Source organism: Loigolactobacillus jiayinensis (genome assembly GCF_003946445.1).
Lineage (GTDB): Bacteria > Bacillota > Bacilli > Lactobacillales > Lactobacillaceae > Loigolactobacillus > Loigolactobacillus jiayinensis.
In genome coordinates this window covers 1-42,630 of the sequence record NZ_RHOF01000032.1, presented here as the reverse complement: position 1 = coordinate 42,630, position 42,630 = coordinate 1, and the positions used below count along the sequence as shown (strand labels likewise).

34 protein-coding genes, 1 pseudogene and 1 other annotated feature are annotated in these 42,630 nt (G+C 47.0%); of the genes and pseudogenes, 17 read left to right on the top strand and 18 right to left on the bottom strand.

What is annotated here, in order from left to right; translation table 11 throughout:
• Positions 1–322 precede the first annotated feature (322 nt).
• Positions 323–1,045, top strand: a complete 723-nt coding sequence (gene sfsA, locus EKM80_RS09325; protein ID WP_125552855.1) for a DNA/RNA nuclease SfsA — start codon at positions 323–325, stop codon at positions 1,043–1,045.
• On the opposite strand, the gene EKM80_RS09320 is transcribed toward sfsA, so the two are convergent.
• The 5 genes from EKM80_RS09320 to ilvD all read right to left on the bottom strand — a co-directional run bounded on the left by EKM80_RS09320 (position 1,029) and on the right by ilvD (position 7,271).
• A complete protein-coding gene (locus tag EKM80_RS09320; protein WP_125552854.1) occupies positions 1,029–1,961 on the bottom strand; it encodes a lactate/malate family dehydrogenase in 933 nt (310 codons plus the stop codon). The genes sfsA and EKM80_RS09320 overlap by 17 nt on opposite strands.
• Positions 1,962–2,078: 117 nt before the next feature.
• Complete coding sequence (locus EKM80_RS09315) at positions 2,079–3,293, bottom strand: MFS transporter (protein ID WP_125552853.1); 1,215 nt, start codon at positions 3,291–3,293, stop codon at positions 2,079–2,081.
• 66 nt (positions 3,294–3,359) lie between these two features.
• Positions 3,360–4,334, bottom strand: a complete 975-nt coding sequence (locus tag EKM80_RS09310; RefSeq protein WP_125552852.1) for a bile acid:sodium symporter family protein — start codon at positions 4,332–4,334, stop codon at positions 3,360–3,362.
• Positions 4,335–4,894: 560 nt separating this feature from the next.
• Positions 4,895–5,218: a metal-sulfur cluster assembly factor gene (locus EKM80_RS09305; protein ID WP_125552851.1), complete on the bottom strand. Its 324-nt coding sequence runs from the start codon at positions 5,216–5,218 to the stop codon at positions 4,895–4,897.
• Between the two features lie 304 nt (positions 5,219–5,522).
• A complete protein-coding gene (gene ilvD, locus EKM80_RS09300; protein ID WP_125552850.1) occupies positions 5,523–7,271 on the bottom strand; it encodes a dihydroxy-acid dehydratase in 1,749 nt (582 codons plus the stop codon).
• A gap of 487 nt (positions 7,272–7,758) precedes the next feature.
• Here ilvD and EKM80_RS09295 point away from each other — a divergent pair, with 487 nt between their 5' ends.
• The 6 genes from EKM80_RS09295 (at position 7,759) to EKM80_RS09270 (ending at position 15,380) form a co-directional block, all read left to right on the top strand.
• On the top strand, positions 7,759–8,277 hold the full coding sequence (locus EKM80_RS09295; protein ID WP_125552849.1) for a zinc ribbon domain-containing protein: 519 nt from the start codon (positions 7,759–7,761) through the stop codon (positions 8,275–8,277).
• Positions 8,278–8,346: 69 nt separating this feature from the next.
• Positions 8,347–8,594, top strand: a binding site (T-box leader).
• Between the two features lie 168 nt (positions 8,595–8,762).
• Positions 8,763–10,463, top strand: coding sequence for a biosynthetic-type acetolactate synthase large subunit (ilvB, locus tag EKM80_RS09290; protein ID WP_125552848.1), 1,701 nt, complete (start codon positions 8,763–8,765; stop codon positions 10,461–10,463).
• Entirely contained in the window at positions 10,464–10,946 is a 483-nt protein-coding gene (gene ilvN, locus EKM80_RS09285; protein WP_125552847.1) for an acetolactate synthase small subunit, read from the top strand.
• A gap of 318 nt (positions 10,947–11,264) precedes the next feature.
• Positions 11,265–12,275, top strand: a complete 1,011-nt coding sequence (gene ilvC / locus EKM80_RS09280) for a ketol-acid reductoisomerase (protein WP_125552846.1) — start codon at positions 11,265–11,267, stop codon at positions 12,273–12,275.
• Between the two features lie 518 nt (positions 12,276–12,793).
• Positions 12,794–14,071, top strand: coding sequence for a threonine ammonia-lyase IlvA (ilvA, locus tag EKM80_RS09275; RefSeq protein WP_125552845.1), 1,278 nt, complete (start codon positions 12,794–12,796; stop codon positions 14,069–14,071).
• Positions 14,072–14,597: 526 nt separating this feature from the next.
• Positions 14,598–15,380 carry an ABC transporter ATP-binding protein gene (locus tag EKM80_RS09270; protein WP_125552844.1) on the top strand — a complete coding sequence of 261 codons (783 nt, stop codon included), beginning with the start codon at positions 14,598–14,600 and terminating at the stop codon, positions 15,378–15,380.
• A 105-nt stretch (positions 15,381–15,485) separates the two neighbouring features.
• Here EKM80_RS09270 and EKM80_RS09265 read toward each other — a convergent pair whose 3' ends face one another.
• The gene (locus tag EKM80_RS09265) at positions 15,486–15,869 is read right to left on the bottom strand and encodes a Rid family detoxifying hydrolase (protein ID WP_125552843.1); all 384 of its coding nucleotides are present in this window, start codon (positions 15,867–15,869) and stop codon (positions 15,486–15,488) included.
• A 200-nt stretch (positions 15,870–16,069) separates the two neighbouring features.
• Between EKM80_RS09265 and EKM80_RS09260 the strand changes: the two genes are divergently transcribed.
• The 5 genes and pseudogenes from EKM80_RS09260 to EKM80_RS09240 all read left to right on the top strand — a co-directional run bounded on the left by EKM80_RS09260 (position 16,070) and on the right by EKM80_RS09240 (position 23,133).
• On the top strand, positions 16,070–17,101 hold the full coding sequence (locus EKM80_RS09260) for a branched-chain amino acid aminotransferase (protein ID WP_125552842.1): 1,032 nt from the start codon (positions 16,070–16,072) through the stop codon (positions 17,099–17,101).
• Positions 17,102–17,337: 236 nt separating this feature from the next.
• Positions 17,338–19,071, top strand: a complete 1,734-nt coding sequence (locus tag EKM80_RS09255; protein WP_125552841.1) for an ABC transporter ATP-binding protein — start codon at positions 17,338–17,340, stop codon at positions 19,069–19,071.
• A 516-nt stretch (positions 19,072–19,587) separates the two neighbouring features.
• Positions 19,588–21,171, top strand: a pseudogene (locus EKM80_RS09250) (ABC transporter ATP-binding protein); the annotation flags it as partial.
• A gap of 121 nt (positions 21,172–21,292) precedes the next feature.
• Positions 21,293–21,904: a TMEM175 family protein gene (locus EKM80_RS09245; protein WP_125552839.1), complete on the top strand. Its 612-nt coding sequence runs from the start codon at positions 21,293–21,295 to the stop codon at positions 21,902–21,904.
• 83 nt (positions 21,905–21,987) lie between these two features.
• Positions 21,988–23,133 carry a baeRF6 domain-containing protein gene (locus tag EKM80_RS09240; RefSeq protein WP_125552838.1) on the top strand — a complete coding sequence of 382 codons (1,146 nt, stop codon included), beginning with the start codon at positions 21,988–21,990 and terminating at the stop codon, positions 23,131–23,133.
• 56 nt (positions 23,134–23,189) lie between these two features.
• Here EKM80_RS09240 and EKM80_RS09235 read toward each other — a convergent pair whose 3' ends face one another.
• From EKM80_RS09235 to apf, 5 genes are all read right to left on the bottom strand, one after another.
• Positions 23,190–23,579 (bottom strand): phosphate-starvation-inducible PsiE family protein, encoded by a 390-nt coding sequence (locus tag EKM80_RS09235; RefSeq protein ID WP_125552837.1) that lies wholly within the window; start codon positions 23,577–23,579, stop codon positions 23,190–23,192.
• 7 nt (positions 23,580–23,586) lie between these two features.
• Positions 23,587–23,769: a hypothetical protein gene (locus tag EKM80_RS15040; protein ID WP_225418853.1), complete on the bottom strand. Its 183-nt coding sequence runs from the start codon at positions 23,767–23,769 to the stop codon at positions 23,587–23,589.
• Positions 23,770–24,049: 280 nt separating this feature from the next.
• Entirely contained in the window at positions 24,050–24,769 is a 720-nt protein-coding gene (locus EKM80_RS09225; RefSeq protein WP_225418852.1) for a phosphatase PAP2 family protein, read from the bottom strand.
• A 164-nt stretch (positions 24,770–24,933) separates the two neighbouring features.
• Positions 24,934–26,745, bottom strand: coding sequence for an oligoendopeptidase F (gene pepF, locus EKM80_RS09220; protein WP_125552835.1), 1,812 nt, complete (start codon positions 26,743–26,745; stop codon positions 24,934–24,936).
• A gap of 167 nt (positions 26,746–26,912) precedes the next feature.
• Positions 26,913–27,521 carry an aggregation-promoting factor gene (gene apf / locus EKM80_RS09215; RefSeq protein ID WP_125552834.1) on the bottom strand — a complete coding sequence of 203 codons (609 nt, stop codon included), beginning with the start codon at positions 27,519–27,521 and terminating at the stop codon, positions 26,913–26,915.
• Between the two features lie 737 nt (positions 27,522–28,258).
• Here apf and EKM80_RS09210 point away from each other — a divergent pair.
• Entirely contained in the window at positions 28,259–29,494 is a 1,236-nt protein-coding gene (locus EKM80_RS09210; RefSeq protein ID WP_125552833.1) for an MFS transporter, read from the top strand.
• A gap of 692 nt (positions 29,495–30,186) precedes the next feature.
• On the opposite strand, the gene EKM80_RS09205 is transcribed toward EKM80_RS09210, so the two are convergent.
• Entirely contained in the window at positions 30,187–30,861 is a 675-nt protein-coding gene (locus tag EKM80_RS09205; protein WP_125552832.1) for a hypothetical protein, read from the bottom strand.
• A gap of 500 nt (positions 30,862–31,361) precedes the next feature.
• On the opposite strand from EKM80_RS09205, the gene EKM80_RS09200 reads away from it, so the two are divergent.
• The 3 genes from EKM80_RS09200 to EKM80_RS09190 are packed head-to-tail and all read left to right on the top strand — an operon-like array spanning position 31,362 to position 34,719.
• Complete coding sequence (locus EKM80_RS09200) at positions 31,362–32,195, top strand: MetQ/NlpA family ABC transporter substrate-binding protein (protein WP_125552831.1); 834 nt, start codon at positions 31,362–31,364, stop codon at positions 32,193–32,195.
• A gap of 15 nt (positions 32,196–32,210) precedes the next feature.
• Complete coding sequence (locus EKM80_RS09195; RefSeq protein ID WP_125552830.1) at positions 32,211–33,563, top strand: M20/M25/M40 family metallo-hydrolase; 1,353 nt, start codon at positions 32,211–32,213, stop codon at positions 33,561–33,563.
• A gap of 10 nt (positions 33,564–33,573) precedes the next feature.
• Entirely contained in the window at positions 33,574–34,719 is a 1,146-nt protein-coding gene (locus tag EKM80_RS09190; RefSeq protein WP_125552829.1) for an ArgE/DapE family deacylase, read from the top strand.
• A gap of 117 nt (positions 34,720–34,836) precedes the next feature.
• On the opposite strand, the gene EKM80_RS09185 is transcribed toward EKM80_RS09190, so the two are convergent.
• The 5 genes from EKM80_RS09185 to EKM80_RS09165 all read right to left on the bottom strand — a co-directional run bounded on the left by EKM80_RS09185 (position 34,837) and on the right by EKM80_RS09165 (position 39,263).
• Positions 34,837–35,544, bottom strand: coding sequence for a P-loop NTPase family protein (locus EKM80_RS09185; protein ID WP_125552828.1), 708 nt, complete (start codon positions 35,542–35,544; stop codon positions 34,837–34,839).
• Position 35,545: 1 nt separating this feature from the next.
• Positions 35,546–36,361 carry an HAD family hydrolase gene (locus EKM80_RS09180; RefSeq protein ID WP_125552827.1) on the bottom strand — a complete coding sequence of 272 codons (816 nt, stop codon included), beginning with the start codon at positions 36,359–36,361 and terminating at the stop codon, positions 35,546–35,548.
• Between the two features lie 292 nt (positions 36,362–36,653).
• Positions 36,654–37,115, bottom strand: a complete 462-nt coding sequence (locus EKM80_RS09175; RefSeq protein WP_125552826.1) for a phage tail protein — start codon at positions 37,113–37,115, stop codon at positions 36,654–36,656.
• A gap of 161 nt (positions 37,116–37,276) precedes the next feature.
• On the bottom strand, positions 37,277–38,221 hold the full coding sequence (locus tag EKM80_RS09170; protein WP_125552825.1) for a hypothetical protein: 945 nt from the start codon (positions 38,219–38,221) through the stop codon (positions 37,277–37,279).
• Positions 38,222–38,723: 502 nt separating this feature from the next.
• Positions 38,724–39,263, bottom strand: a complete 540-nt coding sequence (locus EKM80_RS09165) for a phenolic acid decarboxylase (RefSeq protein WP_125552824.1) — start codon at positions 39,261–39,263, stop codon at positions 38,724–38,726.
• A 132-nt stretch (positions 39,264–39,395) separates the two neighbouring features.
• On the opposite strand from EKM80_RS09165, the gene EKM80_RS09160 reads away from it, so the two are divergent.
• Positions 39,396–39,938, top strand: a complete 543-nt coding sequence (locus tag EKM80_RS09160) for a PadR family transcriptional regulator (RefSeq protein ID WP_125552823.1) — start codon at positions 39,396–39,398, stop codon at positions 39,936–39,938.
• 30 nt (positions 39,939–39,968) lie between these two features.
• Here the strand turns inward: EKM80_RS09160 and EKM80_RS09155 are convergent, their stop codons facing one another.
• Positions 39,969–42,323: a nitric-oxide reductase large subunit gene (locus EKM80_RS09155; RefSeq protein WP_125552822.1), complete on the bottom strand. Its 2,355-nt coding sequence runs from the start codon at positions 42,321–42,323 to the stop codon at positions 39,969–39,971.
• Positions 42,324–42,630 lie beyond the last annotated feature (307 nt).

The following is a 42,630-nucleotide window of genomic DNA, read 5'->3' as shown; positions in this document are numbered from 1 at the left end:
ATCTTATCGTTAAGCTAGGCTATACTCCATAACCTAACCGCTTTTTCCCCGCACTCTGATTGGAAACGTGGGTGAAAAAGCACTGTCGCTCGGCTTTCCAACACTATTACAATAGTATTAGTTACCTGTGCACTGTCATTAAGTAACAGCTTGCTTCCCGTTGTCGATTGGACTAAGCCGAAGTGCGGCAAGTCCAAGTCGCAGCAGCCTGCACATAGCTACGCTTAGCGAACGATCCACTTCGTGTATCTTATCGTTAAGCTAGGCTATGCTCCGGCTCCTAACCGCTTTTTCCCCGCACTCTAGAATAGAGGTGTGTTCTTTGCAATACCCAAATAGTCAGCTGGCTCGTTTTGTTGCGCGGCCTAATCGATTTATCGCCACCTGCCGTTTGCACGATGAGTTGGTGCAAGTTCACGTGAAGAATACTGGCCGCAATAAGGAAATTCTCCAGCCCGATGTACCGGTGGCGCTGGTTAAAAGTGATAACCCCAAGCGGAAAACGCAATATGATTTGGTGGCGGCGCAGGTTGGTGCGCGCTGGATCAATATTGACAGCCAAGCGCCGAATCAAGTCGCCTACGACAGTATTTTGTCTGGCGCCATTCAGCTGCCGGGGATTGCCACCACGGATATCATGACGCTGAAGCGCGAAGTTACCTTTGAAGATGCGCGTTTTGATATTTTTGGCAGCACCGCCACTCAGCCATTTTTCGTGGAGTTAAAAGGGGTGACGCTGGCCAATGGTACGCTGGCCGCTTTTCCTGATGCACCGACTAGCCGTGCCGCCAAGCATGTGGCCACGTTGGTGCGCGCGCAACAAGCGGGCTACCAAGCTTATTTGTGTTTTATCGTCCAAATGAGTGGCATTGATGCGGTGACTATTTACGCGCAACGCGATCCTGCGCTGTACGCCGCAATTTTAGCCGCCAAAAAAGCCGGCGTCCACCTGCTAGCCTATGGCTGTGCGGTGACGCCGGCAACGTTAGCAACCACTAAGTCGATCCCAATTGACTTAGCGCAAGTATTCACTGAGGTGAGCTAGCGACCATTAAATCTAAATTTTGCTGGATATAAGAAGCGGAATGGTTGAACGCCGCCTGTTCTTCCTGCGGCAAATCAATGTCGACGACCCGCAAAGCGCCAGTGCGGCCGATCATCGTGGGCTGACCAATATACAATTGATGGTCAGTGTTCCAACTGGAAACGGGCAAGGTGACGTGGGCGTCGCTGTAGATTGCCTGGATCAACGTGATCGTAGCGCCAGCAATACCATAGCTAGAAAAACCTTTGCCATCAATGATCTGCCATGCGCGGTCGTGGATGGCTTTTTCTAGTGCCACCAAATCGGTGCAATGCTGCGCCAAGGCGTGTTTGATTGGCTGCGTGCCAACGGTGATGGTCGACCACGCGGTGAATTGCGCTTTGCGGTGGGCGCCTAAGGTATAGCCGCTGACATCCTTTGGTGAAATGCTTAATTCCTCAGCGATGGCGCGGCGCATCCGCATTGTATCGAGCAGGGTGCCGGTGCCTAAAACTTGTTGGTGCGGCAAATTAGTCAACCGCTGTAAATAAGTGGTGCTCACATCGCAAGGATTGGTGATGTTCAACAAAATCCCGTTAAACCCACTGAGCATGATCTGCGGCGCTGCTTCCGCGATGATTTGACTGGCAACGCGTAATTCGGCTTGTTGAATGTTGACGCCACTATCAAAAATTGAAATGTTCCCGGCGGCAATGACCACAATATCAGCGTCCCGTAACTGCCAATAATCTTGAATAATGATCTGCGTGTGCGTCGTTAAACCAGCTTGGGTGTCCTCTAGATCCAATTTTTCCCCGTGGGCGACTTGATCGTTGCGATCGATCAACACCAATTCATCGGCAATGCCCTTAGTGACCAAAGTATACGCGAGCGCCGCGCCTACGTGGCCCAAACCGATAATACCAATTTTCCGCAAAAGAAAATACCTCCTCGTATAATAGTAAAGCAGATGCGCTAATTTGCAAACGCTTACCTAACGCTTATAGTATACGCAAAATTTGCGGAAAAGTCTTTGCTTTTTTTAGCTTCTCATCTAAGTTTCATTTTGTGCTGGATGTAACAAGGGCCGACTGGTAAAACGGATCACGACCAAATTGATCACCAACAAGCCGGCGGTCATCGCGAAAACGCCGCGATAATCAAACTGACCAGAGATCACGGCACCTAACATTGGGCCGACCACACTCCCCACCGCCTGAAACGACTGATTGTAGCTGAAAATGCGGCCAAAAACGCTTTGCGGCACGTGCTGCGTCATAATCGTTTGCACTGCAGGTAACAAAGCCGCGTCAGAAACGCCGACTAACAAACGCAAGAAGCCCAGCTGCCAAATATTTTGCACGAAACTCATCGGAATAAAAACCAAGGTTGCAAAGGTTAACCCAGCGAGCAACACTTTTTCCGGGCCAACGCGATCACTTAATGCCCCTAAAGCTGGCGCGCAGACTAAGGTGACCGCGCCGGGCAAGGCCGCCACCACGCCACTGACCATGGCGATCGGCCCATGCTGATGTAGCAATTCACCGACGAACAAACTAATGATCGGCGTCACCGACATATTGGCCGCCTGAATGATCAAGGTGGTGACAAACATGCCGATGATCAATTGTGGGTAACGCAGCTGATGAAAAATCTGCTTAGTCGGCAACATTTGATCAGCCGCCACCGGTGTAAATTGTTCATGCACGAGCAACAAAGTGGTGACAAAAACCACGGCCATTAAGGCGCCGGTGACGAAAAACGTACTACGATAGCCAAAGGTACCGGCGATCACGCCACCTAATAGCGGGCCTAACAAGGTACCGACCACGTTCCCAGTAGCCAGCGTGCCCATAGCCTTACCACTATGTTCGCGCGGCGCCGCGGCGGCCACGATCGCGTTGGCGTTATTGATGTAGCCGGAAAAAGCGCCTTGGAGCGCCCGCAAAATGATCAAACTAGTGATGCCGCGCACCAACCCACAAGCGGTGATGGTAAAGGTCATCCCTAAAGCCGCGCGCAAGCACATGATTTTACGCCCGTGCGCATCGGCCAACTGCCCCCAAAACGGCGACACAATCGCCTTAACCAGAAAAGTGATCGCAAAAGCAATCCCACTTAACATGGTCAATTGCGGCTTGGTGAAGTCGCCTAACGTTTTAATAAATAGCGGCAGGAAGGGCATCGTCATCGAAAAGCCCATTCCCGTCATGAAATTTCCGGCCCAAAGTACGGCCAAATTCTGTTGCCAAGTCGCTTTCTTTTGCATAAATTCGCCTTCTTAATAGTAAAAAATAGGATCAGCGCGCAACTGCCGCCGGTCCCATTTTTATTGCTAACTGTGTTGTAAAACTGCTTTGGCCGCAACCGATTGCTCTTTTTTCAGGTCCTTGTTGCGCCAATATGACGACAACGTTGAGCCGGAAATGTTGTGCCAGATACTGAAAATCGTTGACGGGATAGCAGCAGCGGGATGGAAATACTGCATTGCTAAGGTGGCGCCTAACGCAGAATCCTGCATGCCAACCTCAAAGGTGATGGCCTTACGTTGCGGATAATTTAAGCGGATCAAATGGGAGAACAGGAAACCAAGGCCGTAGCCGGATAAATTATGTAAAATGACAACGGGGATCACTAACGCAGTTTGGGCCGTGAATAAATGGGCGTGGTTAGCGGCAAAGACGGCGCAAACGATCAATAAAATAGCTGTTTGTGAAACTAATGGTAACACATGATTGACCGCCGCGATCCGATCACCGAAAATCGTATGGACTAACACACCAAGGAAGACGGGCAACAACACGATGCGGATCGCGCCTAAGAATAAGGAAGCTGCCGGAATCGTGACCCACTGACCAGCGTACAACATCAACAATGAAGGCAACATGATCGGTGCCAACAACGTTGATAACATGCCGATGGAAACATCCAAAGCCACATCGCCGCCAGCTAAGTAGGCCATCACATTTGACGAGGTCCCACTAGGACACGAGCCAACCAAGATAACACCAACTGCTGTCGGGCCGGATAAATGAAAAATCAAGCAGAGCAAGTAGGCGATTCCAGGCATGATGACATAATGGGCAACTGTCCCAGCGATGACAGGCCAAGGCCGCCGCAAAATCCGCGCGAAATCCTTCCGTGACAACGTTAGGCCCATGCCGAACAAAACAACACCAAGTAACAACGACGTGTGCGGCGCAATCGCCGTACCAAAACTAGGAACAAAGAAACTAAACGCCGCCACAACGACGACTAAAAGGGTAAACCATTTGCTGACCCAATTACCAACTGCTTCAACTTTCTGCATAAAAAAGACCTCCAAGTGTATGTGAATGGGTGTTGTACACCCAATAATTAAAATTAATGGTGCGGTGCTGTGCTGACTTTAGTCGGCGGAAACGTGAGTGAAAAATCAGCAGCTTGAACATAGCTACGCAAGTCAAACGCATCACTGCGTGCTGCTTATTGCCTTGCTAGGCTAATGCTCAGAAGCTAAGCGCTTTTTCACTGCACTCTGGCTGAAACGTGGTTGAAAAAGCACTGTCGCTCGGCTTTCCAACACTATTACACTAGTATTAGTTGCCTGTGCACTGTCATTAAGTAACAGCTTGCTTCCCGTTGTCGATTGGACTAAGCCGAAGTGCGGCAAGTCCAAGTCGCAGTTTATTGCGTATAGCTACGCAGGTCGAACGAGCCATTTCATGTCTCTTATCGCCCTGCTCCTAGCGCTTTTTCACTGCACTCTGGCTGAAACGTGGTTGAAAAAGCAGCAGCTTGCACATAGCTACGCTTGGCGAACGCATCACTTCGTGCTACTTATCGTCAAGCTAGGCTATGCTCCAGCTGCTAAGCGCTTTTTCAACCACTCTAATGCACTCCTAATGCGATTCTTGCATAGCGGCTCATTTTATCGATGTTCCACGCGGGTTCCCAGACTAGGTTGATCTGCACGGATGTGACTTCTGGCAGCGCGGTTAGGGCGTTGTCGATCATTTGTTCTAGTACATCGGAAATTGGGCAGCCCATGGTGGTTAGGGTCATGGTGACTGTGGCCACGTGATCGACCATGCTCAGGCCGTAGATCAAACCGAGGTTGACCACGTCGCAACCGAGTTCAGGGTCGATCACGGTATTTAAAGCATCCAACATGCGATCCTGCAAATCAGTGGCACTTTTAGTGGTTTCGACCATTGATCAACGCTTCCTTTCACGAGCTATAAGGGACAAAAGCTGCGGCATGAGTAAAATCTGCCACAGCCGTTTTATCTCTGAATTATCGTTGAAACATGTGCCATAAGCTACTGTCACTCGTTCTTAACAACACTGCTCAGCAAGTATCAAAATTGGAACTTATTTGCCAAATAGTGTTTGCTTCCCGTTGTCGATTGGACTAAGCCAAAGTACGGCAAGTCCAAGTCGCAGCTCCTTCCGCTATTGTGAAGTAGTAGGCTAATGCTCAGGAGCTAAGCAGCTTATGGCACACTCTTACTTCAGCCTATTTTTCTTCTGGTCCGAATAATTCGTCGGCGCCTTTCATGATGCCGCCGGTGTTGGCTGATGTGACCAAATAAGTGTAACGAGCTAAGTAACCTTGGCGGACTTTTGGCTGGAATGGCTTCAATTCTTTGCGCCGTTCCGCAAATTCAGCTTCGGAAACGTTGACGTCTAAGGTCCGCTTGATCATGTCGATCGTGATCTCATCGCCATCATGGATCAACGCAATCGGACCACCAGCGGCAGCTTCAGGTGAAATGTGACCAACGGCGATCCCGTGAGTGGCGCCGGAGAAACGGCCATCGGTGATCAGGCCAACATCACGGCCTAAGCCACGGCCAACTAGGTCAGAGGTGGGGTTCAACATTTCTGGCATACCAGGGCCGCCTTTTGGACCTTCATAACGGATAACCACGACGTCGCCTTTTTTGACTGTGCCGTCATCGATGCCGGTAACCGCGTCATCATGGGAGTCGAAGCAAACGGCTTTCCCGGTGAAAACGCGGATGTCAGGATCAACGCCGCCAACTTTCAACACGGAACCATCAGGGGCAATGTTGCCGTAAAGAACGGACAAGCCGCCTTCATTAGAGTAAGGATTGTCCAGTGGCCGGATGACTTCATGGTTCAAACTCTTAGCGCCAGCAACGTTTTCACGCAGCGTTTTACCGGTGATCGTTGGCCGATCAGGGTGAATGATGCCGCCTTTTTCAATCAGTTCATTAATGATGGCCGGCATCCCGCCAGCTTCATGCACATCTTGCATAGTCCAAGATGACGAGGGGGCGATTTTGGCTAAAAATGGGGTCTTGGCGGCGATGGCGTTAATATCGCGTTCACTATAATCAACGCCAGCTTCATGAGCGATGGCCAACACGTGCAAAACGGTGTTGGTCGAACCTCCCATAGCCATGTCAAGTGCGATACAGTCATCAAAAGTTTCCTTAGTCAACAGATCGCGTGGCCGAATATTATCCTTGACCACGTTCATCAATTGCTTAGCAGCTTTGCGGACTAAATCGCGGCGTTCTTCGGAAACGGCTAAGGCAGTCCCGTTATACGGTAGCGCCAAGCCACTCATTTCCATCAAACAGTTCATCGAGTTAGCGGTAAACATGCCGGCGCAAGAACCACAGCTAGGACAAGCATTTTGTTCTAGTTGTAGGAAATCTTCCTTGCTAAGTTTGCCGGACTTAAAAGCACCAACGGCTTCAAACATGTTGGAAAGCGTGACGGCTTTACCGTTGGGATCAAGCCCAGCTTTCATTGGACCACCAGAAACAAAAACGGAAGGAACGTTGGTCCGTGCCGCAGCCATCATCATGCCAGGTGAGATTTTGTCACAGTTAGGCATGTAGAGGACACCGTCAAACCAATGCGCGTTGACCACAGTCTCGGCAGCATCGGCGATAATTTCCCGACTTGGTAAAGAGTAGCGCATCCCAATATGACCCATGGCGATCCCATCATCAACGCCGATCGTGTTAAATTCAAACGGAATCCCGCCAGCCTCGCGAATCGCTTGCTTTGCGACATCAGCCAATTCACGTAAATGAACGTGGCCGGGAATGATTTCTATGTACGAGTTACAGATGGCGATAAACGGTTTCTTCATATCATCAGTGTTTTTGACTTTACCAGTGGCGTACAGCAAGCTACGCCCTGGTGCCCGATCGTCGCCGACCGTAATTTCGTCACTACGCTTCTGCATATCTTTACCTGAGATCGAAAAATTCAAGGTGTCACTCATTTTGGATCAGCTCCTTTTATGATTGTTAAATGTGAATTAGATTAGGAAAAGTTGTAATGGTGCAAATATTAACACCGAATATTTTAATCGTCAACCGCAAAAATAAATTAATTATTTTCAAAAACACTGTTGACAAGGGATATACAGCCGTGTAGAATTAGCCTCAATCGAAATATAATTTAATCATTATCTAATTTAACGGCTTCGACGAGGAAGAGTAGTCGATTGCAGTACCTGAACAGAGAGCCTTGTTAGCTGAGAGAGGCAGTACTGTTATTGATGAAAGTAACCTTTCAGCTATCTGCTGAACAAAGTAGGCGGGATTGGGAGTGCCCATTATCGCACCAACGCATCAACTTTAGAAGGGATGAGCTAGCTCGTTTCTATGTGTGTGTTCTATCTACAGGTTCCAAGCAGACATAGCATTCTGATTTCTAAAGTTTGTGCGCGGCAGAGGCATTTACGGTGACGTAAGTGTAAATTAAAGGTGGTAACGCGCGAAAGCGTCCTTAGTGATCTCATTCAAAGAGATTACTTTGGGCGCTTTTTTTTTCGTCAAAAACGTGTTCCAGAAGGCAGCCTTTTTCGCTTAGCTCCGCTTGGCAATATCGTCAAACTAGCTACTGGACGCCTTCGCTCACACATTAGCGTGTTCTTTGACAACTACATCTTGAAGGCAGCCACTGAATTTGAATCCAGCGACTTACGGCGGCAAAAAACCGTAAAGCGCGCATTTACTGAATTTACTATAGAAGAATACCATTACTGTGAGAATCGAAAGGGGAGTTCCATTATGGAAACAACTTATGAAATGATCGTCTGCGCTAACTGCAATCACACTGTCCCTAGCGGCAACTACTGCACCTGCTGCGGTCAACACCTCTTTGAAGAACAAGGACACAATGTATTCAGCACCAGCTTCTGCGTCAATTGCGGCGCCCAAACACCAAACGCGAAGTATTGCAGCGTTTGCGGCTTTGAAAAAGATTTTGACCGTTATTTCTAAAAAAGTGTTGACAATGAGTAAAAGATAAGTGTAATATGTGCATTATAGAAATTGACTTACATTTAAATTAATAATGTGTTGACGAGCAAAAGTATTTTTCAGCGTTTGGACAAGCGAACCGCGTTTGGTGAGAGGCGGTACCAATGATGATCAAGAAAATCGGCTCTGAGCAATGAATCGAAAACCTAGTAGAATTCACTGGCTGCCACCATTATCTGGCTAGCGTATCGGCAATTTTTTGCCCGCACGCGAAGAGGTGGCTGCAGTAATGCAGTCCACAAATAAAGGTGGTACCACGTTAATACAACGTCCTTCAAGATAGTTATTTATCTCGAAGGACGTTTTTTTGTTCCCATAAGCACCAAACAAGCTGATTTGAACTGATTTCAAAAAAAGTTTTAAAAAGTTGTTGACAATCTCAAAATAAAGAGTAAATTAAGTTACATTAAATCTAATCGTATTTTAATCAAAATGGAGGTGAGCAGATGCAAGCACCAGAAGAACAGCCCATGCCAGCACGTAATGGCGCTGAATTATTGCTTGATACATTAACTGCACAAAATGTCGAAATGATTTTCGGCTACCCGGGTGGCGCAGTCCTCCCGCTCTACGACGCTATTTATCGCCAACAATTCCGTCACATCCTTGTCCGGCATGAGCAGGCCGCTGCTCACGCTGCCGAAGGTTACGCTAAAGCAACCGGCAAGCCCGGCGTCGTTTTTGTCACTAGTGGTCCTGGCGCAACCAATGCCATTACCGGTATTGCCGACGCGATGATGGATTCCGCACCACTAGTTGTTTTCACCGGCCAAGTTGGCACGCAAGCCATTGGCAGTGATGCTTTCCAAGAAGCCGATATCTTAAGCATGACGGCCTCGATCACCAAGAATAATTATCAAGTCCACGATGTCCGTGACTTGCCACGGGTTATCAACGAAGCGTTCTATGTTGCTTCAACTGGGCGTAAAGGGCCAGTGTTGATCGACTTGCCGAAGAATATCGCTAATCAAACGACCAACGCGCCTTTCCCTGATAGCGTCAACTTACCCCAATATCAACCAGCACCAACAGTTGATAAGCACCAAGTGGCTCAGCTGATGCAAGCCTTAAGTCAGGCACATAAGCCAGTATTATTAGTCGGCAATGGCGTTCACGCCGCCGCAGCGCAAACTGAAGTTCAACGTTTCGCGCAGCGTTACCAAGTACCAGTTGTGGCAACTCTGTTAGGGCTTGGCGTTATGCCAACCACAGCACCATTATTCTTAGGCATGGGCGGGATGCACGGTACCTACGCCGCGAACATGGCGTTATCCGAGTGCGATTTATTGATCAATGTGGGCTCGCGCTTCGATGATCGCCTAGCCACGGCGCCGGCTAAGTTCGCTCCCCACGCTACGATCGCACACATCGATATCGATGCTGCCGAGATGAACAAAATCATTGCCACCACGTATCAAATCGTCGGTGACGCTAAAACGGTTTTGAAATTGATGCTACGTAGTTCAGCGGCACGGCCGGAAGTGGCAGCCTGGCACGAACAGTTACAACAATGGCAGGCTGAGCACCCCATGCGCTACCAAAAGAGTGCCACGGAAATCAAGCCGCAGCAGGTCGTCCAGTTAGTGGGCGAGCTCACGCATGGCGATGCTTACGTGGTTACCGATGTCGGCCAGCACCAAATGTGGGCCGCGCAGTATTACCCATTTAAACACCAGCACCAACTGATCACCAGCGGCGGCCTTGGCACAATGGGCTTCGGCCTTCCCGCAGCGATCGGCGCCAAATTGGCTCACCCCGAGCAGCCAGTCGTGTTATTTGTCGGTGATGGCGGTATCCAAATGACTAGTGAAGAGCTAGAAGTCATCGCAACTTATGACTTGGATATCAAAATTGTACTATTAAATAACCACACGTTAGGCATGGTGCGCCAATGGCAAGATCTCTTCTATGATCAACGGCGTTCAGAAACAATGTTTGAACATCAGCCGAATTTCATGAAACTGGCGGAAGCGTACGGCTTAGCCGGCCATCAACTCACTGATCCACAAACGGTGGCCGCTGATTTAGCCGCAGCTTTTGCCGCACCCCACGCGGCCCTGATCGAAGTCGCCATTCCAGCCTTGGAGCCGGTGATGCCGATGATCGCACCCGGGAGTGCTAATAATGAAATGATGGAGAGTGATTAAATGCGACGGTTACTTACTTGTCTATTGAGCAATAATCCAGGCGTACTGAATCGCTTTACTGGGACGCTAACACGACGTCAAGTCAACATTGACAGCATTTCAATTAGTCCAGTTGGCGATAAAAGCGCGTCACGCGTGACGGCCGCCGTCTACTTAGATGACGAAGCCGTGGCGAAGCAGTTAGTGGCACAGCTAAATAAGCAAATCGATGTGTTGGAGATCCACGATATTACAGAACAACCACATATCGAACGCGAGTTGGCGCTGATCCGCGTCAACGCCGCAACGAACAAACGGGCGGAGTTGTTCGCAATGGTACAACCATTTCGCGCAGATGTCGTCGACGTCGCGCTAGATTCACTCATGATCCAAATTACCGGTTCACGCGAAAAAGTTAACGCACTACTCCGCGTGGTCCAACCGTACGGCGTCACTCAAGTCGTACGCACCGGGGTTGCAGGCTTTACCAGAGCAGAAGGATAGCGTGTGACGGTAAGCGGTCAGCTTCTGGAATATAACTACGCTTGACGATAAGTGACACGAAGTGGCGCGTTCGCCAAGCGTAGTTATATGGAAGAAGTTGCTTACCGGAACACATTTTCACTATCCTAGTGACGAGCACTCGCCACACTCAATCTCAAAAAAGTCTGAGCACTAATTCGCACCAACGGCACCACTTAATTCAGGTCACAGTTTCGCTTCGACCTATATAATAGGAAGAAAGACGAAAATTTGCGATAAATTTTGGTTACAGAAAGCAGTGTGGTTACTGCTTTCAATTCGAAAAATGGAGGGTTTTATATGTCAGTAGAAATGTTATACGAGAAAGATGTCACCACTAATTACTTAGAAGGTCAAACAATCGCCGTTATCGGTTATGGTGCTCAAGGCCATGCCCAAGCAAACAACTTCCGTGATTCTGGCTTCCACGTTATCATCGGCGTTCGTCCTGGTAAGTCATTTGATAAAGCTAAAAAAGATGGCTTCGAAGTTTATTCAGTTGCTGAAGCAGCTGAAAAAGGTGACGTTGTTCAAATGCTGACACCAGATGAAGTCATGTCGGATGTTTACAAGAATGAAGTTGCTGATCATCTGAAACCAGGCAACACACTCGGCTTCTCCCATGGCTTCAACGTTTACTATAAAGAAATCGTACCTCCAGAATTTGTCGACGTTACCATGATGGCACCTAAAGGCCCAGGTAACTTATGCCGTCGTACTTATAAAGAAGGTTTCGGCGTGCCTGCACTTTACGGTGCTGAACAAGATGCAACTGGCCATGCCGAAGACAAGTCTAAAGAATTGGCTAAAGCTAATGGTGCCGCTCGTGCCGGGCTTTTGAAGACAACCTTCAAAGAAGAAACTGATGAAGATCTGTTCGGTGAACAAAACGTCTTAATGGGCGGGGTAACATCATTGATCGAAACTGGCTTTGAAGTTTTGACTGAAGACGGCTACTCACCACAATTGGCTTACTTCGAAGTTGAACATGAAATGAAATTAATCTGTGATTTGATCTATGAAGGCGGCTTTAACAAGATGTACGCTGATTGCTCAAATACTTCTGAATATGGTTCATACGTCGTTGGCCCTAAGGTTGTCGGTCCTGAATCAAAACAAGCAATGAAGAATGCTTTGAAAGAAATCCAAAACGGCAAATTTGCTAAAGACTTCATGGCTGACTACCGTGCTGGTTTCCCAGAATTGAAACGCCTACGCGAACGTTCAGCTAACTCACAATTATCACAAGTTGGTGCTGAATTACGTGCCCATATGCCATTCGTTACCGAAGCTGACAAATACAGCGACTAGAGTGCGTTTGAAAAAGCGTTCAGACTTTACTCCGCAACAGGGGCAGTTTACTAACCAAAACCGTTAATAAACTCTGATGCTACGGGCAATGACCATTCTTGTGGCAAAAATCGTACCGCAAGAAACATGGCTTTGAGCACTAGCCTAGCTAGGCGCAGAAGGCTGCTTTTTCAACCACGTTTGCGCTAATTAGTTGCAGAAACTAATTAGCGTTCAGGTTTCAAATATAGCTGAAAATAACACGGCCAAATCGTTCAATGGAAAATGAGTCAAGGGGTAACTTTTGTCCCGGGCTCTTTTTCTTTACATAGCGCAGCGTATTTGGAAAAGTGTTCCAGCTGTCTTTCCAAACACGTTTCCGCAACTTCGCTGGTAACCTAACAAACAGGTAGCCCATAGCGAAAAACATAGCACCACACATAAAACATAAGTAGCAAAACATAAGCGTCAAAACATAAGTACCAAAACATAAGTACCAAAACACATAATGAACGACAAAACTGAAGGGATGTGACTAGATGGTCGCCGTACAAAAAGAATCCGCATTACTTACTAAAACTGACGTCGATAAAGCTTATGAGGTGTTACGGCCGATTATTCGCCACACGCCGCTCCAATACGATGTCTATTTATCGCAAAAATACCATTGCCAAGTCTACTTAAAACGCGAAGATCTCCAAAGCGTGCGCTCATTCAAAATTCGTGGCGCTTACTACGCCATTGCCGATACGCCAGCAGAACAGCGGGCGCGCGGGGTTGTCTGTGCCAGCGCAGGTAATCACGCACAAGGCGTGGCTTGGACTTGCCACCAGATGCAAGTCCCCGCGACAATTTTCATGCCGGTGACAACACCGAAACAGAAAGTCGGCCAAGTTGAATTTTTTGGTGGTACTGACGTCACGATCAAGCTGATCGGTGACACGTTTGACGCTGCGGCAGCGGCTGCGGAAGCTTTCTGCAAAGAAAACGACCAAACGTTTATTGCCCCATTTAACGATAAACGAACCATGGCGGGACAAGGCACCTTGGCGTTGGAGACGTTGGCGGACGCGGAAAAAATTGGCATCAACGTTGATTACATGTTTGCGGCAATTGGTGGTGGCGGCCTGATCAGTGGTGTGGCCGCTTACGTTAAGGGCACCAATCCCGCAACTAAAGTCGTCGGCGTTGAACCAGTTGGTGCCGCTTCAATGAAAGCTGCCTTAGCCACTGGCGGCCCAATCGCGCTCAGTGAAATGGACACCTTCGTGGATGGTGCTGCCGTGAAAAAAGCGGGCCCGCTAACTTACGCGAACGTAAAAGCATACGTCGATGATGTTATCGCCGTGCCAGAAGGCCAAGTCTGCAGCGCGATTCTCGATTTATATAGCAAAGAAGCAATTGTCGCTGAACCAGCCGGTGCCTTGAGCGTCGCTGCTTTGGCGACCCAACAAGAACAAATCGCCGGTAAAACAGTCGTTTGCGTGATCAGTGGCGGCAATAATGATATTAACCGCATGCAAGAAATCGAAGAACGTTCCTTGATTTTTGAAGGTTATCAACATTACTTCATCGTTAATTTCCCACAACGCCCCGGCGCATTAAAGGAAGTCGTCAACGAAATTCTCAGCCCAGATGACGATATCACAAAATTTGAGTACACAAAAAAAGTCAATCGCGGCAACGGCCCAGTGCTGATTGGCGTACGCCTAGGCGACAAAGCCACACTACCCGGCTTACTAGAACGACTAGCTAATTTTGACCCTAACTACATTAATCTAAAAGAAAACCAAATGCTGTATACAATGATGGTTTAGAGTGGTTGAAAAAGCGATTAGAAGCTGGAGCATAGCCTAGCAAGGCAATAAGCAACACGAAGTGATGCGTTTGACTTGCGTAGCTATGTGCAAGCAGCTGCGACTTGGACTTGCCGCACTTCGGCTTAGTCCAATCGACAACGGGAAGCAAGCTGTTACCTATTAACGATGCGCAAATAACGGATACTTAGCGAATAGTGTTGTCGAGTCGAGCGACAGTGCTTTTTCAACCACTTTTCCGTCAGCAACGGAAATAACAAAGCTAGTAGAACGATAAGATATACGCAGTGATGCGTTCGACCTGCGTAGCTATACGTAAGCAGCTGCGACTTGGACTTGCCGCACTTCGGCCTGTCACGTTTCCGCCAGCAACGGAAACAACAGAGCTAACATGGCAGCAAGGCAATAAGATACATGCAGTGGATCGTTCGACCTGCGTGCAAGCTTCTGTATGTTCGCCCCGCCTCTGTTTAACGCAGTCCAACACCTGTTACCGCAATTACGCTTACTGAAGGGAAAGATCGTCATGGCAAAAATTCTAGATTTTCAAAATGTGAGCTTAGAACGCGGTGAGCGCACGATTTTACACAACATTACATGGACGACCCACACGCATGAAAATTGGGCGATCCTCGGCCTAAATGGCGCCGGTAAAACCACATTGCTGAAGCTGATCCACGGTGACATGTGGCCCACTACTGGGCGCTTGGAGGTGCTCGGCGGCGTGTTTGGTCATACCTCGATTCCAGAATTACAACGTAAAATCGGCTGGGTCAGCACCGCACTACAGGATGCCTTACACGTTGGCGAGCGCGTCGAAAAAATCGTTTTGTCCGGCAAATTCGCCAGCATTGGCGTTTACGAACACTACACAGCAGCGGATATGGCGCAGGCCAAGCAATACCTTGAGCAAATGGGCGGCAGTGCTTTAATTGGCAAACGCTACGCCACGCTGTCGCAAGGTGAGCGGCAAACGGTGCTGATTGCGCGGGCGCTAATGGCACGGCCGCAACTGCTGATTCTCGACGAACCCTGTAATGGGCTAGATTTGTTCGCCCGCGAACGCCTGCTGCAGCACGTGGCGCAATTGGCGGCAGCACCTGACAGCCCGGCGTTATTATTCGTGTCACATTACACGGAAGAGCTGTTGCCTTGCTTCCAAAATGTGTTGCTGCTGCGTGATGGCCAAATCGTGCGCCAAGGCACGCGGGCAGCGTTGTTAAATCAGGCGGTGCTATCAGACTTTTATCCCGCACCAATTCAAACAGCGACATTAAGCGGTGAGCGCTTGGCCGTTTATCCACAATAATAACCATAGCATAATCTGTTCGTTATGGGAACTAACGTTTGCATTAGACTTAACGTTACCGGTTTCAAAAAAACGCGCAACCACCACGGGTGCGCGTTTTTACACTTATTTGCTGGCGATATATTCGATTTCGATCAAAGCACCAGCTGGCAGTTGCGCAACTTCAACGGTTGAGCGTGCCGGCAATGTTGGCGCGTCGGCGAAGGCTGCGGCGTATAAGTCGTTGACCTGGGCAAAAGTGGCCACGTCGTCGAGGAAAATTGTCGTTTTAACAATATCAGCAAACGTCATGTCGGCCGCCGCTAAAACTTGGCCGATATTCGCCAAAACTTGTTTCGTTTGTGCTGTAATATCGGCGGCGACTAATTTACCGCTGGCAGGATCAATACCAACTTGGCCGGAACCGTAAAGTGTGTTGTCGACAAGGACCGCCTGTGAATATGGTCCTAAGGCCGCGGGTGCTTGCTCAGTTGCGATTAATTTTTTCATGAAATAGGTCACCTCATTAGTTAGATTAAATTAATCATACATTTGATTGTGCTTAAAGTAAATGTAATTATGATACAAAATATATTAAGTTTAATCAGGAATTTTAGAAACACGGTTGACAAAATGGCGGTAGGTTACTACACTTAATATTAAAATTAGATAATAAACATCATTGTTTTATAATTTAAGGGGGAAACATCATGTCAGTTAAAGCTAGTGAAGTTGATTTTGATAATTTAGGGTTCGATTATATGGACCTACCATACCGTTTTCGCGCGTATTATCGCGATGGGGAATGGCAAGAAGCAGGGTTGACTGATGATCCCAACATCCACATCAATGAAGGTTCAACAATTTTACATTACGGCCAAGGGTCATTTGAAGGCTTGAAAGCTTACCGCACCAAAGACGGCAGCATCAACCTTTTCCGGCCTGATCAAAACGCCAAGCGGATGGTCGATTCTTGCGAACGTCTTTTAATGCCAGCTTTCCCACAAGACAAATTTGTCGACGCGGTTAAGCAAGTCGTTAAAGCCAACGCTGATTTCATCCCACCATATGGCAACGGCGGTACCTTATACCTACGTCCTTACATGGTCGGTGTCGGCGGCAATATCGGTGTCCATCCCGCTAAAGAATACATTTTCTCAATTTTCGCCATGCCCGTTGGTAACTATTTCAAGGGTGGCTTGACACCAACTGCCTTCATCACATCTGAATACGATCGTGCCGCACATAAAGGGACTGGCGCTAACAAAGTCGGCGGTAACTACGCTGCCAGCTTGTTCCCAGGCCAGTACGCTCATGAAAATGGCTTCAGTGACTGTATCTACCTTGATCCAGTTTCTCATCGTAAGGTCGAAGAAGTCGGTTCCGCTAACTTCTTCGGTATCACGAAGGACGACATTTTCGTAACACCAAAGTCACCATCGATCTTGCCTTCGATCACTAAGTTCTCACTATTGTACTTGGCCAAAGAACGCTTAGGCTTAGGCACTGAACAAGGCGACGTTTACGTTGACCAATTTGACCGCTTTAAGGAAGCCGGCGCCTGTGGTACTGCCGCCGTTATTTCCCCAATTGGCAGTGTTACACATGAAGGCAACAAGCACGTCTTCTACTCCGAAACTGAAGTTGGCCCAGTTACAAGAAAGCTTTATGACACCTTGACTGGCATCCAATTCGGCGACGTCGAAGCCCCAGAAGGTTGGATCCAAAAGGTCGAACTTTAATATCATATTAAAAGCATTCTGACTGAAATTAAATTCACTTAGAATGCTTTTTGTTTGGCCAAATGCAATCTGTTTAGCGGCTGCAGGCGAAAATAATTGTATTATCAGATAATATTTAGTATAATGAATCTCACTTTTGTCTCTGCAAAAGTGCTTTTTTTGTGGATTCATTTACTTATTTATTGAAGCCTGTTTTCGCGCAATTATCATTAAATGTACACGGAGGGACTACTGATATGATCAAGGCAATTGGCAAACATAAAGGGCTGCTGCTGGCGGCACTGGTGACCATGCTGGTGCAGGTCGGCGCTGCGTTATGGCAGCCCAGCTACATGAAACAAATTTTAAGCGTCATGGCGGATACGTCACTGTCGCTAAATGGCAAAGTGGACAAGATCAGTAATTACGGTGTGGCGCTGATCGTCATCGCCGTATTCGGCTTGGTCGGTTCCATTTTAAATACGATCACCGCGGCCAAAATTGCCCAAGTGGTCTCAGCTGATTTGCGGGAAATGACGTTCCGCAAGATCCAAACTTTTTCCTACGCTGATATCGAAAAATTCAACTCGGCGAATCTAGTCGTGCGGATGACCAACGATATCAACCAGATCCAAACGTTATTAATGATGATTTTTCAAGTCTTGATCCGCGTGCCGCTGTTATTCATCGGTGCTTTTATTTTGTCGATCATTACCTTGCCACAATTATGGTGGATCATTATCGTGATGGTCGTTTTGATCGTGCTCGTCACTGGTCTAGCCATGCGCATCATGGGGCCGCATTTTGCCTCGTTCCAGCAATTAATGGACCGTATCAACGCCATTGCCCGCGATAATCTGCGTGGCGCCCGCGTGGTGAAATCATTCGTTCAGGAAAAGAATCAAGCACAGAAATTCGACAAAGAATCCGACGACTTGTTGCAACATAACTTAGCGGTCGGCTATACGTTCTCAACCATGATCCCAGCGTTCACGATTATTTCGCAGTTGGCGATTTTTGTGGCGATCGTTATTGTGTCCACCTTGGTCACGAAGTCGCCAGCCGTGGCGCAGGACCAATTAGGTGGCATTATGTCGTTTATTCAGTACATGATGCAGATCATGTTTGCCATCATCATGGGCGGCATGATGTCCATGTTCGCTTCACGGGGGATGGTGTCCATGGGCCGAATCCGCGAAGTATTGGACGCAGAAACCTCGATGCACTTTGATACCACCGCTGATGAGGAGTTAGACGGCGCCATCGAATTTGACCACGTTGACTTCGCGTACCCCAACGATGAAACGCCTACGCTCAAGGATATCAGTTTCAAAATTGATCCCGGCGAAATGGTCGGTATTGTCGGTGCAACCGGGGCTGGTAAATCAACGCTGGCCCAGCTGATCCCGCGGCTATTTGATCCCACTGCCGGCACGGTTAAGGTCGGCGGCAAAGACGTACGCCACGTGTCCCAAAACACGTTAAAGCGAACAATTTCAATCGTCTTGCAAAAAGCGATCCTCTTTTCCGGTACGATTGCGGGTAACTTGAAGCAAGGCAAGCCTGATGCTGACGACACTGATATGAATCGTGCGGCGCAAATCGCCCAGGCGTCTGAGTTTATCAATCGGTTGCCAGAAGGCTACAATGCGCCAGTTGAAGAGCGGGGGAATAATTTCTCTGGTGGCCAGAAACAGCGGCTATCGATCACCCGCGGCATTATCAAGCAGCCGAAAATTTTGATCTTAGATGACTCAACTTCCGCGCTGGACGCCCATTCGGAAAAATTAGTCCAGGATGCGTTTAACCGCGAATTAAGTGCTACAACGACGCTGATCATTGCCCAGAAGATCTCGTCAGTGGTGCACGCCGATAAAATTTTAGTCTTGGATGCAGGCCGCTTAGTGGCGATCGGCAACCATAAGGCGTTGCTGGCCAGTTCCGAAGTTTACCAGCAGATTTACGCGACGCAGAAAGGACAGGAGGACTAGCCGATGAAGGATACAGCACGCGCAATTAAATTCTTTTACCTCTATTTAAAGAAGTACAAGCTCCAATTTCTCGTGATTGCCGTCTTAGTTTTTGTGGCAACCTACCTGCAAGTTGCGGCGCCAGTCGTCATGGGCGATGCGATCACGCATTTGACCACCTATGTCGGCGACTTTTTCACCCATCAACACGCCGGGGATGCGATCAAGGCTTTGAAGAAAATCGCTGCCGGCGCGGCGCAATCACAGGACGCGCTGCAAAATATTGCCAGCCAAATGAGCCAAGCGGCTGGCCACAATGTTGATTGGACAACGCTGACTAACAGCAATGTGCCGCAACAAGTTTTGGCCAATTTACCCAAAGGCACGACGATTGATAGCTTACAAAAGTTAGCCGACATGCCGTCAAACTGGAAACACTTAACTGACGCCAACGTCCCAGCTAGCATTTTGTCCAGCTTACCAAAGGGCACGACGATCCACAGCTTGCATCAAGTGGCGCTGTCCAACCCAGCTAGCAAAGCGACGTTCTTCGCTTCAATGTGGAAATTGCTGGCGTTTTACGTGATGACTGGCGTGGCGCAATTGCTGTACACGCTGCTATTTGCCCGCATCGTCGCGCACTCAACTAACCGGATGCGCAAAGGCTTGTTCGGCAAGTTGGAACGAATGACCATTGCGTATTTTGATCGGCATGAAGACGGCGATATCCTCGCCCGCTTCACCTCAGATCTAGATAACATTCAAAACACGCTGAACCAAGCGGCGGTCAACGTAACCACGAACATCGCCTTGTACGTCGGCGTTTTGATCATGATTTTCCGCCAAAACGTTAGCATGGCCTGGGTCACTGTTTCAACGACACCAGTGGCCGTGATCTGCGCAGTTTTCATTATTATCCAAGCCAAACGCAATACCGATCGGCAACAAAGAGATATTGGTGACTTAAACGCCTACATGGACGAAAAAATTTCTGGCCAAAAGGCGATCATCGTTGAAGGTCAGCAACAAGCGGCCATCGACGGCTTTACTGTCCGCAACGACCAAGTCCAGAAATCAGTTTTCGGCGCGCAAGTTTGGTCAGGGATGATCATGCCGCTGATGAACGGATTTTCACTGCTAACCACTGCCTTGGTCATTTTCCTAGGCACACGGATCGCGTTAAATGACAGCTCATTGAGCGCCGCGGCGGCGTTAGGTTTAGTCGTCACGTTCATTCAATACGCGCAACAGTACTACAATCCAATCATGCAGATCTCCTCGTCATTTGGCCAATTACAGCTGGCCGTGACTGGGGCGACACGCCTGAACGTGATGTTTGACGAACCTGAAGAAGTGCGGCCAGAAAATGGTCAGCAATTTGACCACATGGACAAAGGCATTCAAATCGAGCACGTCGACTTTGGCTATTTGCCGAACACACCGATTTTAAAGGACGTTAGTATCGACGTGAAAAAGGGCCAAATGGTCGCCTTAGTTGGCCCCACTGGCTCCGGTAAAACCACGGTCATGAACTTGATGAATCGTTTCTACGATGTCGACGGTGGCGTGATCAAGTATGATGGCACCGACATTCGCCAGTTTGATTTGGACAGCCTCCGTTCACAAGTGGGGATCGTTTTGCAGGAATCTGTTTTGTTCGCCGGCACGATTGCCGACAACATTCGCTTCGGCAAGCCAGAAGCCTCAATGGACGACGTGATCACCGTGGCCAAAACCACGCACATTCACGAGTTCATCGACAGCCTGCCTGACAAATACGACACCTACGTGGACGACAATAATTCCGTCTTCTCCGTTGGCCAAAAGCAGCAGATCTCAATTGCCCGCACCATTTTGACCAACCCGAAGATTCTGATTTTGGACGAAGCCACCTCCAATGTGGACACCGTCACCGAGCAACAAATTCAGTGGGCCATGGAAGCAGCCATCACCGGCCGCACCTCATTTGTCATCGCTCATCGCTTGAAGACAATCTTGAACGCCGATAAAATCGTCGTGCTCAAGGACGGCCAAGTGATCGAAGAAGGCACCCACCGCGAACTACTTGAACAAAAAGGCTTCTACGCCGAGTTGTACCATAACCAATTTGTATTTGAATAAACCAATTGAACCACTCCGTCAGATAGTGATGGGGTGGTTTTTTTGTCGAGTTAAGGCTTTAATAGCCAACTCTTGCTGTCAACTGCGGTATAATAGCGGCAACAAAGGGAGGCACGCTGAGATGAAACTTAGTCGGTTGCAGGCATTTAGTGATGGCGTTTTTGCGATTTTGATCACGATTTTAGTGATGGATTTTAAGGTACCTGACTATCAAACGGGCCATTTATTGGCGGCGGTCATACAACAATGGCCGGTGCTGGCGGCGTATATTTTATCGTTTATGTACATTGGTATTTTGTGGCTGTTCCACCACGATTTATTCAGTGTTTTTGCGCAAATCGATCGCAACGTCAACTTGCTTAACCTGCTGATGCTGTTTGCCATCACCTTGATCAACTACCCAACGGCGCTGCTGTCGCACACGTTGATGCACTATCAGCGGACTGATTTGCAGGTGGCTTTTATCAGTTATGCTGTGATTGCATTGTTCATCTCGCTGACCTTTTTAATGCTGTACCGCTATTTGCGCCAGCATCCTGAGTTGAAATCTGCCCGCGTTAGCCCGCAGTTGTTCGCCACCATCAGCTATGATCCGCTACGCAGTATGGTGATCTATTTATTGTCGATCATTGCCACGTTTTTTTCAGTCGAATTAGGCGCGCTTTTATTGGTCGGCGGCATCATTTTTCACTTCTACGCTTACCTGCATTTAAGTCGCCGCATAACTGTCTAAACCTTTTGTACAAAGTAAGTGAAAATGCTAAGATAGGGCTGTGACGACAAACGCTTTCAAATTTATTCTGGGGAGGAATTTTTATGGCAGCATTGCAAAATGATTTGGCACAACTGATCCACGCACAGGGTGATCAGGGTCCGTTTATCTCCATTTTTATGAAAGTTTCACCGTACGAGCGTGATATTGCGGAAGATAAAGCGACGTTCCGTAATTTGATCCAGCAGGCGAAAAAAGCATTTATTACGCGCTTTACTGAAAAGGAGTGGGCAACGTATCAAGCTAAGTTTGCGCCAGTTCTGCAGCAGCGTGCGTTAGGCAATAACGGCGCCGCTAGCATCGTTGTCGTCGCCAGCCAAAGCGATACCTTCGTTTATCCGCTAGCGCAGGAGGTTGCCAACAGTGCCCATGTCGGCGATACCGTTTATGCGTTGCCACTGATTGCCAACGACCAATTCAGTTGGGACTATCATTTGCTAAAAGTTAGCCAGGACAGCATTGCGTTGTGGGATGTTACTGAAGGTGTGGCCACGCCAGTTGACTTGCCGGCTGACGCACCGTTGACCCGCGATCAGGCGCTGGGAACTGAATTAACCACCGGCAAAGCACGGACGACGCGGATTGGTTTAGGTGCTGGCCAAGCTTCTCACGGCAATGATCCGAAAGAAGCCAGTCAAGCCAGCGACACCCAGAATTACTTCAAGCAAGTTGATGATTACATTTTGACCAATTATTCTAAGCCAACCCAGAAGCCATTAATTTTGTTAGCGGTCAGCGAGAACCAAGCTGTTTTCCGCAAAGTAAGTAAGAATAAATATTTATTGCAGAATACGCAGTTAAATAAGGTGCCGGCTAAAGTCGATCAGCAGGCGGTAGCGCAAGTAGTCAGCCAGGTGAACCAACAATTGGCTGAAGAAGTTTTGGCAGTGTTACAAAGTCAGGTTGATCGGGCGCGCTCGGCTAAAAAGTACATCAGTGACCTCGGCGCAATTACGCAGCGTGTCAGCGAGGGTAATGTGGCCACGCTGTTTGTTGCTCAAGGCGCTTATGTGGCTGGGCGCATCGATGGCGAAAAGCTCGACACGTCTAGCCCTGCAGCCAAGGCGACGAACTTGTTAAATGAGTTAAGTGTTCAGGTTTTGCAACTAGGCGGCCAAGTTTATGTGCTGCCAGCTAGTGAATTACACGCTGACGCTACCGCAATTTTACGGCGGCCAGCTACAGATTAAGCTAAAACAGCAGCCACGACAGTAAATCTATGTCGTGGCTGCTGTTTATTTATACGTCACTTAATATCGCTAGCTTGGGGAATCAGCTGCAGCGCACCGACTAACGTTAAGATAGCAAGCGCCAGTAGGAGTGTGTGCAGCGCATCATCATGTTGAACGATGACTGCCCGCAAAAGCGCGGTGATCCCGATATAGATGAAGCGATTCAGTGAAATGTGGGCGTTCTCTTCAAAATAAGCCTTAACTAATGCGATAAATTCAAAATACAGAAAAAACGCAATTGTAGCTTCAGCAATCAGGCTAAAGTTATGTTCTGTTTCCGGTTGAAAAAATAAATGTCCCAAATAATAGCCTTCACGTAGGAGAAAAAAGAACATCACAGCACCTAAAGCTGCCATGGCTAGATTTAAACTAAAAGCAAAGAAGCGGCTGATTTTATGTTGCATAGTTACCTCAAAATTCTGCGTACTCACTAGGTAAACGCATGAATTGCTGGTTAGCGTGTTGCTGGATCACAACTTCATCTGGCAGCACTAGCGCATTATCGATCAGTTCTAACGTGAAATGTTCAGTTGGTTCAACTTGGTGACAGTAAATATCGCAGTGGCGGCCGTCCTTGGTGATGATAAAAACCACACTATAAGGAAAGCGCGTCACCTGAACGCGTAACGCGTCATAGAAATTCCAAAGATAATTTGTGAAATACTGGGGTAATTCAGTTTGGACACCATCAGAAACTTGCCGTAAAAGGGGCCGTTTTCCAAAAATAATATCACATCCCTAATTTAAAAGCGCGCTGACGAGTAGTTGTTTAAGTCCTCTTATTGCTTACTATTCTAGGGAAGATTGTACTAAAAAACTAGTCAAAAGACTCAATGTCATCAAAATGATATATTATTTAAACATTATTGAAAAATTACTTCCGTGTGTCTTTGTGGGCGTGGCGCATCGTTGGTTGCTGCACTGCAAGGCGGGCTTGTAAGCGCGGATAAAAGCGTCGATACAGCCACAACGTTGTGCGCAACCAGAGATAACCCAGCAACAAGGCGGCCACTGTGTCACTAGGATAATGTGCGCCGAGGTAAACACGGGCAGTGACCACTAAGCCCAGCCATAAGCCAACAGCAATTAAGCAACCTAGCCGCTGCCATAGTTTAGGCAACGTACGGGCAAAAACGAAATACAGCAAGCTGACGATCATTACAGCGCTGAAAACATGGCCACTGGGGAAGCTATAGCCATTTTCCGCTACCAAAACATGTGCTGTTGGTCGCGGTCGGGCAACAATGAATTTAAGCAGCCATGAGCCTACGCCACCCAGACCGAAGGAGACTAGGACCCAAACGGCGGTGGCGCGGCGTTGCCAATACCACAGCGCCCCAGTTAACACCACGGCATACAGCACCGCCATTGCTGGCTTAGCAAGCACACTGATCAAGCGCATCAAGAAGGTTTTAGTTGGCGTTACCGTCGTTTGTAGCGGCGCCGCTAAAGCCTGATCCAACCAGTTCAGTGGTGTTGCCTGAAAATGCGCCAGTAGCGCTAATATGATTAGAATTACCGTGACCGTCACTAGCGCAGATGGTCGTCGGTTCATTTGCCATTTCAATCGCATAACTTCCTTATTAAATCGCATTTATAAATCACCCATAACTTAGCTTAGCGTAAAAAGATAAATTTTAGCTAAAGATTCTATCAATTTTTTATCAAAAAAATAAAAAAGCGTCGTCAGCCGCAGGGGGTGCTCCCTGAACTGACGGCGCTCTTTGACTTTATTTTAGAGGATTTGGCGCCAATAAGCTAGTCTAAAGTGTCTAATAATGTTTCTAATTCATTTAAGCGTTGTTCGAAAACCTTAAAAGCTTGTTCCAAATAGCCAGGTTGGGTCATATCGACGCCGGCTTTTTGCATGATTTCGATTGGATAAGCTGAACTGCCTGACTTCAAATAATCAATGTAGGCGGTTCGCTCAGCTCGTTCGCCGTTAACAATTTTGTCAGCTAACGTTGTTGCCGCCGCGAAGCCAGTGGCGTATTGGTAAACGTAGTAATTATAGTAGAAATGCGGAATCCGTGACCACTCCAACGCAATTTCAGGATCATTTTCGACGGCAGGACCGTAGTATTTCTGATTTAGCTGGCCATAATAGTCTGACAAATGTGCCGCGGTCAACGGTACGCCTTTAGCGTCTTCGGTGTGAATGAAATGCTCGAATTCAGCGAATTGTGTTTGGCGGAAAATTGTTCCCTTGAAGCCATCCAGATAGTAATTCAAAATATAAGCGCGAGTGCGGGGATCAGTTTGTTGCTTCAATAAATAATCCGTCAACAAGTTCTCGTTCGTTGTCGAAGCAATTTCTGCAACAAAAATCGCATAGTCGCCGTAAACGTAAGGCTGGTTGTGGTGCGTGTAGTGGCTGTGGATCGAGTGGCCCATTTCATGCACCAACGTGTACAAATTATTCAAGTTGTTCTGCCAGTTCAATAAAATGTAGGGATTGGTGTCGTACATGCCGGAAGAATAGGCGCCGCTGGTTTTGCCTTTATTTTCTACCACGTCGACCCAACGATCAGCAAAGGCTTCTTCAGCGATGCTTGTATATTCGCGGCCGAGGACTTTAGTTGCTTTTAACACTTCGGCTTTAGCCTCATCATAAGTGTAGGATAAGCTTGGTTCGCCGGTTAATGGCGTATACATATCGTACATATGCAATTGGTCAACGCTGAGGACTTTTTTGCGTAAAGCGACATAGCGATGCAGTAACGGCAAATTTTTCTCGACCTCGGTGACCAAGGTATCATAAACGCTTTCTGGGATGTGGTCAGCAGCGAGGGAAGCTTGGCGCGCGGAATCGTAGTGGTGCACCCGCGCTTTGTAATTGTGCATTTTAACGTGGGAGGACAATGTCGATGCCAACGTATTGCGGAATTGCCCGTAAACCTTGTACAGCTGCTGGAACGCTTGCTTGCGCACGTCACGATTAGTCGATTCGATCAAGGTGCCGTAAACGCCTTGCGATAGTTCGACGTCGTTACCTTGCGCATCCTTAACGGTTGGGAAAGGTAAATCAACATCGTTCAACACGTCAAAAGTGGCGGCAGAAGCGTCGAAGACATCACTGGCTCCAGCCAATAATTCCTCAGACTCAGCCGACAGCACATGTTTGCGGGTTGCCGTAACTTGATCAAAGTAATGTTGGTAAACGGTTAAATTCGTGCTGCTGGCGATGTAATCAGTTAACACATCGGCTGGAATTGCTAGAATTTCTGGTTCGAGGAATGAGACCTGCGCGGCAACTTGGGCAGCCAAAGCGCCAGCCCGCTGATCCATGCCTTGATAGGTCGCGTTATTGTTATCTTGATTATGTTTCAAGCTAGCGTAAACGTAGAGTTTCTCTAATTTACGGTATAGATCAAAAATCTGATCCAAGCCGTCACTGAGATCACGGGCGCTGTCGCCCAGCGTGCCTTTTAGCTGTGTCGCTTTTTGACCTAGTTCAGTGACTTCCTTAAATGAATCTTCCCAAGCGGCATCGTCTGGGTAAACCGTGGTCAGATCCCAAGTTAATTCCGTGGGTACTTGCTCACGGCTAGGTAATGTTTTAGTGGACATAAAAAAACCTCCTACTAGTTCAGTGGGTCCTTAAACCACACTGTCAATGTTATCGCTTTAATCATAGCATAATCTCCAGTTGAAAGGCAGTCCCACTGATTTACTGTGCACAAAAAAACGCCCACCGCAGTGGACGTTTTGAAATATCTAAGTTATGTGGTGACGGCTTAGTACCAGCCGTTTGACTGCCAGAATGATTGAGCAGCAGTCCATGAACCGTAACGTGAAGTTACATAGTTGTTAGCAACTGCTTCTTGGTTAGCAGCAGAGTAGTCACCATTTAAGTATGAAGAACTTAATTGGTATTTGCCAATGTATTGACCGTTAGTAGCTGTGTATGAACCACCAGATTCTTTGTTAGCAATCCATGCTTTAGCAGCAGCATCAGAACTTGAAGTTGTTGATGAAGCAGTAGATGTAGTTGCAGCTTGTGTAGCTTGAGCAGCACTAGCTTGTTGTTGTGCTTGGGCAGCTTGTGTAGCTTGAGCTGATTGTGTTGTTGTTGTAGCTTGTGTATTAGCTGTTGGTGTTGTTGTAGCAGCTTGAGCAGTTGATGTTGTTGTACCATCAGGAATTTCGTATTGTTGGCCAGCGAAGATCAAATGAGTTGTTGCGTTGATCTTGTTAGCTGTTTCAATACTATCGATTGAAACACCGTATTTTTCAGCAAGCTCGGAAACTGTATCACCAGATTGGGCTGTTACAGTTGCGGCCTGTGCTTGTTGAGCACCGACTAGGAATAAACCTGCGGCACCGGCTGTGGTGAACATTAACATTTTAACGCGTTTGCTTAATAAAATAATAATCACTCCTAAAGGATTTATGGGTTTAGTTTCTATATAAGATTTAGACTATCGATTTGCGTTGCTTAGTTACTATCGATTCAACAGTGATAAGTATAGTGCTGCACTGTAACAAACCAATACCAACGATATTACAAAACTGGCCGAAATTGAAATATCGTCACATTTTTGTAATATAACGTAATAGAAAATAGGTGAAAGCCTAAGCCTTTAGTCTTAGACGGCATTTTGAATTCTGAAATTGTTACATAAAAAACGATTTTTTTTTGAATTTTTTTCCGATTTTCGGTTAAATTTGCGCATAAATTAACAATTCACCCACAATTTGCTCATTTTTAAGCTTAATTTAACAAACAGATGACGGCTTGTATTGAATTGTAATCCTGTCAACGTTTACCGGTAGTGTTCTAGTCCATTTTGCTAGATTTACCGGCAGAAATAAGCAATTTGGCGCTGAGAATTAACAGCTATGTGGGGTGAGCTTGTGTAATTAATGTTATGTTCTAACGCGGTTAGCGCTCGCTGCAAATGGTCATCAGTAGAAATCATTAATTAGCCGGGCAGCCAGCGTGAAACGCTTGAACGATATTTTTTTAACGTGGTAGGCTGTGAGTGAATGTCAATAGGTTCCACCCGCAAACACTTTTACTAGGTAATGCCCTGCGTTCTTGGTATAATGAGCTTTCAAAAAAGGAATACGGAGGGCACCAATGCCATTTAAATTAAATCAGCACACCAACTGGCGACTTAATTTTTACTTGATTTTCAGTGGTCAGTTTATGTCTAACTTAACCACGATGATCGTGCAATATGCGTTCATGTGGTACATTACGGATGTGTTAAAGTCAGCCACAGCGCTATCACTATCAACCTTGATGATGTTTCTGCCGTGGATCTTCTTGGCGCCGGTGGCTGGGGTGGTCATTGATCGCTGGTCGCGCAAAGTGATCATGATCAGCATGGATTTGTTGGCCGCGTTGGTGGCGATCGTTATTTCGCTGACCATCGGCCAATTCAGTGATGGCGGGCTGCTAACGTTGTTATTGGTGGCCATGCTAGCGCGGGCAATCACGCAAGTTTTTCAACAGCCAACGCTTAATACCATCGTTCCAGCGATTGTTCCCGAGGCGCAACTAACTAAGGCAAATGGACAAATTCAAACGCTGCAGTCGCTAACGGCAATTATTGCACCAGGGATTTCGGCGGTATTATTTGGAATCATGCCGATGCAGTGGATCATTTTACTGGATGTGATCGGCGCAGTATTCGGTTCGTTAACTGTTTTATTAGCCTATGTGCCGAAAACACTGCCGCAAGCTGCGGATGTTTCTTTTTTCCAAAATATGCGCTTAGGTGTGCGCGAATTATTGCGGCATCGGGGTATTTTTCAGTACAGTATTTTATCCTTGATCTCGGTCATGTTCATTATGCCTGGCGCCAGCTTATATCCGTTGATGACGACGCAGCATTTCGGGGGCATCATCGGTCAAGCGGGAATTGTGGAAACGGTATGGTCAGTGGGCAGTCTGTTAGGCGGTATTTTTATTAGCGTGTGGGGCGCAGGCAAGAATCGTTTCTTCGCTATATTCGGTAGTTTAGTGGTGATGGGCGCAACTTTTAGCTTGTTCGGGCTACTGCCGCCAAATCAGCGCGGCTTCTGGATCTTTGCTAGTTTAAATATTTTTGCTGGTTTTGCGCTGGCCTTTATGAATTCACCATTTATGGCCATTGTGCAGGAGAAAATCGCGCCAGAAATGATGGGGCGCGTGATGAGTGTTTTAATGGCGTTGACCAATATTGGCGCGCCGGTGGGTTTGATGTTTGCCGGACCGTTAGCGGATCAATTGGGTATCGCGCAATTGTTTCTGATTGCCGGCGTCGCCACACTAGCGACTGCCGCAGCGGCGTTATTACTACCGGCGGTGCGCCGAATCGATCGCGAATAAATAAAAGGTGATCTACCGGAAATTAATTTATCCGGCAGGTCACCTTTTTTGGGTTCTTTTTGAAGTTTGGTTATTCTAGTAACTCGTAGGCGGATTTAGTTTGGTTCCATTCCGGCGCTGGCGTATGGAACGCGTGGCACGTTGTCAAGCTAATTTTCTTTCCAATTAAGCCCAATCGGAAAAGAAAATGGATCTTGCCAGCCGCGCATGGTACTAGGCGACCGCGGTCACCAAGTACCATCGACACAGCTGATAACGCCAGCGCCTCCATTTCACCTTGGCAGCGTTTGAGCATTATTTTGTGAATCAGATTGAACGTTTAGTTAGCTCAATTAGGACTACCTGACAGCTGTTTGTGATTCGTAGTTTTAAAGTAGGCTGTATGTGCATAAAAACACCCACTAACTTTGCCACTTAAACAAATCAACACTTGAACGTTCAACCGTTGCCTGCTGGAATGGAGTCGCCAGTGGGCCAGATGTGTCGATAGTTCTTAATGGTGGGCTGTGCCATTTAGAACTATGCGTGGCTGGCGAGATCCATTTTCCCGCCTGCTTTTGTTTTTATTCAGGGAAAATTAGCTCGCCAACGCGCCACTCGTTCCGTCCACTGGCGACGGAATGGAAGCTAACTAGCTCTGCTTACAGCCAAAGTTCAGAAAGGCCCTTTTTTGCATAGTTACGTTAAATTAGTTAGACCGTGCGACCGCTAAAAACTGCGTCAATCCGCTGCTTCATCAGCCACTCAGGCACGTTGGCTAGTTGTGCGGCGGTGTGGGTAATCACATTAAGCTGCGCGTAATTGACTACCATGTCCTTATTGTGCGGGGCAATCATGGTCAATTGCTTCTTAGTGATGTCCATGGCCAATGCGGTTGTTTCTTGAACCAAGTCTTCTGGTAGCAGTAAGGCAGTGGCTAATTTTTCAACGGTCCATTTGTTCATGGCGGCCGTATTTTCAGCAAAATCAGGCACGTAATCGGCAATGTGCAAAATATAAGTCGCCAAACCTTGGCCAATCAACCATGCTTGTTCCTGGCCAGTGACGTGGCGATCACGAATAATTAGTGAAGCAGCGACTGCCCGCCATTCTGCGCCAACCACCCGCTTTTGTGGATGAATGGCAAAATCAGTTTGCAGGTCACTACTATAACTAAGCCGCACTTGTAAGCAGTTGGCTAATGGATGTAAAGCGATACAAGTATTAGTCGGTGACAGCTGCAAATGGCTGAGATAATCGAGCATTTGCGGAAAATCGCGGACAATTTCACCGTAGATGTCTTTACCATTGACCATTTGTACGGCCGCTGGTTCGGCTGAATTTTCGTTAGTGTGCTTTTTCTGTTTCTTATCGTGTTTTTTACTCATTAATCGTTAGTTCCTTCCTATATAGAGGTTAAGTGAATAAACTTAGTATAGCAGGGGTATACGACATAATATGACGTTTATGCCAATTTAGATTAATTTGTTAAAACGTTAACTGCTAAAAAGGACATTGACAAAAATGAGAAAAACTACTAACATAGTGGCATTAACTTAAAAAAACAGGTAAATGATTGAGATGAGTAGCAAACAACACTTACAAGCGAATTCGTGGTTGGTGTGAACGAATGAAGGGTTGTTTGCGAATATGGTCTCCTTAGTTAATGTGTTGGTGAGGTATAGACTAAGCCAGCAACGGGCAAGCCCTCGTTATCAGGCAAAGTTTTGCTCCGGTTAAACGGATGAAAACTTATGAAGCTGTCTTTTGTGAAAAAGGCAGAAACTAAGGTGGCAACACGGTAAAACCGTCCTTTGAATTCTTGAAAAGAGAATTTTAAGGGCGGTTTTTTGTCGCAATCTTTACCATAATATTGGAGGAATTAGTTATGTTCAAACATAAAAAGCTCGCCTTACTAGTTGGTTTGGCGGCAGTTACTTTTGGTGTCACAATTGGTCTTGTTGGTGGCAATGCCGCACCAGCACATGCAGCAACCACCGTTTCAATCGGTATTAATGGGAGTGATCACCGTCAGTGGGATCCGGCGGAAAAAACGTTGAAAAAGGAAGGAATCAAGCTAAAGTTTGTGACGTTTAGTGACTATAATCAGCCGAATACTGCGTTAGTTAATGGCGACGTTGATTTAAACGCCTTCCAAACGAAGTACTTCTTTGACGATTGGAAGAAGACGCATAACGCTAAGCTGAGCGCCATCGGCAAAACGGTCATCGCACCACTAGCACTGTATTCGAAGAAACACACGAAGGTTAGTCAAATTAAAAAAGGTGACACGATCATCATCGCCAACGATGTCACTGATGAAGGCCGCGCGCTGACCTTGCTACAAAACGCCGGCTTGATCAAAATTAAAAACAAGACGTTACCAACGGTTAATGATATTACGCAAAACAAACTGAATTTGAAGATCAAGGAAGTTGACGCGTCACAAACAGCACATTCATTAGGTGATGTTTCTGCCGCCGTAATCAATAGTGGGGTGGCCACTGATGCCGGCTTAAACCGTAAGAGCGCGCTTTACGTTGAAAAAATTAATCAGAAATCAAAACCTTACATTAATATCATTGCCGCAAGAACTAAAGATAAGAACAATAAAACTTATTTGAAAGTTGTTAAGGCGTTCCAACAAGATGCAACTAAAACAGCTATTCAAAAGATTTTCAAAGGTTCAGAAACAGCAGCTTGGGATCTTAAGCTGAAATAACCAGGAGGCGATTGGATGAGTGAACAGCAAAATATTGCCGCGTACCAAGCTAAGTTAGCCCAATACATTAAGCTAGGCTCGGTTTCGGCGCAATATCAACAGATTCAAGCGACTGCCCAATTCTTACAAGGTATTTTCACGCAGCTCGGCGGTCAGGTGCAAGTTTTCAGTGACCATAAATTTCCGTTGGTGTTCGCGGATTTTCCCGCTGCCACGCCGGCTGCTAATGCGACCACGCTGCTTTTTTACAATCACTACGACGTTCAGCCAGCTGATCCCATCGACCTGTGGCAAACAGATCCGTGGACGTTGACCAAACGCGATGGGAAGTTCTTCGGCCGCGGTATCGCTGACTGCAAAGGCGATCTCTTTGTCCGTTTAACCGCGCTGAAAAATTATTTGGATGCGCACGCTGGCCAGCCACCAGTCCACATTAAATTCTTGGTTGAAGGCGCTGAAGAAATCGCCAGCCAAGGGTTGCAGGATTACTTTGAACAATATAGTGATCTATTTAAAAGTGACTTGATCATTTGGGAGTCTGGTAGTAAAAATGAGCGCGGCCAGTTGCGGATCACAGGCGGCAACAAAGGCATCAGCTGCTTTGAATTATCGGCTGATTCAGCTAGTCGTGACTTGCACTCATCCAATGCCGCGATTATTGATGGCGCGCTGTGGCACCTGATCGACGGTATTTCCAGCCTGCATCAACACGGAAAAATTAGCGTTAACGGCTTTTACGACGGTATCGCCGCACCCACGCAACGGGCTAAAAACTTGGCGCACAAAATGTATTTTGCGCCGGAGCAGCTAAGTCGCTTGTATGAGTTGAAATACCCATTTTTGCAGGGTAGTGATGAGGATAAGATCAAGGAAGCGTACTTATTTGCGCCTAGCTTTAATATGGAAGGCATCAGTGGCGGTTACGAAGGGACTAGCGTTAAAACAGTGTTGCCGGCACACGGCGTTGCTAAATTCGACATGCGGTTAGTGCCAGGCCAAGACCCAGCTGAAGTGGCGCACAAGGTTGCGGTTCAGCTGCATGACAACCATTTTGCTGATCTCAAAGTCAATTACACAATGGGCGTTAAAGCCTATCGCTCCGACATGGACGCACCACTGATCCAGCAACTGATTGCCACTGCGCAAACCGTTTATGGCGGGGCAGACAGTGTGGAAGTTTTGCCGACATCAGCCGGAACGGGGCCATCGTACAACTTCAATCATTACTTGCACGCGCCGATTGCGGCCATTGGCATTGGCAATCCAACCTCAGGGGCCCACGCGCCGAACGAAAATGTTACTGAAGCTGACTATTTGATGGGCATCAAAGTCATCAGCCAGTTTTTCACCAATTTAAGTCAAAGGTAAGGCAGAAATAGTGGAACAAGCAGAAAAAATTAAAATTCTTCAGGATCTGATTCGGATTCATTCCGTCAACGGCAATGAATTGGCGGTCGCACAATATTTGCAGCAACTATTTAACGCACACGGCATCACTGACGTCGCGCTGATTCCCTTTAACGGCGCGCAAGATCGCTGCAGCATGATCGTGGAAATCGGCAACCACGCCGCGGACAAGGTGTTGGCACTGGCGGGTCACATGGACACGGTGGCAGTGGGCGCTACTGCTAACTGGCAGTTTGATCCATTCAGCGGCCAACAAGTCGGCGATACGATCTACGGCCGCGGTGCCGCAGACATGAAGTCAGGCTTGGCGGCAATGGTGATTGCTGTGATTGAAATAAAAGAGGCCAACGTGCCATTGACGGGCAGGCTACGCTTCATTGGGACTGCTGGCGAAGAATTAGGCGCACGCGGTGCCGTTGAATTGACGCAACAAGGCCGTATTCACGACGTCACCGCGATGGTGGTCGGCGAACCAACTGGTGGCAATATTGTGTATGCGCACAGTGGCCAATTTAATTACCGAGTTAAATCCTATGGTAAAAGCGCCCACAGCTCGCTGCCAGCCACTGGCATCAATGCCATTTATAACTTGAATGAATTTATTACCGCAGAGCGCACGGCTTTCATTGATGCACCAAAAAGTCAGCTGCTGGGGAACCTAGAACACAGCATTACGGTGATCCAAGGTGGCGATCAGATCAATAGCATTCCTGATTACGCCCAATTAGAAGGCAATATTCGGCCAATTCCGGAGTTCAACACGCAGCAAGTGCTTGACCGGCTACAAAGTATTATCACTACTTTGAATCAGCAGCCGCAAGTTAAGCTGGTGCTACAGGTGATCGACCGTTTTGAAGCCTTGGCCAATGATCCTGATGCGCCATTCGTGCAGCAACTTCAAGCAGCACGGACGGCAGCGTTTGGCACACCAGCACAAAAACTGATCATCCACGGCGCCACTGATGCCTCAGCTTACGTGGCGGATAATGCGTGCCCGATGCTACTGCTCGGCGCCGGTGACTGGCAAGTAGCCCATCAAGTCGACGAAGCCGTTAGTATCGATAATTATTTAAAAGTGATAACGACGTATAAGAATATCGTGCGCAGTTATTTGTGAGCTAATGTTCGGCAATGAAAAGGAGGCTGCGACATAATTTTACTTATGCCGCAGCCTCCTTTTAGTTATCTTCATACATGGGCTAGCACTATATTTGCCGTTTAAAGGTGACCAGCATTAAAAAGTTAGTCCGTAACCGGCGGCGGTGATTCCCATATCATCGACAAACTTTGGTGTATAGGTAAAATCAGTTAAGTCACCGTGTGCGGTAACATAGGCGATTCGCTGGGTCAATTCGTTGAAAAGATCAGCGAAATACGCCCAAGCAAATTCATCAGCCTCGTCATCAATATCGATGCCATCGCGGCGATATTGATCGGTGAAACCGCCTAAATTGGCTAACGGTAAGTTAAATAATTCTGCGGTGGGGATGTCTTTTGGTGGCATAACGGTATCCAGTTGATCAAAAATGGCCGTCTGGATCGTGCCAACATAGTGAATAGGTAATGGGGCAATTTGGCGGCGCAAGCGTTGTTCCGTGCGCAAGGCAAAGGCATCGGCGGCGGTTAATGTAACCACGTTATCCGCGTTTGCTAGGCCGGCGGCGGTTGGCGCATCGATAAAAATATAGTCGTAATTAGCGCGTTGTGCCGCAATTTGTGCCGGTAAATCAGCCACTGTAGTTGGCAACAAAGTCAGCCCAGCCGCTAATTCAGTCGTTGTCTGCGGAAAAAGTTTGTGCAACAGCTGGCTGGCAGCATTTAACGTGTCCAGCACCAGTACGCGTTGCTGGAAAAATTGGTGGGCGGCAATTGCTGTGATTGCGGTGGTCAGCGTTTTACCGTTGCCGCTAGCATTTGATGTGATGAAAACGACTTGTGCCATATCACTGACCTCCTTGACTGAGCCAATGCTGAATACCGTAACCCACGCCGTCTTCGTCGTTGGTTTTTGTGATCACGCGGCCAGCCTGCTGAATATCTGGCTGTGCGTTGGCCATAACGATGGGGTAGCCGACCCTTTTTAGCATCGGCAGATCGTTGTAGCCATCACCAAAAGCGGCTGTATCAGCTTTGACTAAATGATCGTGGGCCAAAATATAGTCGATGCCGCGGGATTTCTTAGCTTGATCGCTGGTGATTTCTAGATAGGCTGCACCGGCTTGCTGGATACTGATACCAGCGAGATTCAAGTCCGTTAAGCAACTTTGCAACGCCGTCATTTCTTCAGGGTCAAAGGTGATCAGCATCAGTTTAAAGACTTGATGGGTGGCGTCAGCGAAGAATTCTGTGCTGGCGGTCATCGTCGGTATTTGGTCAGTGAGTTGGTGCTCGTACTGAATACCAGCATCGATTCGTGGCGCGTACCAGCGATCACGATCGTAAAAGCTGCGGCTAACATTAGGAAACTTTTGTTGCACCAACTGATAAATGTGCGCGGCGGTGGCTAGTTCGATGGTACTTTCTTGCAAAACATGCCAACTAGTTGCTTGGCGCTGGAAAATCAAGCCGCCATTAAAGCCGATTTGCGGCGTACTTAATTGCAAACAATCGATCACCGCCGCCATTTCCATTGGTGCGCGGGCGGAAACTAAGGTTAGAGGGATTTTGCTGGCCTTAATGATGTCAGTGTTGGTTTTGGAAATCACGCCTTGGCTATTAAGCAAGGTGCCATCCATGTCGGAAAAAATATGTTTGATCATTTTAATTATTCACCTGATTATTGCGTTTTAATTTGTGTTTGGCGATCTGCTTTACTAAACACTTTCAGTATACCGCAACACACAAAAAAGTCAGTCACAATGGGTGGCTGACTTGGAGTAGCAGACTGAATGCTACAAACTATGTTGGTGCTAAAGGAGAAAATATATCACAAGTTCATCATAGCACGCTACCGGTGAAAAGCAATAAACCGATTACAAAATAGGTAATAACCCTAAGTATAGCAGCAAAAAAGCGCACCCAAAGCTCTAGATCAGGTGTGCCTTTTTATTGCTAGTAGTCACCTTTGATGACAAAAAATGAGCCACGGATCGTACCTGCTAGTTTAGATTTTTGCCGCGCAAATTTAAATTTACCTTCAAATTCAGCGGGAATTTCCATGCCGTCGCTGAGTTTGAAACCAACGGCGCGCTTGCTGCCGGCTGCTAAGCCGTACATCACGTTGATCGCTAAGCCATTTTCATAGAAGACGTAGGCAAATTTTGTGCCTTCTGCTTCAAACGAAGTCACTTCCAAGGGTTGGTAGGGAAAGTGCAGGTCACGCTCAGCCAAAATCGTTTCGATCCATTTTAACGTAGTGGGATCCGCTGCGGCAGGGACGGTAGTGAATTCGTGCTTGAATTTATTCCAGTAATAGCGCGCTTCATTAGCACGCAAGCCGGCCAAAGTAGCAGCAACCGGCGAGCTTTCTAAGCCAATGGTAGATACGTTTTTGAAATCAACTTTATAAGCCATAATTGGGCCTCGATTCTATTGTAGTGCTCTGATTATAGCAGATTGATTTCAGGTTGTCTGGAAAAATAAATTGTCGCTAAGCTGTAGTGGTTGAATGCGACTAGTTATTGATGCGGTAGGCATTTTAGCTATTTAAACTGCTCTTTTCGGCAACAGCAAGCTTATTTTTTCGGCGCCAGCAAGCCGTAACTATGGATGACCCCGAATAAGATAGCGGCAATCGGAAAAATCAGCCAGGATACGGACCAGAGGCCAAAAACAAATGAAATGACGAAGTAGGCGAGGGTGATCAATAGCCAATAGATTTGAAGAAAGAAATGCAATTTCGGCTTGCGTTGTTTCAGCTCATTCATTGCGCGGTCAGCGGCATCAGCGATTGCGTAGAAGGTGTTAGCTTGCGCGATTCGCGCGTAACCGGCGTAAATGATGCTACCATAGATAATGGAAAAAACGCCACTACCCATGATCCAGACAAAAGCGGCGGCACTCAGTGAACCGAAGCCGGATACTTGCAAAACGGCCTGCAGTAGCGACGGCAATAGCGCGAAAATACATAAAGCAACACCGGCAACTAAGGCGATGGTAAAGCTACTAGTATAGTCCTGCTGCTGATTGCGTGCGGTTACTTGTAGTGCTGGTGAAATTGTGCGTTTATCCAGCGGCATTTTTACGCGCACATGCGCCATACCGACGATAATAAAGGAACTGATCCCAATAATCACGCCAAGCAACATCAACAAAATACCTAACCAACTAAACATTGTGGGCACTAGGGCAATCATGGCGCCGACACCTAGGGCAATACTTAAAATACCACCGGCCACCGCTAATGCCAAGCGCTTGGTGCTGCGCCAAAAAATTTCTGTTTCCGGCAACGTGAGCTCGTTTTGCGGTTCCGCAGTAGCTACAATTAATAGTGCTTCTTCAAGTGAGTCGAATTCATTGATCACGGTACCCAACGCTTCGTTTTCATTTTTACCGGCGGCTAGTAGTGCTTGATAACGAGTGGTCATTTTCACAAGTAGATCAGCTTTAGCCTTTTTAGCGGCGGGCGTGTCAGGAATAGTGGCGAATTTACTGGCCAAATAGTTTTTGATTGGATCCATGTTTGCGCCTCCTCTATCTCGCAATTAAGGTTACTTTTATTGCGACAAGCGTTTTGGGTGCATGGCGACGGTGGTGGCTGCCTTAGGCAAGCACTGCTTAGCGAATAAGTTCAAACCAGCACCTGACTAAATTTAGTTTGTAAGCACGAGCGCCCGTGATCAGTCCTATGACACTTTTAAGCGGCGTGGTTGACCATTGCATTTTCGCGACGTAAATCGTTTCACTACAAGAAACATGGCGTGATGGCTAAGGTGGATGCAACAAAGGCGTACGCTAAACTTAAATCTTAGCTGGGCGCTTTTAGCTACTTTTATCATATAATATTCACTTTGCTAGGCAAAGTAAAAGACTAATTTAGACGTGACCCGCCAAGTCGTGACAGCAGCTTTACAATTAATTTGGCCTAAGTGAGCGACGGTCTTACATTAGCGCCAGCAAACAAAAAAGCAGGTTTCTGCGCCTAATTTAGATAAGCGTGCAGAAGCCTGTTTTTTAGCCTTTTTATTTATTGATGCGGTGGTAATTTTTATCAAAATATTTACCAGCACGAATGTCGTCAGGTAAGCTGGCGTATGGTGCTTCACTGATGACGTCATCGTTGTTTTGACCAGCATCACCCATATAAGTGATATTGGCAAATTCAGGAACAACTAACTTAGGGTACGTCGCGTATTTTTCACGGGATGCTTCCATTAAGTCAATGTGCTCATTTTGATATGTGACGGTGATTTCAGGATGTTCTTCAACCCATTTAGGGAAGAAAATCGTGCCGTGAATCTTCTTTTCATTAGGTAGGAAGTCCAAAGCAACGTCAGTACCCGTTGGTTCTGTCCAGCTAATTTTGTAAATACCTGCTGTTAACATCACAATATTGGCTTCTTGACCAGTGACCCAGCGGCCAGCGACCATACCGCCATGAATGCGGTAATCAACGGTGTGATCATTCTTCGCGTACCATTCGTATTCCCAGCCGTTATCGTATGTGTAAATAAAATGTGTCCCTAAGAAATCATCTAGTGTGTTAAATGTTTTTTCAGTCATCAAAATGCCTCCTGATTAAGTTTAAAATAATGAGTGTTAAACAAGTAATCTTAAACGTGTATTTAATTACATGTTTTAAATTATATGATTATGGTATACTGCGAGTAACAAAAAGTCAAGTGGAGGTAACTAATGGTGCAAAAAAATAAATTACAATACATTATTCTTGGCTTGCTCAGTGAACACGAGCTTACCGGTTATGACATTGCCAAAGCTTTCACCGCTGATATCGGCGAGTTTTGGAATGCTAATCACAGCCAAATCTATCCACTATTGAAACGCTTGGAAACTGCTGGTTTGATCACGCATCAACTTTCAATTACCGGCGAAAAGCTGGAAAAAAAGGTTTATTCGTTAACGGCAGCGGGACAGGCACAATTGCAGGAATGGCTGCACGAACCAACGACAGAATTAACTGCTAGTAAGGATGAATTTATTTTAAAATTATATTTCATTCAAGATGCGCATGACCCAAGTTTACAGCCTATGTTGACGGAGCAACTATTGCTGCATCAGGCTAAGTTAGTCCATTTACAAAAGCAAATGACCCGTAAATTTGCTGACAAAGCCAGTCAATTAGCCAATTACGGGCATTATTTGATTTTGCAACACGCCATTGACCGTGAGCAAGGTTATGCCGATTGGCTGACGGCGACACTAAAAAACGTGGACTAGCAGATGCCAGTCCACGTTTGTCTGTTTAGTTTAATCTTCGCTTAATTGATCAGCTTTAACTTCTTCCGCCGTGACCGCCGCAAAGTGGGCAGCGGCTTTTTCGTTATCGGCAGGTTTTAAATTGCGGATAACTTTGACCACAATGATGATCAAAATAATCACGCCAGCAGTGAAGACGAGATCAGGGATGATCCGCGCCCACAACAGTTCAAAAACAGGGCTGCTGTGGTAGAACGATAATAGCCGGGCGTGCCAATAACCATGTTCCAGCGCGTCTTTTAATTGTAGATAGCCAACTGGCAATAGGCTGATGAAGACCATGCCAGCTAGGCCAATATTCATTAACCAAGCGGACCAGTTAACTAATTTGTCCATTTTTGGGGTCCAAATTTTTTGTTGCGAAATGTTACGCAAAGCGTACAGCATAATGGCAATTGAGAACATGCCATAAACGCCGGCCATTGAACCGTGGGCGTGCGCCGAGGTCCATTGTGTGCCGTGTTCGAAGTAGTTGATTGCGGGTGCGTTGATGATAAAGCCTAATGCACCGGCACCGATTGCGTTCCAAACCCCAGTCCACATCAAGAAAACGAAGGTCCCTTTGTACGGGAAAGCCACATTGCTATCTTTGAAGACACGGTAATGGGTGTACGCTTCCCACAACAGTAGGCAAAGTGGCACAACTTCTAGCGCCGAGAAGCAGGCCCCAAGCGCTAACCAGATCGAGTGGTCACCTTCCCAGAAATAGTGATGGCCCATGCCAACAACGCCAGAGCCTAACAGCAAAGTCAACTGGAAGTATAGCGCGCGGACAGTGGAGCGGGTAGTGGTTAATTTCAGATCGACCATCAAGTAGCCGATCAAAATCACGGCAAAGGATTCGAAAATACCTTCGACCCACAAATGAACGATCCACCAACGCCAATAGTCGGCGAAGGTCACGTGAGAGTTCGGTAAAATAAACAGTGAGGCCAAATAAAAAGCAGGAATGGCGATAGCACCGCAGAATAACAGGGTGATCAAACGCTTGCGATCGTAATTGTCTGGCCGTTTCATTGCTGGGATGAAGCCACGCATCAGGATAACGACCCAAAGCACCATACCGATAATGAAGAGAATCTGCCAGAACTTACCGAGTTCAATATATTCCCAACCAAATTGGCCAAATAACCACCAGTTATGGTTCAGCAACCCCAATGTAGACGCCCATTCGCCTAGCATGCTACCGACCACAACGACGATCAATGCCCAAAATAGCAGATCGACCAACAAGCCTTGCCGCTTGGGTTCGCGGCGCAAAACGCGGGGGACAATGTAGATACCAGTGGCCAACCAAGTTGTTGCCACCCAGAAAATGACTAACTGCAAATGCCACGCTTTAGCCAAATTAAACGGCCAAATATTTTGTAGTGGAATACCGAAGAACTCATTTTCGACATAATAATGGGCCATTAGCTCGCCCAATAAGATTTGGACAAGGAAGAGGCCAACCACCACGAGAAAGTATTTGGCGATTTTACGTTGACTGCTGGTGATCGCAAAATCAGTGTCCAATGCCGGCATTTGTTCAGCACTGGCATAGGTGGCTTCCATGTCAAAGGCGTAGCGGCGCTGATAGTAGATAATAACGCCGACACCGGCGACTAGTAAGGCCACGCTGATGGCGGTCCAAATTAGCGATTCTGAAGACATTGTATTACCAGCGTCTAAATCGTAGGGCCAGTTATTGGTGTACGAATAAGTTTGCCCTGGTCGGTTAGTGGACGACATCCACGCCCCCCAGAAGAAAAAGCTAGTCAACTGATCGACCTTGTTACCTTTATACATGAAGGCGTCGGTCTTTTTCGTGTTGATCATATTCTCCGGCAAGCCAGCTTGGCGCGGATTATTGATAAATTCGTGCCGATAGTATTTGGTTAAATGGTGATAGCCAGCCGCCTGTGCTGCCGTTAAGGTTAGCGTTTGGTTGGCCTTAGAATAGCGATTGACTTTAATTTCGTGCTTGACCTTGTCCTTGATCGCACCTTGTTTAAAGTCGCTTAATGATTTGAATGATTGCTGATATAACTTTTGCGCATAATAACTATTCATGCCCTGTAAATAGATATGTAAGCTTTGCGCGGTGTAATCAGGCCCTAGATAAGACCCATTGCCTAAATAAGTGCCATAGTCAGCCAAGCCGTATTTTTCATAAACAGCTTGGCCACTAAGTAGTTCATTGTGCGTCACCAGTGTTTCCCCATTAGTGGCCACAATTTTTGCTGGGCGCGGTGCTTCATTTTTGAAAATTAGAAATCCCCCAGCGATTAAAATTGAAAAAACGACAACTAAAGTACCAATCAGGACCTTAGTTAATCGTCGATAAGTATATTTTGGTTTAGCCATGATATTCATCTCCTTTGAAAACAACTATAACATATTTTATATATTTAGCCTATATAAATTTAAACCGCTTTTATACTGTTATTACACAGGCAAAAATTTGTTATAAGACAGAAGCAGTAGCAGTGATACTAAAAAATGATTTAAAGAGTGATTTAAAGTGATTTTAGGCCGTTTATCAGACGTTAAATGTAAGCTGATTTACGCTAAAATGAGCGATTTTAGTTATTTTTTCATTGTTATTAATTGACTGCTGAGTGTTTAAATAATTATGTGTAAATGATTTATTGGGAATTGAAAAAGGGAAGCC

Coding starts and splice junctions, on each gene's coding strand:
- EKM80_RS09225 (WP_225418852.1), bottom strand. CDS start 24,769: ATGCGATTTAATAAGGAAGTTATGCGATTGAAATGGCAAATGAACCGA.
- EKM80_RS09170 (WP_125552825.1), bottom strand. CDS start 38,221: ATGGATCCAATCAAAAACTATTTGGCCAGTAAATTCGCCACTATTCCT.
- EKM80_RS09200 (WP_125552831.1), top strand. CDS start 31,362: ATGTTCAAACATAAAAAGCTCGCCTTACTAGTTGGTTTGGCGGCAGTT.
- ilvD (WP_125552850.1), bottom strand. CDS start 7,271: ATGAGTGACACCTTGAATTTTTCGATCTCAGGTAAAGATATGCAGAAG.
- apf (WP_125552834.1), bottom strand. CDS start 27,521: ATGTTAATGTTCACCACAGCCGGTGCCGCAGGTTTATTCCTAGTCGGT.
- EKM80_RS09245 (WP_125552839.1), top strand. CDS start 21,293: ATGAAACTTAGTCGGTTGCAGGCATTTAGTGATGGCGTTTTTGCGATT.
- EKM80_RS09155 (WP_125552822.1), bottom strand. CDS start 42,323: ATGGCTAAACCAAAATATACTTATCGACGATTAACTAAGGTCCTGATT.
- ilvB (WP_125552848.1), top strand. CDS start 8,763: ATGCAAGCACCAGAAGAACAGCCCATGCCAGCACGTAATGGCGCTGAA.
- EKM80_RS09205 (WP_125552832.1), bottom strand. CDS start 30,861: ATGAGTAAAAAACACGATAAGAAACAGAAAAAGCACACTAACGAAAAT.
- EKM80_RS09185 (WP_125552828.1), bottom strand. CDS start 35,544: ATGGCACAAGTCGTTTTCATCACATCAAATGCTAGCGGCAACGGTAAA.
- EKM80_RS09240 (WP_125552838.1), top strand. CDS start 21,988: ATGGCAGCATTGCAAAATGATTTGGCACAACTGATCCACGCACAGGGT.
- pepF (WP_125552835.1), bottom strand. CDS start 26,745: ATGTCCACTAAAACATTACCTAGCCGTGAGCAAGTACCCACGGAATTA.
- ilvC (WP_125552846.1), top strand. CDS start 11,265: ATGTCAGTAGAAATGTTATACGAGAAAGATGTCACCACTAATTACTTA.
- EKM80_RS09210 (WP_125552833.1), top strand. CDS start 28,259: ATGCCATTTAAATTAAATCAGCACACCAACTGGCGACTTAATTTTTAC.
- EKM80_RS09175 (WP_125552826.1), bottom strand. CDS start 37,115: ATGGCTTATAAAGTTGATTTCAAAAACGTATCTACCATTGGCTTAGAA.
- EKM80_RS09265 (WP_125552843.1), bottom strand. CDS start 15,869: ATGAAAAAATTAATCGCAACTGAGCAAGCACCCGCGGCCTTAGGACCA.
- ilvA (WP_125552845.1), top strand. CDS start 12,794: ATGGTCGCCGTACAAAAAGAATCCGCATTACTTACTAAAACTGACGTC.
- ilvN (WP_125552847.1), top strand. CDS start 10,464: ATGCGACGGTTACTTACTTGTCTATTGAGCAATAATCCAGGCGTACTG.
- EKM80_RS09160 (WP_125552823.1), top strand. CDS start 39,396: ATGGTGCAAAAAAATAAATTACAATACATTATTCTTGGCTTGCTCAGT.
- EKM80_RS09315 (WP_125552853.1), bottom strand. CDS start 3,293: ATGCAAAAGAAAGCGACTTGGCAACAGAATTTGGCCGTACTTTGGGCC.
- EKM80_RS09255 (WP_125552841.1), top strand. CDS start 17,338: ATGATCAAGGCAATTGGCAAACATAAAGGGCTGCTGCTGGCGGCACTG.
- EKM80_RS09195 (WP_125552830.1), top strand. CDS start 32,211: ATGAGTGAACAGCAAAATATTGCCGCGTACCAAGCTAAGTTAGCCCAA.
- EKM80_RS09260 (WP_125552842.1), top strand. CDS start 16,070: ATGTCAGTTAAAGCTAGTGAAGTTGATTTTGATAATTTAGGGTTCGAT.
- EKM80_RS09305 (WP_125552851.1), bottom strand. CDS start 5,218: ATGGTCGAAACCACTAAAAGTGCCACTGATTTGCAGGATCGCATGTTG.
- EKM80_RS09180 (WP_125552827.1), bottom strand. CDS start 36,361: ATGATCAAACATATTTTTTCCGACATGGATGGCACCTTGCTTAATAGC.
- EKM80_RS09310 (WP_125552852.1), bottom strand. CDS start 4,334: ATGCAGAAAGTTGAAGCAGTTGGTAATTGGGTCAGCAAATGGTTTACC.
- EKM80_RS09270 (WP_125552844.1), top strand. CDS start 14,598: ATGGCAAAAATTCTAGATTTTCAAAATGTGAGCTTAGAACGCGGTGAG.
- EKM80_RS09165 (WP_125552824.1), bottom strand. CDS start 39,263: ATGACTGAAAAAACATTTAACACACTAGATGATTTCTTAGGGACACAT.
- EKM80_RS09235 (WP_125552837.1), bottom strand. CDS start 23,579: ATGCAACATAAAATCAGCCGCTTCTTTGCTTTTAGTTTAAATCTAGCC.